We start from the raw sequence: 41,082 nt of genomic DNA, 5'->3' as shown, positions 1-41,082 counted from the left end.
CGCCGGCTCGCCCGACACCCCCGCCGCGCCCCCGGCCGCCGACCGCCGTCCGGCCGAGGCAGAGCGCCCCGCCCGGCCCGAGCCCGTGGCCGAGCGGTCGCACCTCGAGCCGCCGCCCACCAACCCGCTGCCGCAGCGCGTCGAGCAGCTGGCGCTGGCCGGCGACGTCACCTACACCCTGCCCGCCAACGAGGTGCTCGCCCCGGGGTCGCCGCACAAGACCCGCAGCGCCGCGAACGACCGGGTCGTCGAGGCGCTGAGCGGCGTGCTGGAGCAGTTCGACATCGACGCCCAGGTCACCGGCTTCACCCGCGGCCCGACGGTCACCCGCTACGAGGTCGAGCTCGGCAAGGGCACGAAGGTCGAGCGGGTCACCGCGCTGAGCAAGAACATCTCCTACGCGGTGGCCAGCGCCGACGTCCGCATCCTGTCGCCGATCCCCGGCAAGAGCGCCATCGGCATCGAGATCCCGAACACCGACCGCGAGAAGGTCAGCCTCGGCGACGTGCTGCGCAGCCAGGTGGCGCGCGACGCCAGCCACCCGCTCGTCATGGGCGTGGGCAAGGACGTCGAGGGCGGGTACGTCGTCGCGAACCTGGCGAAGATGCCGCACCTGCTCGTCGCGGGGGCCACCGGCGCCGGCAAGTCGAGCTTCGTGAACTCGATGATCACCTCGATCCTCATGCGGGCCACGCCCGACGAGGTGCGCATGGTGCTGGTCGACCCCAAGCGGGTCGAGCTCACCGGCTACGAGGGCATCCCGCACCTCATCACGCCGATCATCACGAACCCGAAGAAGGCGGCCGAGGCGCTGCAGTGGGTCGTGCGCGAGATGGACCTGCGCTACGACGACCTGGCCAACTTCGGCTACAAGCACGTCGACGACTTCAACAAGGCGGTGCGCGCCGGCAAGGTGCAGCCGCTGCCCGGCAGCAAGCGGGTCATCCACCCCTACCCGTACCTGCTGGTGATCGTCGACGAGCTGGCCGACCTGATGATGGTCGCCCCGCGCGACGTCGAGGACTGCATCGTCCGCATCACCCAGCTCGCCCGCGCCGCCGGCATCCACCTGGTGCTGGCCACCCAGCGGCCGAGCGTCGACGTCGTCACCGGCCTGATCAAGGCCAACGTGCCCAGCCGGATGGCGTTCGCCACCAGCAGCGTCACCGACAGCCGCGTCGTGCTCGACCAGCCGGGCGCCGAGAAGCTCATCGGCCAGGGTGACGCGCTGTTCCTGCCGATGGGCGCCAGCAAGGCGATGCGCGTGCAGGGCGCCTGGGTGACCGAGTCCGAGATCACCAAGGTCGTCGAGCACGTGAAGGGCCAGCTGAAGCCCAGCTACCGCGACGACGTGGTGGTCGCGCAGGCGAAGAAGCAGGTCGACGACGACATCGGCGACGACCTCGACCTGCTGCTGCAGGCCACCGAGCTGGTCGTCACCACCCAGTTCGGGTCGACGTCGATGCTGCAGCGCAAGCTGCGCGTCGGGTTCGCCAAGGCCGGGCGCCTCATGGACCTCATGGAGTCGCGCGGCGTGGTCGGTCCGAGCGAGGGCAGCAAGGCCCGCGACGTGCTGGTCAAGCCCGACGACCTGCCCGGCACGCTGGCGATGCTGCGCGGTGACGAGGCGCCCGCCGGCGACGACGACGAGTACGACCTGGTCGACGACGTCGACGGCGACGCCGGCGGCGAGGACGCCTGGGAGCTCACCGGGCGCGAGTAGCGGACGCGCTCGCGCCGGTCGGCGCCCCTCGCGTGCAGGGCTCGTGCGGACGTCGCGTCCGACAGGTGACCGCGGCGGCGGCGGGCCCACCGGCCACGTAGGATCGAGGTCGAGATCGCAGGGGACGGGACGGTGCACGCGTGAGCGACGAGCAGGTGCCCGAGCGCCCCGCGCTCGGCCGGGCGCTGTCCGCCGCGCGGGAGCAGCAGGGGCTGAGCACGGCCGAGGTGGCCGAGCGCATCAACCTGCGCGAGACGGTCGTGCGGGCCATCGAGGACGACGACTTCTCGCTCTGCGGCGGCGACGTCTACGCCCGCGGCCACCTGCGGGCCTACGCGCGACTGGTCGGCCTCGACGCCGCCCCGCTGCTCGACGCCTACGCCGCGCGCGGCGGCACGGCTCGTCCCGCGACGCCGGCACCGGCCGGCGGGGCGAGCGCGGCCCGCCCGGCGCACGCACCGGTCCCGCCGCTCGAGCGCAGCGGCGTGCCGCTCGAGCGCTCCGGCCCGCGGTGGTCGCTCGTCGTCGGCGCCGCCCTGAGCGTGCTCGTCGTCGTGCTGGTCGTGCAGCTCGTCGGCCAGCTGCGCGGCCCGGCCCGGCCGGCCACCGAGATCGCGGCCCCCGCCCGCACGGTGACGCCGTCCGCCTCGACGACCGGCACCTCGGCGCCGCAGCCCACCGGCGGGTCGAGCCCGACGTCGCAGCCTGCCCCGAGCCCGACGTCGGCCCCCGCACCCGGCGGCTCGGCGACGTCCGACGCGCCCCGGCCGCCGGCCGACGGCGTCGTGCTGGCGATGAAGGCCACCAAGGACTCGTGGGTGTCGGTGCGCGGTGCCTCCGGCGAGACCATGTTCAGCGGGCTGCTGAGCAGCGGCGAGAAGAAGCGGTTCACGGCCTCCGACGCGCTGAAGGTGACCCTCGGCAACGCGGGCGGTGTGCAGCTCACCGTCAACGGGCAGTCCGTCGGTGCCGCCGGGCGCAACGGCGAGGTCAAGCGCCTCACCATCAAGCCCGGCGACGCGTCGCTCACCTGACCTGGAGCGGGCCCGGGGCTAGCGGCGCGGGTGCCGCAGCTGCTCCTGCACCAGTGCCGCCAGCGCTGCCTGGCCGGCGGCGTTCGGGTGGAACGAGCCGGGGTCGACGGGCGAGAAGCCGGGGCCGCCGAGCTCGATGTCGTTGAACCAGGGGTCGTCGCTGCCGATGCCGTGCCCGGCGAACGCCTCGGTCGGGTCGACGAACTCCACACCCGCCTCGCGCGCGGCCGAGGCCAGCATCGCGTTCAGCTCGGCGCCCTTGGCGTTCATCCACACCTGGCTGTCGGCGTACAGCAGGTTGCGGTAGCTGTCGGAGGGGTCGTCCGGGAACAGCTGCGGGTAGCCGACGACGACCAGCCGGGCACCGGGCGCGGCGCGCGAGAGCGCGTCGCGGTACAGCTGCACGAGCTTCGGCTTGAGGTCGACGAGGTCCTGCGCGAACTTCGCGTCGTGCTTGCCCTGGCAGGTCGCGCCGTCCCACACGCAGTCGCGCAGCACGTCGGCGAACCCGACGTCGTTGCCGCCGACCGAGAACGTGATGAACGAGGTGTCCTTCGTGATCTGGTCGAGCTGCGCCCGCTCGTCGGCGTTGCCCCCGTTCGGGTTGCGAAAGTCCGTCGTGACCGCGCCCGAGCAGGCGGCGAAGCTCGACCCGCCCGCGAAGTCGTTGCTGCCGGCGACGATCTGTCCGTAGGCGTTGCCGCTGCGGTGGCAGTAGTTCTCCGGCTTCTTCGTGGTGTGGTCGCCCGGGATCAGGTGGTCGTCGAGGAACTGCCCGACGTGGTCCCAGGTGCTGTTCTCGTCGCGGTCGCTGTCGGGGGCGTAGTCGCCGGCCCCCTCACCCGACGAGAAGCTGTCGCCGAGGGCGACGTACCCGCCCGACACGGCCTGCTCGTACGGCGTGAGCGCCTGGCCGCCGCCGCCCGCGCCGGCCGCCTCGCAGTGCTCGCCGCCGGTGATGGTGCAGACGGCCTGCGACACCCGGCCCGCGAGCAGCTGCGGCGTCGACGACGTCGTGAGCAGCACGATGATCGCCGCGACCACCGTGACGATGCCGGTGAACTCCAGGGTGCCGACACCCCGGTCGGCCCGGTCGAGGCGCCGGGCGGCCGCCACCCGGGGCAGCGTGCTCACTCGGCGTCCCGCAGCAGGGCCTCGGCGGCGGTCGCCGCCTGCTCGACGACGCCGACGTCGCCGACCCGGCCGAGCGTGTACGACGTGACCAGCACGACGGTGCGGCCGCGCCGCATGAGCACGACGTCGGTGGGCACCGGCCGGTCGACGGCCTCCTGGTGCCAGGCCACCGAGTCGTCGGCGAACTGCCGCAGCTGCAGCGGCCGCACGCGCATCGTCGTCGACGCGCCGGACGCCGGGTCGGTGGCGCTGGTCTCCCCGCAGGAGCGCAGCGCCTGGCGCATCGCGACCAGCACCTCGGCCTGGCTGTCGTCGCCGTAGCGCCGCACGCGCTGCTCGACGAACGGTCCGACGCCGCTGCGGGCGAACCGCCGCGTCGCGGTCTCGGCGGGCGGCCGCGGCTCGAGGTCGACCCCGCACAGCGTCATCCGGTAGCCCGGCGCGGCCTGTCCGGTGCTCTCGCGGAACCCGTCCGGCAGCCGGGTCGCGTCGACCAGCAGCGGCTGCAGCGCCTCGCTGGTGGTGGCGCCTTGGCCGGCGCCGGGCGACCCCGTGGGGGACCCGCTGGGCTGCGCGTCGCCCGCGGCACCGGCGACCCCCTCCGTCGCGGGTCCGCCGGTGCCGCAGGCGCAGACCGCCCCCAGCAGCGCCGTGACCACCACGAGCCGTCCGAGCCGTGCGACGTGTCCCACCCGTGCCTCCCTGCAGCGGCGCCTGTGCGGCGAGCCTAGGGACGAATCGGGCACGGGGGATGGGCCCTGCGACCGGGATCGGCCGCGCCGAGCCGGGCCCTGGGGCCTAGTCGCGGGTGGGCCTCAGCGGTGGTCGTACCACTGCACGAAGAGCAGCCAGGCCGGCCAGAGCACGCACAGCACGGCCAGCACGACGCCGGCGCGCGAGGGCCGGCCGTCGCGGGCGGCGCGCCGGGCGGCCAGCACCCCGGCGCCGCCGAGCAGCAGCATGCCGACGCCCATCGTGACCAGCGTCGCGCCGGACGACGCGCGGCTCGTGGCGGTCACCGTGCGCTCGAAGAACACCTGCCGCCCGACGCCCACCACCAGCAGCGGGACGGCGACCGCCGCGGCCACCAGGCAGACGGTCGCCGGCCACCCCCCGGGGCGCCGCGTGCCGGTCGCGCGGTCGGTCGACTGGCCGGGCATGGCGGGCAGTGTGCCACCCCCCATCTACAGTTGGGGGCATGCCCGCTCGCACCGTCGCCCTCGTGACGCTGGGCTGCACCCGCAACGAGGTCGACTCCGAGGAGCTCGCCGGCCGGCTCGAGCAGCAGGGGTGGACCCTCGTCGACGACGCGGCCGACGCCGACGTCGCCGTCGTCAACACCTGCGGCTTCGTCGAGCAGGCCAAGAAGGACTCCGTCGACGCGCTGCTCGAGGCCTCCCAGCTGCGCGACGACGCCGGGTCGCGGACGTCGGCCGTCGTCGCCGTCGGCTGCCTGGCCGAGCGCTACGGCGAGCAGCTGGCCGCGAGCCTGCCCGAGGCGGACGCCGTGCTCGGGTTCGACTCCTACGCCGACCTGTCGAGCCACCTCGGGGCGGTGCTGCACGGCGAGCGCCCCGCCTCGCACGCCCCGCGCGACCGCCGGCAGCTGCTGCCGCTGAGCCCCGCGACCCGCCAGGGCCAGCAGGGCGTCGCGGTGCCCGGGCACGGCCAGCCGGGTGGGTCGGCGCTGCCCGTCGCGCCCGCGCCCGTGCTCGACCTGCCCGAGGGCGTCGCCCCGGCGTCCGGCCCGAGGGTGGTGCGCCGCCGGCTCGACGGGCGGCCGTGGGCGCCGCTGAAGATCGCCAGCGGCTGCGACCGGCGCTGCGCGTTCTGCGCGATCCCCTCGTTCCGCGGCGCGTTCCTGTCGCGGCGGCCGGCCGACGTGCTCACCGAGGCCCGCTGGCTCGCCGAGCAGGGCGTGCGCGAGCTGTTCCTGGTGAGCGAGAACTCCACCTCGTACGGCAAGGACCTCGGCGACCTGCGGCTGCTCGAGACGATGCTGCCCGAGCTGGCCGCGATCGACGGCGTCGACCGGGTGCGGGTGTCGTACCTGCAGCCCGCCGAGATGCGGCCCGGCCTGCTCGAGGCGATGACCAGCACGCCCGGCGTCGTCCCGTACTTCGACCTGTCGTTCCAGCACGCGTCGGCGCCGCTGCTGCGCCGGATGCGCCGGTTCGGTGGCACCGAGGCGTTCCTCGGCCTGCTCGAGCAGGTGCGTGCGGCGGCCCCGGAGGCCGGCGTCCGGTCCAACGTCATCGTCGGCTTCCCCGGCGAGACCGACGACGACGTCGCCGAGCTCGAGCGGTTCCTGCAGGCCGCGCGGCTCGACGTCGTCGGCGTGTTCGGGTACTCCGACGAGGACGGCACCGAGGCGGAGTCCTACGACGGCAAGCTGCCCGACGAGGTGGTCGCCGAGCGCCTCGCCCGGGTCACCGACCTCGTCGAGCAGCTCACCGACCAGCGCGCCGGCGAGCGCGTCGGCAGCGTCGTGCAGGTGCTCGTCGAGGAGCTGCACGACGAGGGCGAGGGCACGCTGGTCGCCGAGGGGCGCGCCGAGCAGCAGGGCCCCGACGTCGACGGCACCACCACGCTTCCCGCCGGCGACCTGCGTCCCGGCGACGTCGTGCCCGCCCGGGTGGTGGCGCACGAGGGCGTCGACCTGCTCGCCGAGCAGTGCGGGCCCGCGTCGCGCCGGGCCGGGTCGTGACCGGCGTCGACGAACCGCTCGACGCGATGGCGACGCCGCCCAGCCCGGCCGCCAGCCCGTGGAACCTCGCGAACGGCCTGACCGGGTTCCGCGTCGCGCTGGTGCCGCTGTTCGGGTGGCTGCTGCTGCACGACGACGGCCGCTCGACCGGCTGGCGGCTGCTCGCCTTCGGCGCCTTCGCGCTCGCGTCGGTCACCGACCGGGTCGACGGCGAGGTCGCCCGCCGGCAGGACACCGTCACCGACGTCGGCAAGATCGCCGACCCCATCGCCGACAAGGCGCTCATCGGCATGGCCCTGGTGGGGCTGTCGCTGATCGGCGACCTGCCGTGGTGGATCACCGTCGTGGTGCTGGTGCGCGAGCTCGGCGTCACGGCCCTGCGCTTCGTCGTCATCCGGCACGGCGTGATCCCGGCCAGCCGCGGCGGCAAGGCCAAGACGCTGCTGCAGGTCGTCGCGATCGGGCTGTTCGTGCTGCCGCTCTCGGGCGCCCTGCACGTGCTCGCGTGGGTCGTCATGGCGGTCGCCGTGCTCGTCACAGTGGTCACCGGCCTCGACTACGTCGCCCGCGCCGTCCGCCTGCGCCGCGGCAGCGAGCGCACCCGCCGCAAGCGGGCGGCCCGGCCGTGACCCTTCCGGGGCGGCTGGCGCTCGTGTCGGGTCCGGCCGCGCCGCGGCCGCGAGCGCACCCGCCGCACGCGGGCGGCCCAGCGGTGCCCCTTCCCGGGCGGCGCGCGCTCGTGTCGTGGCGACCTTCGGGCTCTGCGCGGACGGGTGGCCCGCGGCCGCGCGGCCGCGGGACGGTGTGCCCGTGACGCTGCCGCTGGCCCCGCTGCCCCCCGACGACGGCCCCGACCCGCTGCCCGAGCTCCGTGAGGCGCTCGCCGACGCGGCCGCCGACGCGGCCCGCACCCTGCTGGCCGCCGGAGCCACCGTCGCCACCGCCGAGTCGCTGACCGGCGGCATGCTGGGCGCCGCCCTGACCGCCGTGCCGGGCGTCTCGGCCGCCTACCGCGGTGGGGTCGTGAGCTACGCGACCGACCTGAAGCACGCCCTGCTCGGCGTCGACGCCGACCTCCTGGCGCGCGAGGGCGCGGTGCACCCCGACGTCGCCCGCGCCATGGCCCTCGGCGTGCGCGACCGGCTCGGCGCCGACTGGGGGATCGCCACCACCGGCGTCGCCGGCCCCGACCCGCAGGACGGCCGGCCCGCCGGCACCGTCTACGTCGCCGTCGCCGGTGCGGCGGGCTCCGCGGGCCCGGTCGCCGTCGCGTACGACGCGTCGGGTCCGGCGTCCGGTCTCGAGCCGGTGCGGCTGCGCACCGGCGACGACGTGCCGCGGCTGCTCGCGGCGCGCGTGGCCGAGGCCGGCTGAGACCGCCCGCGCGGCCACCCCTCCCGTCGGAAGACGGTGGGCACCACGGACGTTGAGCCGAGTGGATGGTCGCGCCGTCCGCTCCGGGCGGACACGGCCGTCCGGGCACCCGTTGCAGACCCACCACGGGGTACGGTTGCCTGTGTCGCCGCACCCGGCCTGCACCGGCCGGTCCGCGACGACGACGAGTCAGGGAGGCGTCATGGTGCTGCTCCGCCAAGAGCTGGGCGACGTGCTGCGCGAAGAGCGGCAGCAGCAGCGCCGCACGCTGCGCGAGGTCTCCGCCGCTGCCCGCGTCTCCCTCGGCTACCTCAGCGAGGTCGAGCGCGGCCAGAAGGAGGCCTCGAGCGAGCTGCTCGCCTCCATCTGCGGCGCCCTCGAGCTCCCCATGTCGATCGTGCTCAGCCAGGTCAGCGAGCGCGTCGCCGAGACCGAGCGCACCGAGGCCGGCGTCGCCTCCCTGCCCGTCCCGGCCCGCGCCACCGGCCTGGTCAGCGCCGCCTGAGCTCAGCCCCACCCGCTCCACGAAGCCGCCGGCCCCGTGCCGGCGGCTTCGTGCTGCCCGGCCCGTCGTGCGCCGACCGGTCTGCCCACGACCGTCGGCACCGGTCCGGCCAGCACCTGCCGGCGTCCGCACTGCGCCGCCTCGAGCGGGCCGGTGGCCGTGTGGCCAGCCGTCGCCCTCGGTGCCGAGATGAGACCAGTGGTTGCCCCCCGGTCCGGCCGGTCCACCACGAGTCGCATCTCGGCCACGTGCACGCCCTCCCCGTCCCGCGCACGCACTCCCGCCGAGTTGCCACGTTCGGGGCACGCTCCGCGACCTGGGTGCCCCAGAAGTGGCGGCTCGGCAGGACGTCTCGCGCCGAGGCGAGGGGCCCGGGGCAGGGCATCTGCGTGGACCGGCCGGACGGGTGCGGGGCGTGGGCCGAGCGTCAGCGGTAGCGGGGCTCGCGACGTCCGCCGGCACCGCGCCGCGAGCGGGCTCCCGACCCGAGGGGGCGCTGCGTGCGACCGTCGTCGGTGGGGCGCGGGCCCTGCTGACAGCTGGGGCAGTAGAAGCCGGTGCGGTCGGTCGGCGGCGGACCGACGGGGGCCACGCGCACCGTCGTCCCGCACCGCCAGCAGGGGCGGCCGGAGCGGCCGTGCACCCACTTGTCGCGGCCGGGCCGGGCGTCGCCCGTGGTCACCTGCACCGCCCGCTCGCGGTTCAGGTCGAGCAGCCGGTGCTCGAGGTCGAGCAGCGCCTCGAGCCCGCCGCCGGTGTCGACGTCGGCGACCGGCGTCCAGGGTGTGACGCCGCGCAGGAACAGCGCCTCCGCCATGAACATGGTGCCGACGCCCGCGAGCACCCGCTGGTCGAGCAGGGTCTCGCCGACGGTGCGCTGCGGGTCGGCCCGCATCGTCGCGAGCACCGCGTCCGGGTCCCAGTCGGCGCCCAGGACGTCGGGTCCGAGGTGACCGACCAGCTGCGGCTCCTGGGCGGTGGGGACGACGTCGAGCATGCCGAGCTTGTGGCCGACCGCGGTCCACTCGGCGTTGGCGAGCACCGCTCGCACCTCGTGCTCGGTGCGGGCCGACCCCCACGGCCCACCGGTGCGGTGCACGTGCCACGAGCCCTCCATGCGCAGGTGGCTGTGCACGGTGACCGGCGGGTCGCCGTCGATGCGGCACAGCACGTGCTTCCCTCGCGACACCACCTCGAGCACGGTGCGCCCGCTCAGGTCGATCGTGGCGATCGACGGCCAGCGGAAGTCGCACGTGGTGAGCTCCCGGCCGGCGAGCGCGCGGTGCAGCCGGTCGGCCGTCCGCCAGACCACGTCTCCCTCAGGCACCCGGCCATCGTCGGGCACGGGGGAGCGCGCCGCACCAGGGGCGCCGTCGCTGACCCGCTCGACCTCGCACCGGCTCGCTCGTGCGCAACGACTCGCCCGCGCGCGCACGGACCTCTCTCGCGCACGGACGCTTCGGCCGGGCAATCACGCGCTCGGCCGTGCACCGACTCGCTCGGCCGTGCACCGACTCGCTCGGCCGTGCATCCACTCGCCCGATACGTACCGACCGGCTCGGCCTCGCACCAGGGGACAGCAACGGTCACCGGCCGGTTCCGGCGGCACCGGCCAGGTCAGGTGCCGCCTGCCGGGTCGGCCGTGCCCCTGTCCGTCAGCACCTGCAGGTCAGCCGCGCAGCCGCAGGCCGCGGGGGGTGGTGTGGAAGCCGGCCGCGCCGAGCGCCGCGACGAGCGGGTGGTCGGACCCGAGCAGCCCGGCCCCGTCGGCCCGCTCGACGGTGAGCCGCCCCAGCGCCCCCTCGCGGACGGCGAGCGCGAGGGCGTCGGCTGCGGCGCCGAGTCGCTCGGGGTCGTCGGTGTACGACAGCAGCGTGCGGCCACCCCGCTCGACGTAGAGCACCAGCTCGCCGCCGTGCAGCACGACGAGCGCGCCGGCCTTGCGGCCCGGCTTGTGCTGACCCCGTCGGCCGGCGCTCGCGGGCTCCGGCTCGTCGGCTTCGGCTGCGCTGCCGGGGGTGGGTTGCGACCGTTCCGGCCAGGGCAGCGCCGCGCCGTAGGGGTTGGCCGGATCGGCTGCGGCCACGACGAGCGCCCCCGCCGCGCCGTCGCCGATGGCCCGCAGCCGGTCGACGGCTCCGGGTGTGGAGAACTGCGCTGCCCCCAGGCCCTCGACGAAGTAACCGCGCCGCACGCGGCCGGCGTCCTCGAACGCCGACAGCACCCGGTAGACGCCGGCGAACCCGCCCGGCACCCCTTCGGCGACGACGGCGCCGCGGGTGACGACCCCGTGCCGTTCGAGCAGCTGCTCGGCGATCGCGGCGGAGCGCACCGTCACCTGCGGCTCGCGCTCGGGCAGCGCAGACCAGCGGCCGGCGGTGGTCGGGGGTCCGCCGCGGACCCCTGCTCGGCCGCCGACCGACGCGGTGGCAAGCGGCCCGGTCATCGACCCCAGCCGCGGGCGGCCGGGCCGGCGGCCGCTGTAGCGGCTCGAGCGGGGTCCGCTGCGCGTCGTCTTGTGGGCGGTGCGGCCGCCGGCCAACCGGGCTCGCAGCGGCGCGAGCGTGTCGCCGGTGATGCGGCCGGCCCACACGAGGTCCCACAGCACCTCGGTGAGCGTCGCGTCGTCGGGTGCACCCACGGTGTCGGCCAGCGGTCGGAAGAAGTAGGCACCACCGCCGCCCAGCGCGTCGAGCACCGCCTGGTGCAGCGGCCCGAGCTCGAGCTCACCCTCCTCGGGGAGGGTCAGGTGCGCGGTGTCGGCGAGGTGCAGGCTGACCCACCCGTCGTCGCCGGGCAACGACCCGTGCCCCGACCACAGCACCTCACCGGTGGCCGTCAGCTGGTCGAGCAGCCCGGGCGACCAGCCGGCCACCCGGCTGGGCAGCACCAGCGTCTCCAGCGCGCTGGCGGGCACCAGCGCGCCCGCCAGCTGGTCGACGGCCCGCAGCAGGCCGTCCTCCCCGCGCCAGCGGCTGCCGTCGGCGGCGGAGGCGCCCACCCCCTGCCAGGCCGGCACGAAGCGCGCGAGATCGGCCGCGGGCACCGGCTCGACCTGCTGCCGCAAGGCGGCCAGCGAACGCCGGCGCAGCGTGCGCAGCACCTCGGCGTCGCAGACCTCCAGCCCGGTGCCGCCCGGTCGCAGCTCGCCCTCGACCAGCCGGCCGGTGCCCACCAGGCGGCGGACGGCGGTCGCCGCGACGGCCGTGCCCAGTCCGAAGCGGGCGGCCAGCTGGGCGGTGGTGAACGGACCGCGCGTGCGGGCGTAGCGGGCGACCAGCTCGCCGAGCGGGTCGGGCACCGGTTCGAGGAACGCCTCGGGCAGTCCGACCGGCAGCGGGGTGCCGAGCGCGTCCTGCAGCCGGCCGGCGTCCTCGACGACGGCCCACCGGTCCTCACCGGCGATGCGGACGGCGATCACCCGGCGGGCCTGCTCGAGCCCGGTCAGCCACTCGGCCGCCGACTCGGGGTGCTGCGACCGCTCGGCGACCTCGGCCGTCGACAGCGGACCCAGCACGCGCAGCAGGTCGGCGACGTCCTCGGCGTCGCGGGTGCGGCGGGTCTCGGCCAGGTGCTGCAGCTCCTGCTCGGTGCGCTCGACCGCCTCCGGGTCGAGCAGCTCGCGCAGGGCCGCGCCCTCGCCGCCCAGCAGCTCGGACAGCAGCGTCGGATCGAGGGCCAGCGCGGCGGCGCGGCGTTCGGCCAGCGGTGAGTCGCCCTCGTACAGGAACTGCGCGACGTACCCGAACAGCAGGCTGCGGGCGAACGGCGACGGGCGCTGCGTCTCGACCTCGACCAGCCGCACCCGGCGGGCCTGCAGGTCGCGCATGAGCTCGACGAGCCCCGGGACGTCGAACACGTCCTGCAGGCACTCGCGCACGGTCTCGAGCACGATCGGGAACGACGGGTAGCCGCTGGCGACCTCGAGCAGCTGTGCGGCGCGCTGACGCTGCTGCCACAGCGGCGAGCGCTGCCCCGGACGTCGGCGGGGAAGCAGCAGCGCCCGACCGGCGCACTCGCGGAACCGGGAGGCGAACAGCGCCGAGCTGCCGATCTCGTTGGTGACCAGCTCGGCGACGTCGTCGGGCTCGAGCAGCACCAGGTCGGCGACCTCGGGCGCGGCGCCTCCCTCGAGCTCGACGTCGGGCAGCCGGATGACCAGGCCGTCGTCGCCGTGCATCGCCTGCACGTCGACCCCGAACCGTTCGCGCATGCGTGCCGCGATGGCCAGCGACCAGGGGGCGTGCACCTGCGCACCGAAGGGGGAGTGCAGCACGACGCGCCAGTCGCCCAGCTCGTCGCGGAACCGCTCGACGATCAGCGTGCGGTCGTCGGGCACGTGCCCGGTGGCCTCGCGCTGCTCGCCGAGGTAGGAGAGCAGGTTGTCGGTGGCCCACTCGTCGAGCCCCGCCTCGGACACCCGCGCCCGCGCGTCGGACTCGCTGAGGCCGACCACCTCGCGCACGAACGCCCCGACGGCCCGTCCCAGCTCGGCCGGGCGCCCGAGGGCGTCGCCGTGCCAGAACGGCAGCTTGCCGGGCACCCCGGGAGCCGGCGTGACGAGCACCCGGTCGTGCGTGATGTCCTCGATGCGCCACGACGACGAGCCGAGGGTGAACACGTCGCCGACGCGCGACTCGTAGACCATCTCCTCGTCGAGCTCGCCGACGCGCCGCCCGGGTCCCTCGCCGGTCGCGAGGAAGACGCCGTACAGGCCGCGGTCGGGGATGGTGCCGCCGCTGGTGACGGCGAGTCGCTGGGCGCCCGGCCGCGCGGTGAGCACGTCGCCGTGGCGGTCCCAGACCAGCCGCGGCCGCAGCTCGGCGAACTCCTCGCTGGGGTAGCGGCCGGCCAGCATGTCGAGCACCGCCTCGAGCACCGTGCGCGGCAGCGCGGCGAACGGCGCGGCCCGCTGCACCAGCCGCTGCAGGTCGTCGACCGTCCACTCGTCCATCGCGACCATCGCGACGACCTGCTGGGCCAGCACGTCGAGGGGGTTGGCCGGCACCCGCAGCGCCTCGATGGCGCCCGCCCGCATCCGCTCGACGACGACCGCCGTCTGCACCAGGTCGCCCCGGAACTTGGGGAACAGCACCCCGCGCGAGACGGCGCCGACCTGGTGCCCGGCGCGACCGACGCGCTGCAGGCCCGAGGCCACGCTGGGCGGGGACTCGACCTGCACGACCAGGTCGACCGCGCCCATGTCGATGCCGAGCTCGAGCGAGCTGGTCGCGACCACGGCGGGCAGCCGCCCGGCCTTCAGGTCCTCCTCGATGAGCGAGCGCTGCTCGCGGCTCACGGACCCGTGGTGCGCCCGCGCGAGCACCGAGGGCGCGCCCGTCGAGGCACCCGCCTGCGCCATCACCTGCGCCGGCGCGCGGGTCGGCGCAGTCGCGGGGGCCGGGCCCGGGGCCGGGGCCGCGGAGAGGTCGACGACCGCGCCGTCCCCGCTCTCGCCGCCGTCCGCCGGACCGGCCAGCCGCTCCTCCCACACCTCGTTCAGCCGTGCGGTGAGCCGCTCCGCGAGCCGCCGGGAGTTGGCGAACACCAGCGTCGACCGGTGCTGCGACACCAGGTCGACGACCCGCTCCTCGACGTGCGGCCAGATGGAGGCGCGCTGCGGGTCGCCCGCGGCCGGCCCGGACAGGTCGTCGGTCGGTTCGCCGATCGCGCCGAGGTCGGGCACGGGGACGACGACGCGCAGGTCGAACTGCTTGGTCGAGGTCGGCTGGACGATGCTCACCGGGCGGCCGCCGGCGAGGAACCGTGCGACCTCGTCGACCGGGCGCACCGTCGCCGACAGCCCGACGCGCTGCGCCGGCTTCTCGAGCAGGGCGTCGAGCCGCTCGAGGGTCAGGGCCAGGTGCGCGCCGCGCTTGGTGCCGGCCACCGCGTGCACCTCGTCGAGGATCACCGTCTCCACGCCGGCCAGCTGCTCGCGGGCGCGCGAGGTGAGCAGGAGGAAGAGCGACTCGGGCGTCGTGATCAGCACGTCGGACGGCGTGCGCGCGAAGGCCCGCCGCTCGGCGGCCGGGGTGTCGCCCGACCGCACCGAGACCGACACCTGGGGCTCGGGCAGCCCCAGCCGCGAGCTGGCCTGGCGGATACCGGTGAGCGGCGAGCGGAGGTTGCGCTCGACGTCGACCGCCAGCGCCTTCAGCGGCGAGACGTAGAGCACCCGGCAGCGTCGGTTGGGCTCCGCCGGGGGCGGTGTGGCGGCCAGCCGGTCGAGCGCCCACAGGAACGCCGACAGCGTCTTGCCGGATCCGGTCGGTGCGACGACCAGCGCGTGCTCACCGCGGGAGATGGCCGACCAGGCCCCGGCCTGCGCGGGCGTGGGCTCGCGGAACGCGCCCTCGAACCACGCACGGGTCGCGGGGGAGAAGTCGCTCAGCGGGTCGGCCACGTGCCGATGCTGCCAGCCGCCACCGACAACGCCAGGCCGACGACGTCCCGTGACGCGGTCCGGTGGCCGCGTGCCATGCTCTGCGGGTGCGGCGCAGCGAGTTCTGGCAGCTCATGGACGACGAGTTCGGGGCGGGGTACGCCCGGTCCGTCGCCAGCGAGCAGCACGTGCACGCGCTCGGCGACCGCACCGCCGTCGCCGCGCTCGACGCGGGCGAGGACCCCCGCACGGTGTGGTTCGCGCTGTGCGACGCCATGGACGTGCCGGCCGAGCGCCGCTGGGGTCGCGACGACCCGCACCGGCGCGCCTCCGGGCGGTCGGGTCGCGCCGCCGGCTGACCGCCCGGCGCCTCAGTACACGATGACCTTGCGCCCAGCCGGTGCGTCGCCGCTCGACCAGAGGTGGTCGATGGCCGCGTTCGACAGGCGCGCGCAGCCGTGCGAGGCGGGGTACCCCGGGATGCTGTTCGACCCGTGGAACGCCCAGCCCTGGAAGAAGTACTTCGGCCGCCACAGCTCACCGAGCTTGCTGACCCGCTTGCCGTCGATCTGCCGCACCACGCTGAAGGTGCCCTTCGGCGTGTAGGCCCGGTACGTCGTCCCCTCCGACACGTACGTGCCGTTGCTGCCGGTCGAGGTGTTGAAGGCGTTCACCAGCCGGCCGCCCTCGACCACCATGAGCAGCTGGTGCTTCAGGTCGATCTCGATGGCGTTCCCGCTCGTGGTGCGCACCGCCGGTCGGACGCCGGCCGCGAGGGCCTTGCGCGTGCGCGGCCCGAGCGTGCCGTCCCGCCCGATGCCCGCCGCCTTCTGCAGGGCCATCACCGCCTGCTGCGTGCTCGAGCCGTACTGGCCGTCCGGTGTGCCGAGCCAGTACCCGAGGGCGACCAGCTGCTGCTGCACCTTCGTGACCTGCGGGCCCTTCGCACCGGCCCGCAGGGTCTCGGCCTCGGCGTCCGGCTCGTCGTCCTTCGTGGCACCGCCGGTCGGGGTCGCGCTCGGCGTGCCCGTGGGCGCCGCGGGCGTGGTGGAGGCGGTCGCGGTCGCGGTGGCGGTGGCGGTCGCCTCGGGCGACGCGCTGGGGGCGGACGTCGTCGGCTGGTCGGACGTCGGCTCGGCGGCGGGCTCGGAGGTGTCGGACGAGGTGGTGGTCGTCGGTGCGGCGGTGACCGTCTGCGTCGCCGCGGGCCCGGCCTCGCGGGCGCCCTGGGTGGCTCCGCAGCCGGCCAGCACCGTCGCCAGGGCGAGTGCTCCGGCGGTGGTGGTGCGCCGGACGGTCGTGGTGCGTCGCATGGGCAGCCCTCGTGGCTCGGGGTCGTGGTCCGGGTGGACCGCTCGTCAATGTAGACGCGTCAGCCGACCGTCTGGTTGCGTCCCGGCCGCGTCGGACGCGAATCCCGTCGCGGCTGTCGGTGGTCGGCCCTAGGGTTTGCCGGGTGAGCGACCCAGCACCCGCCGCCGCACCGGCCTCCTCGGCAGGCACCTCGACCGAGGTGCTCGTCGAGGCCGTCGGGCTGCGCAAGGAGTTCGGGGACTTCGCGGCCGTCGACGGCATCGACGTGCAGGTGCGGCGGGGCGAGGCGTTCGGCTTCCTCGGCCCGAACGGCGCGGGCAAGTCCTCGACCATGCGGATGATCGGCTGCGTGTCGCCGCCCACCGGCGGCACGCTGCGGATCCTCGGTCGCGACCCGCGCCGGGAGGGCGCGCAGATCCGGGCGCGCCTCGGGGTCGTGCCCCAGCAGGACTCGCTCGACGGCGAGCTGACCGTCCGCGACAACCTGCTGATCTACGGGCGCTACTTCGGCCTGTCCCGTGCCGAGTGCCGTCGGCGCGCCGACGAGCTGCTGGAGTTCGCGAACCTCGTCGACCGCGCCGACAGCATCGTCGAGCCGTTGTCGGGCGGCATGAAGCGCCGGCTGACCATCGCGCGCTCGCTGGTCAACGACCCCGAGATCCTGCTGCTCGACGAGCCGACGACCGGCCTCGACCCGCAGGCCCGGCACGTGCTGTGGGACCGGCTGTTCCGGCTGAAGCGGCGCGGCGTCACCCTGGTGCTCACCACGCACTACATGGACGAGGCCGAGCAGCTCTGCGACCGGCTGGTGGTGATGGACGGCGGGCGCATCGTCGCCGAGGGCAGCCCGCGGTCGCTCATCGAGCGGTACTCCACTCGCGAGGTGCTCGAGCTGCGGTTCGCCGAGGAGGAGCTCGCGCCGTTCGCCGAGCAGGTCGAGGGCCTGGCCCAGCGGGTCGAGGTCCTGCCCGACCGCCTGCTGCTCTACACCGACGACGGCGACGCGACGACGTCCGCCGTGGTCGAGCGGGGCCTGCGGCCGCTGTCGGTGCTCACCCGGCGCAGCACGCTGGAGGACGTCTTCCTCCGCCTCACCGGCCGCACGCTGGTCGACTGATGTCGACCGTCGAGCGTCCCGTCGAGGTGCCGGCCGAGCCCGGCGTCGTGCGGTCGGCCGGGCGCGTGCTGGCGTACCACCTGACGGTGTGGCGCCGCACGTGGCGCGGCATGGCGTTCAGCGGGTTCGTCTCGCCGCTGCTGTACCTCGGGGCGATGGGGTACGGGCTGGGGTCCCTGGTCGACGGCTCCACGGGCCAGGGCGTCGACGGCGTCCCGTACGTGCAGTTCATCGCGCCCGGGGTGCTCGTGGCCACGGCGATGCAGCACGCGGTGGGTGCGTCGTCGTACCCGGTGCTCGGTTCGATCAAGTGGTCGCGGCAGTACCACGCGATGCTCGCCAGCCCCGTGTCGAGCCAGGCGGTCGTGCTGGGGCACGCGGTCATCACCGTGCTGCAGTCGCTGGCGTTCGCCGTGGTCTTCCTCGTCGTCGCGGTGCCGCTGCGAGCGATCCCGTCGGCCTGGGGCGTCCTGTCGTTGCTGGCCGTGGTGCTGGTGACCGCCGCGTACACCGGCCCGATGTTCGCCGTCGCAGCCCGCGCCGAGAGCGACGTGTCGTTCACGCTGGTGTTCCGGCTGGTGCTGATCCCCATGTTCCTGTTCAGCGGCACCTTCTTCCCGGTGTCGCAGCTGCCCGACTGGCTCGAGCCGCTCGCCTGGGTGGTGCCGCTCTGGCACGGGTCGAGCCTGGCCCGCGACGCCACGCTCGGCACCTGGTCGGGCTGGGCGGACGTCGGGCACGTCGCCTACCTGCTGGTCTGGGTGGCTGCCGGCTGGGTGCTCGCCACCCGGGCGCTGCGACGCCGGATGGTGGTCTAGTGCTGTCGCTCGCGCTGGCCGGCACGGTCGTCGAGCGCAACGTCATGACCTACCGGCGCCAGTGGGTCGCGTTCCTCACCGGGTTCCTCGAGCCGGTCTTCTACCTGGCGTCCCTCGGCCTCGGGCTGGGGGCGCTCATCGACAGCGTGACGCTCGGCGACGGCCGCACGGTGACGTACGCCCAGTTCATGGCGCCGGCGATGCTCGCGCTGTCGGCCATGAACGGCGCCGTCTTCGACGCGACATACAACATGTTCTTCAAGCTGCGCTACATGCACACGTTCGACGCCATGCTGGCGACGCCGGTCGGCCCGCGCGACATCGCGGTGGGCGAGATGGCGTGGTCGCTGCTGCGGGCCGGGGCCTACGTGGTCGGGTTCCTGCTGGTGTCGGTCGCGCTGGGCCTGACGACGAGCTGGTGGGCGGTGCTCGCCGTCCCGGCGGCGACCCTGATCGGCTTCGTCTTCTCCGCCGTGGGCATGGCGGCGACGACCTGGATCCGCAACTTCCAGGACTTCGACTACATCCAGATGGCGCTGGTGCCGCTCACCCTGCTGTCGGGCACGTTCTTCCCGGTCGAGACCTACCCGGTGGCGCTGCGCTGGCTGGTGCAGCTGTCCCCGCTGTACCACGGCGTCGTCATCGAGCGCGGCCTCGTGCTCGGCGACGTGGGCGCGAACCTCCTCTGGCACGCGCTGGTGCTCGTCGCCATGGGCGCGGTGGGGCTGACCGTCACCAGCCGCCGGCTCTCGGCCCTGCTGCTGCGCTGACGGGCGGTCACGCGGCCCCGCTGGTCGCGGGACGGCGCCCCCTCGCCACCGGCTCGGGGTCAGGCGTGCGCGTGGGTGCGGCCGTCGGCGTGCGTGTGGGTGCGTCCGTCGTGCTGGCCGCGCACCTCGAGGCCGTCGAGCAGCGCGGTGGTCGCCGCAGCGACCGCCTCGACGGCCGCGTCGAACACCGCCCTGTTGTGCGCGGCGGGGGCGCGGAAGCCGCTGATCTTGCGGACGTACTGCAGGGCGGCCGCGTGCACGTCGTCGGCGGTGACGTCGTCGGTGAACGGCTCGCGCAGGGTCTTGATGCTCCGGCACATGCCCACGATGGGACCACGCCGCGACACGCCGCGTCCACAGCCCTGTCTCGAACACGTGTTCGGGTACCGTTCCACAGGACGGGGACGGCAGCGGTCGTCCACAGCAGCGCGTCGACCTCGGCCGCTGTCGGTGGCGCCGCCTAGCGTCTCTCTCGACGGAACGACGAACAGCCGGTCGGCAGCCCCGACCGCGACCCCAGAGGTGAGGACCGCATGCCCGCTCCCGCAGACCGCGAGAAGGCGCTCGACACCGCGCTCGCGCAGATCGACAAGCAGTTCGGCAAGGGCTCGGTCATGCGCCTGGGCGACGACGTCCGCGCACCGATCGAGGTCATCCCGACCGGTTCGGTCGCCCTCGACATCGCCCTCGGCATCGGCGGCCTCCCGCGTGGTCGCGTCGTCGAGATCTACGGCCCGGAGTCCTCGGGCAAGACGACCGTCGCGCTGCACGCCGTGGCCAACGCCCAGCGCGCCGGCGGCATCGCGGCCTTCATCGACGCCGAGCACGCGCTCGACCCCGACTACGCGCAGAAGCTCGGCGTCGACACCGACGCGCTGCTCGTCTCGCAGCCCGACACCGGTGAGCAGGCGCTCGAGATCGCCGACATGCTCATCCGGTCGGGCGCCCTCGACATCATCGTCATCGACTCGGTGGCGGCGCTCGTGCCCCGCGCCGAGATCGAGGGCGAGATGGGCGACAGCCACGTCGGTCTGCAGGCGCGCCTCATGTCGCAGGCGCTGCGCAAGATCACCGGCGCCCTGAGCAACTCCAAGACGACCGCGATCTTCATCAACCAGCTGCGCGAGAAGATCGGCGTCATGTTCGGCTCGCCCGAGACGACGACCGGCGGCAAGGCGCTGAAGTTCTACGCCTCGGTGCGCCTCGACGTGCGTCGCATCGAGACGCTGAAGGACGGCACCGACCCGGTCGGCAACCGCACGCGCTGCAAGGTCGTGAAGAACAAGATGGCCCCGCCCTTCAAGCAGGCCGAGTTCGACATCCTCTACGGGCAGGGCATCTCCCGCGAGGGCGGCCTGATCGACATGGGCGTCGAGCACGGCTTCGTCCGCAAGTCGGGTGCCTGGTACACCTACGACGGCGATCAGCTCGGCCAGGGCAAGGAGAACGCGCGGTCCTTCCTGCGCGACAACCCCGACCTGACCAACGAGCTGGAGAAGAAGATCAAGGAGAAGCTGGGCGTCGGCCCGCGCGTCGACGCCCCGGCCGACGAGGTCGCCGAGGTCAAGGTCGACTTCTAGGCCGGAGATGAGTGACCAGCGACGACGCCGCACCCGGCGTGGGCCCGACGGGCCCACGCCGGGCGGGACGGCGGACGAGACCCCCGAGGCCGACCCCGAGTCGGTCGCGCGCGGCATCGTCCTGCGGCAGCTGACGATGGCGCCGCGGTCACGTCACCAGCTGGCCGAGGCTCTGGCCAAGCGAGGTGCCACCGACGAGGTGGCGGCCAAGGTGCTCGACCGTTTCGAGGACGTCGGTCTGGTCGACGACCCGGCCTTCGCCGAGCTGCTGGTGCGCTCGCGCCACGAGCAGCGCGGCCTGTCCCGACGTGCCCTGGCGCACGAGCTGCGCACCAAGGGCGTCGACCGCGACGTCGCCGACGCAGCGCTCGAGGTCGTCACCGACGACTCCGAGCGGGCGGCTGCCCGGCGCCTGGTGACCGCCCGGTTGCGCAGCATCGAACGGCTGCCGCCCGACAAGCAGGCACAGCGACTGGCCGGGCTGCTGGCCCGCAAGGGCTACGGCGCCGGCGTCGCCTACGAGATCGTGCGCGAGGTGCTCGGTGAACGCGCCGCAGAGCTCGCCGACGAGGCCGCGCCGATCGAGTGAGGCGGTTGGCCCCCCGAGGCCGGGTCAGCTCACCTCGCGGTGAGCACCCCGGCGCCGCGTGCCGATGGTGTCGGCCGATACGACGGCGCGGCCGGTCGGGCGGCGCGAGGCCGGGCCGACCGGCACGCACCGCCGGTCCAGGAGCCGTCGAGACCCAGCGGTCTCGACGGCGGGTCACGCCGGCGCGGCCCCCTGCGCCGCGGGCGTGCGGACGGCGGGCGACCGGCGCGCGCGTCCCTCGAGCCAGCTGGCCAGCCGGCTGAGGGCGACGCAGGTCGCGATGTAGAGCACCGCCACCACGAGGTAGGTGACGACGTAGGGGAAGTCGAAGTCGATGCGGCCACCGATCTGCTTGGCCACGTACAGCAGCTCGGAGTAGGTCACGATGAAGCCGAGCGCGGTGTCCTTGAGCAGCACCACGAGCTGGCTGACGATCGAGGGCAGCATGCTGCGCACCGCCTGCGGCAGCAGCACCAGCCGCAGCACCTGCGCGGGCCGCAGACCGACGGCCAGCGCGGCCTCCCGCTGACCGCGGGGCACCGCGACGACGCCGGCGCGGAACACCTCGGCCAGCACCGAGCCGTTGTAGAGCGTCAACCCGAGCACCACGCACCACATCGGGCTGATCCCGAGCCCGTACTCCAGCGACCCGTAGTAGAAGAAGAACATCAGGATCAGCAGCGGCACGGCGCGGAAGAACTCGACCACCACCGTCGCCGGACGGCGCAGCCACCCGTGCTCCGACAGCCGTCCCGAGGCGAGCACGGCGCCGAGCAGCAGCGCCAGCACGGCGGCCAGACCAGCGGCCCTCAGCGTCGCCAGGTAGCCGTCGAGCAGCGCGCGCTGGATCTGCGCGTACTGCAGCTGCGCGATCCGCGTCGCCGAGAACTGGTCGGTCGCCACCATGAGCCCGACCACGACGCCGACCAGTGCCAGCGTCATCAGCAGCGAGACGACCCCGATGAGCCGGTGCCGGCGACGGGCCCGCGGCCCCGGCGCGTCGAAGAGCACGCTCGCCCCGCTCACGCCGCCACCGCCGTCCGTCGCTCGGCCGCCCGCTGCGCCAGCGCCAACGGGGTCACCAGCGCGATGAAGACGATCGCGATCCAGGCGTTCACGAAGAGCTGGTTGGCGCCGCGCTCGCTGAGGTAGTCGGGCAGCGAGCCGGCCTGCTGCACGTTGACCGCCGTCGCGACCGTGGTGTTCTTCAGCAGCGCGATCAGCACGCTGACCAGCGGCGGCACGCTGGCCCGCAGCGCCTGCGGCAGCACGACCTCGGTGAGCACCGCGCCGAACGGCAGGCCGAGCGCCCGAGCGGCCTCCGCCTGACCGGTCGGCACGGTGTTGATGCCCGAGCGCACCGCCTCGCAGACGAAGCCGGCGGTGTAGAGCACGAGCCCGACGCACGCCGCGGGGAAGTAGTCGATGGGGATGCCGAGCTTCGGCACCGCGAACCCCCAGAACACCAGCACCAGCGTCAGCGGGGTGTTGCGCACCGTGCTGACGTACAGCCCCCCGACCGTGCGCAGCGCCGGCACCGGCGACACCCGCATCGACGCGAGCACGATGCCGAGCACCAGCGCGCCGACGGCGCCGACGGCGAACAGCCGGATGCCGGTCCAGAAGAAGCTCGCGAACAGCCCGCCGTTCTCGGTCAGGACGCTCAGGAACTCGCCCACGTCGGCTCTCCCTCCGTCGGGTGGTGGGTGTGCAGGGGACGGCGGACGGGCCGGCGGGGGTGACCGCCGGCCCGCTCGCGGCTCAGGAGTCGAGCTTCGGCGGCGTCGCGGGAGAGCCCGACTTGCCCAGCGTGCCGTCGTAGACCTTCTGCCACGTGCCGTCGTCGAAGGACTTCTGCAGCACGTCCGAGACCGCCTTCGTGAAGGCGGTGTCGCCCTTCGGCAGGCCGATGCCGTACTTCTCCTCGCTGAACGGCTTCCCGACGACCTTCAGCTGCTCGGGGCTGCGAGCCGCGAAGCCCTTGAGGATGGCGTCGTCCGTCGTCACCGCGTCGACCTTCTTGTCGAGCAGCTGCGACACGCACTCGGAGTAGGTCTTGAACTCGACGATGTTCGAGGGCTCGGTGAGGCCCTCGTCGCGCACCTTCTGGATCGGCGTCGAGCCGGTGGCCGAGCAGACCTTCTTGCCCTTCAGCGTGTCCTTGCCGGTGATCGCGCTCTCGTCCTCGCGTACCAGCAGGTCCTGGCCGGCCACGAAGTACGGGCCGGCGAACGAGACCTTCTGCTTGCGCTCGTCGGTGATCGAGTAGGTGCCCACGTAGTAGTCGATCTGGCCGCCCTGCAGCGCCGACTCGCGGTTCGCCGAGGGGATCTCGGTGTACTGGATCTTGGCCGGGTCGACGCCCAGGCCGGCCGCGACGAGCTGGGCCATCTCGATGTCGAAGCCGCAGCGCTTGCCGCTGGTGTCCTTGTAGCCGAGGTTGGGCTGGTCGGCCTTGACGCCGACCTTCACCGCGCCGGCGCCGGAGATCTTGTCGAACGTCGGGCTGCCGCTGACGTCCGGCTTCGCGGGCGTGAACGTCACGCCCGAGCCGGCGCAGGCGTCGGAGGCGCCGCCGGCGGCGGCCGGCGTGCCCTCCTTGCCGCAGCCGGTGAGGGCCAGGGCCGCGGCGGCGGCTCCGGCCAGCAGGAGGTGGCTGGTCCGCAGGTGCATGTGGTGCCTCGTCTCGTCGTGGTGCGTCGGAACGGTGGGAACGGCGGGGACGGTGGGGACCGGGGCCTCAGTGGCTGAGGATCTTCGACAGGAAGTCCTTGGCGCGGTCGGAGCGCGGCGCGGTGAAGAACGTCTCGGGCTCGGCCTGCTCGACGATCTCGCCGTCGGCCATGAAGACCACGCGGTCGGCGGCCCGGCGGGCGAACCCCATCTCGTGGGTGACGACGACCATCGTCATGCCCGACCGGGCCAGCGAGGTCATGGTGTCCAGCACCTCGTTGATCATCTCCGGGTCGAGCGCCGACGTCGGCTCGTCGAAGAGCATCACCTTGGGGTCCATCGCCAGGGCTCTCGCGATGGCGACGCGCTGCTGCTGGCCGCCCGACAGCTGCGCGGGGTACTTGCCCGCCTGCTCGTGGACGCCGACCCGTTCGAGCAGCTCGAGGCCTCGCGCCTCGGCGTCGGCCTTCGAGGTGCCGCGCACCCGGGTCGGCCCGAGCGTCACGTTGTCGAGCACGGTCTTGTGCGCGAACAGGTTGAACGACTGGAACACCATGCCGACGTCGGCGCGCAGCCGGGCCAGCTCCTTGCCCTCGCTGGGCAGCGGCCGGCCGTCGAGGGTGATGGTGCCGGCGTCGATGGTCTCGAGCCGGTTGATCGTGCGGCACAGCGTGGACTTGCCCGAGCCAGACGGCCCGATGACGACCACGACCTCGCCCTCGCCGACCGACAGGTCGACGTGCTTGAGCACGTGCAGCGCACCGAAGTGCTTGTCGACGCCGTCGAGCACGACGAGCGGACGACGGCTCGCGCCGGTCTCGGTCACGTGTCCTCCGGGGTGGGTCGGCGATCCGGGGGTCGGCCCGGGCGCATCGGTTGCGGGGACACTAGACGTGCCCTCCGGCACGCATCCACGTTCTTGAGCCTGCGTTGAGGTCACGAAACGTGCGCGTCACACCGTCGGCGGCCGGTGCTACGTTCGAGCGGTGCAGGTGCTCCTCGTGGAGGACGACGACCGCGGCGCGGCGGCCCTCGGCGACCTGCTCTCCCGGCACGGCTTCGTCGTCACCCGCGCGGGCGGCGTGGCCCAGGCGCTCGAGCGCTTCGGGCCGCGCACCGAGGTCGTGCTCGTCGACCTCGGCCTGCCGGACGGCGACGGGTTCGACCTGTGCACCCGGCTGCGGGCGGTGCGCGACGTGCCCATCCTCATCACGACGGCCCGCTCCGGCGTCCGCGCCCGCGTGCACGGGCTGCACCTCGGCGCGGACGACTACCTGGTCAAGCCGTTCGACGTCCGCGAGCTGATGGCGCGCATCCACGCCGTCGTCCGTCGCACGCGGGTCGCCGAGCCGGCGGCGGACGTGCCGGACCGGCTGCGGGTGGGTGACGTCGAGATCGACTTCGCGCAGCGGGTGGTGCGCTCGGCGGGGCGCGAGGTGGCGCTCACGCCGAAGGAGCTCGCGGTGCTCGAGGTGCTGGCCGGCGACCGCGGGCTCGTGGTGCGGCGCGAGCGGCTGCTGTCGGAGGTGTGGCAGACGGCGGGCGGCGACCAGCACACGCTCGACGTGCACGTGGCGTCGATCCGGTCGAAGACGGCGGCGCCGCACCTGATCGAGACGGTGCGCGGGGTCGGGTACCGGCTCGGGCAGGGGTAGGCGTGGGCTCGCGGCTGCAGGCCGTCCTCGTGTCGCTCATGGCGGTCGTGCTGCTGGCCCTGGGCATCCCGCTGGGGGCGGGTCAGGCGCGGTCGGTGACGCAGGCGGCGTTCGTCGACCGGCTCAACGACACCAGCCGCTTCGCCTCCCTCGCCGGCGACGACGACGGGTTGGCGGCCGCCACCGCCCAGGACGTCGGCGCCGCCCCGCCGGCGCTGGCCCCGCAGCTGCGGCGGTACGCCGAGGTGTACGCCGTCGGGGTCGCGCTCGTGAGCCGCTCGGGGGAGGTGCGGGCCGGTGCGGGCGGGGCCGAGGACGTCGCCGTCTCCGCCCAGCCCGACGTGCGCGCCCGGCTGCAGGCCGCACTGGCCGGGCGGCGCAGCGAACCGCCTGCGGCCGTGCTGCCCTGGTCGGACGCGCCGCTCGTCGTGGCCGAACCCGTCGTGACCGGTGGTGACGTCGTCGGCGCGGTGCTCACGGTGTCGCCGACGTCGGGCGTGCGGCGGGCCGTGCTCCGCTCGTGGGTCGTGCTCGGGCTGGCCGAGCTCGCCGCCCTGCTGGCCTGCGTGCTGCTGGCGACTGGCCTGACGAGGTGGGTGCTGCGCCCGGTGCGCGAGCTGGACGCCGCGGCCGGCGAGCTGGCCACCGGTCACCTGGGCAGCCGGGTGCCGGCGGGGGCCGGGCCGGTCGAGCTGCGCCGGCTCACGACGTCGTTCAACCACATGGCGGCCGGTGTCGAGCACGCGATGGAGCAGCAGCGCGCGTTCGTGGCCGACGCCTCGCACGAGCTGCGCAACCTGCTGCACGCGCTGCAGCTGCGGCTCGACGACCTGGCGATGAGCGCGTCCGGCGACGCCGGCTGGTCGGACCGGGTCGAGCTCGCCGCCGACGAGGGACGCCGGCTGGGGGAGGTGCTCGACCGGCTGCTCGAGCTGGCCCGGGCCGAGCACGAGGCGGCGGCGCGCGGCGACCTGGCCGGTCCGGCGCCCGGGCACGACGGCTCGGCGGGGCACGACCTGGTGCCGGTCGTGCGCTCGCGGCTCGCGGCGTGGGAACCGGCTGCGGCGGCCCGCGGCACCACGCACGACCTCGAGCTGCGGCTGCGCGGCCGCCGCACCGCCCCCGCCGCCGTCGACCCGATGGCCGTGTCGGTCGCGCTCGACGTGCTGCTCGACAACGCCATCCGGTTCGGGCCGCCCGACGCGCGGGTGCACGTGCTGGTGCACGACGACGAGGCCGAGGTGACGGTGCAGGTGCGCGACGAGGGGGAGGGGCTGGCGCCCGACGAGCTGCGCCGGGCGGGTGACCGGTTCTGGCGGGCGCCGCGGCACCAGAACGTCGAGGGCTCGGGGTTGGGGCTGGCGATCGCGCGCACGGTGCTCGGTCGCGGCGACGGTCGGCTCGAGGTCGCCGGCGCCGCGGAGGGCGGGCTCGCCGTCCGCATCGTCGTCCCCGCGGCCTAGCGCTGCGCGTACGCCTTGCGCTCGCGGAACCACGCCGCGGCAGCCGGGTGCAGCGGCACCGGGTCGGTCTCGATGGCCGACCGGCGGTCGAGGGCGTCGGCGGCGGGCACCGTGCGCGCGATCGCGGCGCGCCCGTCGAACAGCGCGCCCACGACGGCCCGGACGACGGGCGCCGGCGTGCCCGGGCCGCAGACGACGAGGTCGGGGATGGCCACGGTGCCGACCGACTCGGCGCTGCCGTAGGTGCCGGCGGGGATGGCGGCCGGGCGGTAGACAAGGCCGTAGGCGGCACGCAGCGGTGCCGCCTGCTCGGCGAGCGGCACGATGCGCACCGGGACGTCGCGGGACAGCTGCTGCACGCCGCCCGTCGGCAGCCCGCCCGACCAGAAGAAGGCGTCGACGCGACGGTCGCGCAGCGCCTGCACCGAGTCGTCGAGGCCCAGCGGCCGGACGACGAGGTCGCCGCCGGGCACGCCCGCGGCGGCCAGCAGCCGGTCGCCGGCCAGCCGGGTGCCCGAGCCGGCCGGGCCGGTGCTGACCCGGCGTCCGCGCAGGTCGTCGACCGAGCGCACGGGGCCGTCGGCGCGGGTCACCAGGTGCAGGTAGTCGTCGTAGACGCGGGCCACGGCGCGCAGGTCGACCGGCGCGTCGAAGGGTCCGCTGCCGGTGCGAGCCTCGGCCGCGGCGTCGGCCGCCACGAAGGCGCACCCCGCCGCCCCGCGGCCGAGCAGCCGCAGGTTCTCGACGGAGCCGGTGGTGGCCAGCACCTCGACCGACAGGTCGGGGCTGGTGCGGCGCAGCTCGTACGCGAGCGCCGTGCCGTACACGTAGTAGACGCCGACGGGACTCCCGGTGGCGACGACCAGCTGCCCGCTCGCCGGGTCGTCGCGGTCGGCCCCGCCCGGAGAGCACCCGGCGAGGGCCGTCCCGACCAGCACGGCCAGGGCCCACGTCGTCCGGCGGACGACGTGCCGCCTCGCGGGACGGGGGCCGGTGGCACGGGACACCGGCCCATGGTCGCGGATCGCCCGCCCCGGGCACGACCGTGCCAGGATCCGGGCATGGAGCTGGCGCTGGACGGCAAGGTCGCCGTGGTCACCGGTGGGACGTCGGGCATCGGCCTGGCCGTCGTGGAGGGGATGGCTGCGGAGGGCGTCCACGTCGTGGTCGCTGCCCGCGGCGGCGACCGCGCCCGCGAGGTGGCCGGACGGGTCGCCGAGGAGCACGGCGTGCAGACCCTGCCGGTGACCTGCGACGTCGCGACGGCCGAGGGGTGCCAGGCGCTGACCGACGCGGTCGTCGAGCGCTTCGGCGGCTGCGACCTGCTGGTGAACAACGCGGGCGCCGGCTCGAACGAGACGATCCTCGACGCGCCGGACGAGCGCTGGCAGTCGTTCTGGGACCTGCACGTGATGGCCGCGGTGCGGCTGGCGCGTTCGCTGGTGCCGACGATGATCGCCCGGGGCGGCGGCGTCGTGCTGCACAACGCGTCGATCTGCGCGGTGCAGCCGCTCGGCTACGAGCCGGTCTACAACACGACCAAGGCCGCGCTGATGATGTTCTCCAAGAACCTGGCCAACGAGGTGATCGGCTCGGGGGTGCGGGTGAACTGCGTCAACCCGGGCCTGGTGCTCACGCCCGACTGGGTGCGCACCGCCACCGACCTGACCGCCGACGAGGGCGGCGACTGGCAGGGGTACCTCGACCGCATCGCCCGCGACAACGCGCCGATCGGCCGCTTCGCCCAGCCGCAGGAGGTCGCCGACCTCATGGTGTTCCTCTGCTCCGACCGGGCCTCGTACGTCGTGGGCTCGACCACCTACGTCGACGGCGGGTGGCTCAAGACGGTGTGACGGCGGGCAGCGGCACGCGGTCTCCGCGCTGCTTGGCCCGGTAGAGCTCGGCGTCGGCGGCCCGGAAGAGCTGCGCCGCGGCGTCCAGGGCGACCGGCAGGTCGCCGGTGGTGGTCGCGATGCCGCACGACAGGCCCTCGCCGAGCGGCAGCTCGTGCACGGCCGAGCAGGCGGCGCTCGCGGTCGCGTGCACCCGCGTCCGCCCGTGCCCGGGCACCAGGGCCACGAACTCGTCGCCGCCCGTGCGCGCCACCAGGCTGCCGGGCAGGGTCGCGAAGTGGCTGCTGAGCAGGCCGGCGGTGCTGCGGATGAGCTGGTCGCCGAGCTCGTGACCGCCGCGGTCGTTCACCTGCTTCAGCCCGTTCAGGTCCATGGCGACGACGGTGATCCGCCGGCCCCGGCGCCCCGCGAGCGCGGCGAACGCCTGTGCCGTCGCGTCGTCGAGCGCCCGGCGGTTCGCCAGCCCGGTCAGCGGGTCGACGAAGGCCAGCCGCTCGAGCGTCTCGACGTGCAGGGCGCGCGACACCGCGCCGCCCAGGATGGCGACGAGGGTCTCGGCGTAGGCCGATTCCTGCTCGGAGAACGCCTCGACGCCCACGTGCCTGGTCGCGTAGAACTCGCCCCACAGCTGGCCGTCGACCGCGATCGCGGCCTGCAGCGCGGAGCCCTTGCCGAGCGCGTGCAGGATGCGCAGCTCCTCGGCGGGCGCCGCCGGGTCGGTGACGCTGGTGATCAGCGTGCGCCCGTCGTGCACGACCGCCTCGAGCTGGGCGTAGGCCTCGACGGGGTACACCTCGTCCGTCGGCCAGCGCTCCTCGTCGGGGCCGAGGTCGCCGGCGTTGATGAGCGTGCGCACCGACCCGATGCCGGGTTCGACCCGGCTGATCGAGACGCTGGCGGCGTCCATCGCCACGCACGCCTCCTCCGCGGCGAGCTCGACCATGGCCAGCAGGCGCTCCGACCGGCCGAGCGCGCGCGCCATCGCGGCGAGGCTGCGCAGCGAGCTGGCGTCGTCGGTGCGTGGCACGGTCGTGGTCCCTGTCCGCGGGCGCCGTGGTCAGACGCCCCTCTCCAGGATGTCGACCGCGCCGCGACGCCGCTTGAGCCCCTGGACCTAGGAGCGACCGCCCGCCACGTCGTGCACGTGCTGCATGCGCGCCAGCGTCGCGCGCAGCGTGCTCGCGTCGACGGTGACCGCACCGGGGGAGCGGACGCCGGCCACCGGGCCGTGGGAGCGGGCCGAGCGGGCGGGTGCCGGGAACCCGTTGGCGACGGTGACGGCGGGCTTGGTGGTCTGCATCAGCCAGACGTCGAAGAACGCGTCGAGCTGCTGGTGCGACACCTGCTCGGCGAGCGCCTTGAACTGCGACACCCGGCCGTTGCCGTACCGCCGGTCCTTCGCCCAGGTGCGCATCACCGTGGTGAACGCCTTGTCGCCGATGCGGTTGCGCAGCGCCTGCAGCGTCATGGCGCCGCGGTCGTAGACCGCCGCGTCGAACTCGTGGCCCTTGCCCGGGTCGCCGACGGCCAGCCGCCAGAACGGGTCGGACGAGGGGTGCACGGCGTACGTCGCGTCGAAGATCTGCTGGGCCGTGCCGTCGCCGTGCTGCTCCGAGTACAGCCACTCGCTGAACGACGCGAAGCCCTCGTTCAGCCAGATGTCGCGCCAGCGGTCGACCGACACCGAGTCGCCGAACCACTGGTGCGCCTGCTCGTGGACGATCACGTAGATGTTCGACCCCTCCGACCAGAAGTCGCGGGTGTACACCGGCCGGGTCTGGTTCTCGAGCGCGAACCCGAAGCTGGCGGCCGGGGCGACGCCGCCGATCGCGTCGAACGGGTACCGCCCCCACTGCTTGGACAGCCAGGTCAGCACGGCCGGCGTCTGCTTCAGGTCCGCCTTCGCGTACCGGCCGGCGGCACCGCCGTCCGACGCGACGGCGGTCACCATCGCGGGCAGCCCGCCTGCGGCCTCGCGGGTCGTGACGTCGAACTGGCCGGCGGCGAAGAAGGCGAGGTAGCTGGCCATCGGCCGCGACTCGCGCCAGTGCCAGGTGGTGCGGCCGCTCGCCGTCTTCGTCGAGACCTTCTTGCCGTTGCTCAGGGCCTCGACGCCCTTCGGGACCGTGACGCGGATGCTGTAGGTCGCCTTGTCGCGCGGGTGGTCGTTGCTCGGGAACCACCAGGCGGCGATCTCGGGCTCGCCCACGGCGACGGCGCCGTCCTTCGTGCGCACCCAGGGGCTCAGCCCGCGCACCGAGACCGTGCTCGGGGTGCCGGCGTAGGTCACCACGACGTGCATCACGTGGCCCTTCGCCACCGTGCGGCGCGGCGTGACGACGAGCTCGCGACCGGTGTGCGCGACCTTCGCGCGGACGCCGTCGACGGTGACCGACGAGACCTTCAGCGCCAGGTCGAGGTGGAACGAGCGCAGCTTCTGGGTCGCCGTCGCGGTGACGGTGGTGCGGCCGGTGAGCCGGTCGGTGCGCGGGGTGTACCCCACCCGCACGTCGTAGTTCGTGACGTCGTAGCCGCCGTTGCCGTACGTCGGGTAGTACGGGTCGCCGATCCCGGCGCTGCCCGCGCGGGCAGGGGCGGCCTGCACCCGGACGGCGAGCACGGCGGCGGCGATGCCGGCGGTGCGGGCCGCGGCCCCGGGCAGCAGCGCGGCCACGCTCGCGACGGCGGTGGCGCGCAGCACGCGGCGCCCTGGGGTGGTGGGTCGGCTGGGGCGCAACGCGGGCTCCTCGCGGGGGTGGCGCGTCCCCTGCGGAGCGCCTCAGCCGGGACTGTACGGGCCGCCGCCGACACCGCAGGGGTTTTCCACAGCGCCGGCTCGCCGTCAACGGCGGCGGTTACGCTGGACGACGCCATGACCGAGACCCTCCCGATCGCCGCGGCCGCCGAGGCCGCCGTCGTCGCCCCGCCCCGCACGTACAGCGTGCGCACCTTCGGCTGCCAGATGAACGTGCACGACTCCGAGCGGCTCAGCGGCATGCTCGAGGCGGCCGGCTACGTCGAGGCGGCCGGCGAGGAGCAGGCCGACGTGGTGGTGCTCAACACCTGCGCGGTGCGCGAGAACGCCGACAACAAGCTGTACGGCAACCTCGGTCACCTCGCGCCGGTCAAGCGCAAGCGGCCCGGCATGCAGATCGCGGTCGGCGGCTGCCTGGCCCAGAAGGACCGCGGCGAGATCGTGCGCCGGGCGCCCTGGGTCGACGTCGTGTTCGGCACCCACAACCTGGGGTCGCTGCCGGTGCTGCTCGAGCGCGCTCGGCACAACGAGTCCGCCCAGGTCGAGATCCTCGAGTCGCTCGAGGTGTTCCCGTCCACGCTGCCGACCAGGCGCGAGTCGGTCTACGCGGGCTGGGTCTCGATCAGCGTGGGGTGCAACAACACCTGCACGTTCTGCATCGTGCCCTCGCTGCGCGGGGTCGAGCGCGACCGGCGTCCTGGCGATGTGCTGGCCGAGGTGCGGGCGCTGGTGGCCGAGGGCGCCCTCGAGGTCACGCTGCTCGGGCAGAACGTCAACACCTACGGCGTCGAGTTCGGCGACCGGCTGGCGTTCGGCAAGCTGCTGCGGGCCTGCGGCGAGGTCGAGGGCCTCGAGCGGGTGCGCTTCACCAGCCCGCACCCCTCCTCGTTCACCGACGACGTCGTGGCCGCGATGGCCGAGACGCCGAATGTCATGCCGAGCCTGCACATGCCGCTGCAGTCGGGGTCCGACCGCGTGCTGCGGGCGATGCGCCGCTCCTACCGGCAGGCGCGGTTCCTGCGGATCGTCGAGGGAGTGCGCGAGCGCATGCCGGACGCCGCGATCACCACCGACATCATCGTGGGCTTCCCCGGCGAGACCGAGGCCGACTTCGCCGCGACGCTCGACGTCGTGCGCGAGGCGCGGTTCGCCAGCGCCTTCACGTTCCAGTACTCCAAGCGCCCCGGCACGCCGGCCGCCGAGCTGCCCGACCAGCTGCCGAAGGAGGTCGTGCAGGAGCGCTACGAGCGGCTGGTCGCCCTGCAGGACGAGGTGTCGTGGTCCGAGCACCGTGCGCAGGAGGGCCGCGACCTCGAGGTGCTCGTCGCCGAGGGCGAGGGCCGCAAGGACGGCGCGACCGCCCGGCTCAGCGGGCGGGCCCGCGACAACCGGCTGGTGCACTTCGCCGTGCCCGACGGCGCCGAGGTGCCCCGCCCGGGTGACGTCGTCCACGTCGGCGTGACGTACGGCGCGCCGCACCACCTGGTCGCCGACTCCGGGCTCGCCGGTGGCACGTACGCGGTGCGCCGCACCCGGGCCGGCGACGCCTGGGCCGCCCGGCAGGCGGCGCCTGCCGCCCCGGCCGGCGTCGGGCTGGGCATTCCGCGCGTCGGTGCCCCGGCGCCGGTCGCCGCACCGGCGTGCCGCTGACCGTCGCACCCCGTCGCGCCCGGCGCGCCCGGCGCGCCTGATGGGCCTGCCGCTGGTGGTGGCGGTCGTCGGGCCGACGGCGACCGGCAAGTCCGACCTGGGCATCGCGCTCGCGCAGGCGCTCGACGGCGAGGTCGTGAACGCCGACGCCATGCAGCTCTACCGCGGCATGGACGTCGGCACCGCCAAGCTGACGCCCGCCGAGCAGCAGGGTGTGCCGCACCACCTGCTCGACGTGCTCGACGTCGTGGACGAGGCCAGCGTCGCCGCGTACCAGCGAGCGGCCGACTCCGTGGTCGACGACCTGCTCGCCCGCGGCCGCACACCGGTGCTGGTGGGCGGCTCCGGGCTGTACGTGCGCGCCGCCCTCGACGAGCTGACGATCCCGCCGACCGAGCCCGCGGTGCGCGCGCGCCTCGAGGCCGAGGCGGCCGACCTCGGTGCCTCGGCGCTGCACGAGCGGCTGCAGGCGGTCGACCCGGTCGCGGCGTCGCAGATCCTGCCCACGAACACCCGCCGCGTGGTGCGCGCGCTCGAGGTGGTGGAGCTGACGGGTGCGCCGTTCGTCGCGTCGCTGCCCGACCCGGTGCACCGGCGTCCGACCGTGCAGGTGGGCCTGCGGGCCGCGCTGCCGGTGCTCGACGCGCGGATCGAGCGGCGGGTCGTCGGGATGTGGGCGGGCGGGCTGCTCGACGAGGTGCGCCGGCTCGACCGGCTGGGGCTGCGCACGGGGCTGACCGCGTCGCGGGCGGTCGGGTACGCGCAGGCGCTCGCCGAGCTCGACGGCACCTCGACCACCACCGAGGCGCAGGACGACACCGCCCGCGCCACTCGCCGGCTGGCGCGGCGCCAGCGGTCGTGGTTCGGCCGCGACCGGCGCACCACCTGGCTGGACGTCGACGACGCCGCGCCCGCCGGGCTGCTCGACGCCGCGCTCGACGTCGTGCGGACGGCGGCCGCCGGTGCGCGATGATGGGCGCATGAGCCGCGCGCTGCCGTTCGTCAAGGGCCACGGCACGGAGAACGACTTCGTGCTCGTGCCCGACCCCGACGGCGCGCTCGACCTCGGTGCCGACGACGTGCGGGCGCTCGCCGACCGGCGGGCCGGCATCGGCGCGGACGGCGTCATCCGGGTCGTGCGGGCCGCGGCCGAGCCCGCCGCCGCGTCCCAGGCCGGCGACGCCGAGTGGTTCATGGACTACCGCAACGCCGACGGATCCGTCGCGGAGATGTGCGGCAACGGCGTGCGGGTCGTCGTGCGCTACCTGCTCGACGAGGGTCTCGTCGGCGCGGGCGCGTTCGGCCTGGCCACCCGCGCCGGCACCAAGGCGGTCGCGGTCGGCGCGGACGGCGTGATCGCCGTCGACCTGGGGCAGTGGCGGCTGGTCGGCGGCCAGGCGGCGCTCGCGGCCGGCGGTGACGCCGAGGTGCTGGTGCACGGTCTGCCCGGCGGCGTCGCCGCCCTGTCGGTCGACCTGGGCAACCCGCACACGGTGCTGCTGCTGCCCGGCGAGGCCGACCTCGCCGCCGCCGACCTGACGGTCGCACCGGTCGTGCGCCCCGAGCCGGAGCACGGCACGAACGTCGAGCTGGTGGTGCCGCTGGCCCCCGGCCACGTGGCCATGCGGGTGCACGAGCGCGGGGTCGGCGAGACCCGCTCGTGCGGCACGGGAGCGGCGGCGGCCGCGCTGGCCGCGCGGGCCTGGGCCCGCTCGGCGGCGCTCGACGCGGGCGAGGACCCCGACGAGGTGCCCGGCACCTGGCGGGTCGACGTGCCCGGCGACGTGCTGCGGGTGCGGGTCGACGGCGACCGCGTCGAGCTGGCCGGCCCCGCCGTGCTGGTGGCCCGCGGCACCGCCGTCCTGCCCGCCTAGGGCCTCCCACCCCCTGTGGACGACGCCCGTCGGGTCTGGACACGAGGGGTAGGTTTCGTCGGGTGATGACCCGGATCGCCCTGACCTGTGCCCTCGGCGCGGCGCTCGCGCTGCCCGCGACCGCCGTCGCCGCGGCCCCGGCGCGGCCGGGTCCCGTCGTCCCGGACACCGGCAAGGTCCCGGTGTCGCGCGGCACCGGCGGCGCCGTGGCGAGCGTCGACGACGTCGCCACGAAGGTCGGCGTCGACGTCCTGGCCCGGGGCGGCAACGCGGCCGACGCCGCGGTCGCGGTCGCCGCGACGCTCGGGGTCACCGAGCCGTACTCGTCCGGCATCGGCGGCGGTGGCTTCCTCGTCTACTACGACGCGAAGCGTCAGAAGATCAGCACGGTCGACGGCCGCGAGAACGCGCCGCGCTCGTTCACGCCCACCACCTTCACCGACGGCCAGGGCGACCCGCTCGACTTCACCACCGTCGTGAACAGCGGCCTGTCGGTCGGGGTGCCCGGCACGCCGGCGCTGTGGGACACGGTGCTGCGGCGCTGGGGCACCCGCTCGATCTCGCAGGCCCTGCGCCCGGCGCAGCAGGTCGCGCAGCGCGGCTTCGTGGTCGACCAGACCTTCCACGACCAGACCGCGGCCAACGCCACCCGGTTCGCCCGGTTCCCGGCGACCGCCGAGGTGTACCTGCCGGGCGGTCAGGCGCCTGCGGTCGGCAGCACCTTCCGCAACCCCGACCTGGCGCGCGCCTACGCCGAGATCCGCCGCGACGGCGTCGACGCCGTCTACCGCGGCCGGCTCGGGCGGGCGATCGTGCAGACCGCGCGGCACCCGCAGACGGCCGACGGCAGCAGCGTCTACCCCGGGCAGATCACGACGAAGGACCTGCGCGCCTACCGGGCGAAGGTGCTGAAGCCGACCCGCACCACCTACCGCGGGCTCGGTGTCTACGGCATGCCGGTGCCGTCGTCCGGCGGCATCGCCGTGGGCGAGGCGCTCAACCTGCTCGAGGCGTACGACCGGCAGACCGGACGACCGCTGTGGTCGGTCGACGACGTGCAGTACCTGCACCGGTTCGCCGAGGCCACCGCGACGGCCTTCGCCGACCGCGGTCGCTGGGTCGGCGACGTGCGCGGCGTGCCGACGAAGCAGCTGCTGTCGCAGGGGTTCGCGAACGAGCGCGCCTGCACGCTCTTCGACCCCGAGCAGGCGCACGCGCGGCCGATCCCGTTCGGTTCGCCCGACGGCTCGTACTCGTGCGACCCCGCCGGCGGCACGCTGGCCGCGCAGCGCGACGACCACGGCACGACGCACCTGACGGTCGCCGACCGCTGGGGGAACGTGGCGGCCTACACGCTCACCATCGAGCAGACCGGCGGCTCCGGGATCACGGTGCCCGGCTACGGGTTGCTGCTCAACAACGAGCTGACCGACTTCAACTTCGTGCCGACGCAGCCCGGCGTGCCCGACCCGAACCTGCCCGGCCCCGGCAAGCAGCCGCGCTCGTCGATCAGCCCGACCATCGTGACCGACGGCCACCGGCCGGTGCTCGCACTCGGGTCGCCCGGCGGGGCGACGATCATCACCACGGTCGCCCAGGTGCTCACCGAGCACCTCGACCGCGGCCTGCCGCTGGTCGACGCCATCGCTGCGCCGCGGTTGTCGTCGCGCAACGCCGCCACCACGGAGGCCGAGCCGCAGATCTTCGACGGCGCGACCGGCGCGGGCCTGACCGCGCTGGGGCACGACCTCGAGCTGAACCCCGAGATCGGCGCCGCGACCGGCATCCGGTTGCTGGGGCGCAACCGGTTCGAGGCGGCCGCCGAGACGGTGCGGCGCGGCGGCGGCTCGGCGCTGGTCGTGCACCCCGACCGGCGTCCGGTCGCCTCGACGCGCTAGGGCGCCTCGACGCGCAGCACCCGGAACCCCCGGTCGCTCGCGAACCGGGTGACGTCGTGGTCGGGCAGCTGCTCGGCGAGCCAGCGCTGCAGGCTGTCCGACCCCAGGTTCTTCTGCACGACCAGGTAGGCGCTGCCGCCCGCGTCGAGGCGCGGCAGCCAGCGCAGCAGCAGCTCGTGCAGCGCGGGCTTGCCGACGCGGATCGGCGGGTTGCTCCAGAGCGCGGCGAACCGCAGGTCGTCCGGGACGTCGTCCGGCAGGGCGGCGGAGACGCGCACCCCGGCCGCGTCGGCGTTGCGGCGGGTGAGGTCGAGCGCCCGCTCGTTCACGTCGACGGCGTGCACGGTGGCGCCGGGGCTGCGCAGCGCCATGGTCAGCGCGACCGCCCCCCAGCCGCACCCGACATCGAGCAGGTGCCCGGACGCCGGGGGGTCGGGCACGGCTCGCAGCAGCACCTGGGTGCCGGTGTCGAGGCGGTCGGGGCTGAACACGCCGGACGCCGTCTCGAGGGTCAGGTCGTGCTGGTCCAGCCGCACCCGCAGGGCGCGGCGCTGCGCGGCGGAGGCGGGCTCGGCCGTGAAGTAGTGCTCCACGAGAGCAGTCTCCCAGGCGGCGTCGTCGCAGATCGCACCGGAATCCAGTGGTCGCCCCGGGCGTTGACGTGTCAGGTTGGAGACGCACCGCCAGCCGCACCCCACCTGCTTGGAGCCTCGTGAGCCGCAAGACCGGAACCGCCCAGCACGCCGTCGCCGAGGTCGTCGACGCACACGACCTCGCCGGCGGTCCCGACACCGACCCGTTCGACGTGCCCCTGCGCGCTGCCGACGCGGCCCCGGACGTCGACGCGGACGAGACGTACGACGGCGAGCAGCTCGACCTGGAGGAGCGCCGCGCCCTGCGCCGCGTCGCCGGGCTCTCGACCGAGCTGGCCGACGTCACCGAGGTCGAGTACCGCCAGCTGCGGCTGGAGCGCGTCGTGCTGGCCGGCGTCTACGACGGGCAGCCCGCCGCCGCCGAGCTGGGCATGCGGGAGCTCGCGGCGCTGGCCGAGACGGCCGGGTCGCAGGTGCTCGACGCCATGTGGCAGCGGCGCGACCAGCCCGACGCCAGCACGTTCCTCGGGTCGGGCAAGGCCCGCGAGCTGCGTGACGTCGTGGTGGCGACCGGCGCCGACACGGTGGTCTGCGACGGCGAGCTGTCGCCCTCGCAGCGCCGCTCGCTCGAGGACGTCGTGCAGGTCAAGGTCATCGACCGCACCGCGCTGATCCTCGACATCTTCGCCCAGCACGCCAAGAGCCGGGAGGGCAAGGCGCAGGTCGAGCTCGCCCAGCTCGAGTACCTGCTGCCGCGGCTGCGCGGCTGGGGCGAGTCGATGTCGCGCCAGGCGGGTGGCCGGGTCGCCGGCGGTGCGGGCATCGGCTCGCGCGGCCCCGGTGAGACGAAGATCGAGCTCGACCGGCGCCGCATCCGCACCCGGATGGCCAAGCTGCGCCGGCAGATCAAGCACATGAGCACCTCGCGCGAGGTCGGCCGCCACCACCGGCGCGCCCTCCAGGTGCCCTCGGTCGCCATCGCCGGCTACACCAACGCCGGCAAGTCGAGCATCCTCAACCGGCTCACCGGCGCCGGCGTGCTGGTCGAGGACGCGCTCTTCGCGACCCTCGACCCGACCGTGCGCCGCACCCGCACGCCGGACGGCCGCGAGTTCACGCTGTCCGACACCGTCGGGTTCGTGCGCCAGCTGCCGCACCAGCTCGTCGAGGCGTTCCGCTCGACGCTCGAGGAGGTCGCCGAGAGCGACCTGGTGCTGCACGTCGTCGACGGGTCCGACCCCGACCCGGAGGGTCAGATCGCGGCCGTCCGCGAGGTGCTGGCCGACGTCGACGCGCAGAACCTGCCCGAGCTGCTCGTGCTGAACAAGTCCGACGCAGCCGACCCCGAGGTCGTCGACCGGCTGCGCCGCCGCAACCCGACCCTGGTGGTGGTGTCGGCGCGCACCGGCGCCGGCATCGAGGAGCTGCGCGAGCGGGTCACCGAGCTGCTGCCGCACCCGCGCGTCGAGGTCGAGGTGCTGGTGCCGTACGAGCGCGGTGACCTGGTGAGCCGGGTGCACGTCGACGGCGAGGTGCTGGACGAGGAGCACACCGCGGCCGGCACCCGCCTGCGGGCCAGGGTCGGCAGCCGCCTCGCCGCCGAGCTCGAGCCCTACCCGGTGGCCTGACCCGGCCGCGCAGGCACTCCGGTCGTCCACAGGCGGGCGCGGCGGACGACGGGGTGTCGGCCGCCGCGGGTAGATTCGTCCGGTGCCCGAGACCCCCAGCCTGCGCGACCTGCTCGACGCGGCGGTGTCGGGGGTCGGCGGGGTGCAGCGCCCGGGGCAGGTGCAGATGGCCCGGGCGGTCGAGCACGCCGTCGAGGCCGAGGAGCACCTGCTCGTGCAGGCCGGCACCGGCACCGGCAAGTCGCTCGCGTACCTCGTGCCCGCCATCGCGCACGCCGTCGCCACCCGGCGTCCGGCGATCGTCGCGACGGCCACGCTCGCGCTGCAGGCGCAGGTGGTCGACCGCGACCTGCCGCGCATCGCCGACGCCCTCGCCCCCGCGCTCGGCCGGCGTCCGACGTACGGGCTGGTGAAGGGGCGGCGCAACTACCTGTGCCGGCACAAGCTCGTCGGCGGGTTCCCGAACGACGACGAGGACGCGCTGTTCCCGACCTCCACCGCGCGCGCCCAGGCCGCGAGCCGGCTCGGCGACGAGGTGCTGCGGCTGCGCGAGTGGGCCGACGAGACGGCGTCCGGTGACCGCGACGAGCTGGTGCCCGGCGTCTCAGAACGGGCCTGGCGCCAGGTGTCGGTCTCGGCGCACGAGTGCCTCGGCAGCAAGTGCCCGGTGTTCGACGAGTGCTTCGTCGAGCAGGCCCGGTCGGCGGCGCGCGAGAGCGACGTCGTCGTCACCAACCACTCGATCCTCGCCATCGACGCGTTCGAGGGCCGCGCGATCCTGCCCGAGCACGACCTCGTCGTGGTCGACGAGGCGCACGAGCTGGTCGACCGGGTCACCTCCACGATCACCGACGAGCTCACCGGTTCGGTGGTCGAGCGCGCCGCCCGGCGCAGCTCGGCGTTCGCCGACGCAGACGCGCTCGACGGCGCGGGCGAGGCGCTGCGCAGCGCCCTCGAGCTGGTGCAGCCCGGCCGGCTCGCGACGCTGCCGCCGCAGCTGGGCCAGGCGCTCACCCTGGTGCGCGACGCCGCCCGCACCCTGCAGACCGAGCTGAAGCCCGAGCGCGGCGCCGAGGTCGACGGCGCCCGCCAGGTCGCGCGGGCCCAGGTCGACGAGGTGTTCGACGTCGCGCAGCGGCTGCTCGACCAGTCCGAGCACGACGTGATGTGGGTCGGCGACGACCAGCGTCGCGGGCCGGTGCTGCACGTCGCGCCGATCCGGGTGGCGGGCATCCTGCGCGAGCGGCTCTACGGCGACCGCACCGTCGTGCTCACCTCGGCCACCCTCGAGCTCGGCGGCAGCTTCGAGTCGGTCGCCCGCAGCGTGGGTCTCGCCGGGCCTGACGCCCCGCCGTGGCAGGGGCTCGACGTCGGCAGCCCGTTCGACTACCCGAAGCAGGCGATCCTCTACTGCGCCAAGCACCTGCCGCCGCCCGGCCGCGACGGGACGTCCGACGCGGCGATGGACGAGCTGGCCGACCTGGTGCGCGCCGCCGGCGGCCGCACGCTCGGGCTGTTCTCCTCGCGCCGCGCCGCCCAGGCCGCCGCCGAGGCCCTGCGCGAGCGGCTCGACGTGCCGGTGCTCTGCCAGGGCGACGACCAGACGCCGACCCTGGTGCGCGAGTTCGCCCGCGACGCGCGCACCTGCCTGGTCGGCACGCTGTCGCTCTGGCAGGGCGTCGACGTGCCCGGCCCGGCCTGCCAGCTCGTCGTCATCGACCGCATCCCGTTCCCGCGCCCCGACGACCCGCTGATGTCAGCGCGCGCGCAGGCCGTCGCCGACGCCGGCGGCAACGGCTTCATGGCGGTCGCCGCCACCCACGCGGCGCTGCGGCTGGCCCAGGGCGCCGGCCGCCTGGTGCGCTCGGGCGACGACCGCGGCGTCGTCGCGATCCTCGACCCGCGCTTCGCCACGGCCCGCTACGGCTCGTTCCTGCGCGCGTCGCTGCCGCCGTTCTGGCCGACCGCCGACCGCGAGCTGGCGCTCGCC

General features: G+C 74.9%; 36 protein-coding genes. 21 read left to right on the top strand and 15 right to left on the bottom strand.

What is annotated here, in order from left to right:
- Together ACYVI6_RS08095 and ACYVI6_RS08090 are read left to right on the top strand one after the other, a co-directional pair.
- A partial coding sequence (locus ACYVI6_RS08095) for a DNA translocase FtsK (protein WP_460445880.1) occupies positions 1 to 1,723 on the top strand: 1,723 nt, incomplete at its 5' end.
- 140 nt (positions 1,724 to 1,863) lie between these two features.
- Positions 1,864 to 2,757, top strand: a complete 894-nt coding sequence (locus ACYVI6_RS08090) for a helix-turn-helix domain-containing protein (RefSeq protein WP_460445879.1) — start codon at positions 1,864 to 1,866, stop codon at positions 2,755 to 2,757.
- A gap of 18 nt (positions 2,758 to 2,775) precedes the next feature.
- Here ACYVI6_RS08090 and ACYVI6_RS08085 read toward each other — a convergent pair whose 3' ends face one another.
- From ACYVI6_RS08085 to ACYVI6_RS08075, 3 genes are all read right to left on the bottom strand, one after another.
- Complete coding sequence (locus tag ACYVI6_RS08085; protein WP_460445878.1) at positions 2,776 to 3,891, bottom strand: SGNH/GDSL hydrolase family protein; 1,116 nt, start codon at positions 3,889 to 3,891, stop codon at positions 2,776 to 2,778.
- Positions 3,888 to 4,583, bottom strand: coding sequence for a hypothetical protein (locus ACYVI6_RS08080; RefSeq protein WP_284287495.1), 696 nt, complete (start codon positions 4,581 to 4,583; stop codon positions 3,888 to 3,890). The genes ACYVI6_RS08085 and ACYVI6_RS08080 overlap by 4 nt, the downstream gene beginning before the upstream one ends.
- Before the next feature lie 123 nt (positions 4,584 to 4,706).
- Entirely contained in the window at positions 4,707 to 5,051 is a 345-nt protein-coding gene (locus ACYVI6_RS08075) for a hypothetical protein (protein ID WP_460445877.1), read from the bottom strand.
- Positions 5,052 to 5,089: 38 nt separating this feature from the next.
- Between ACYVI6_RS08075 and rimO the strand changes: the two genes are divergently transcribed.
- From rimO to ACYVI6_RS08055, 4 genes are all read left to right on the top strand, one after another.
- Entirely contained in the window at positions 5,090 to 6,598 is a 1,509-nt protein-coding gene (rimO, locus tag ACYVI6_RS08070) for a 30S ribosomal protein S12 methylthiotransferase RimO (protein ID WP_460445876.1), read from the top strand.
- A gap of 26 nt (positions 6,599 to 6,624) precedes the next feature.
- Positions 6,625 to 7,227, top strand: coding sequence for a CDP-diacylglycerol--glycerol-3-phosphate 3-phosphatidyltransferase (pgsA, locus tag ACYVI6_RS08065; RefSeq protein ID WP_284290987.1), 603 nt, complete (start codon positions 6,625 to 6,627; stop codon positions 7,225 to 7,227).
- A gap of 187 nt (positions 7,228 to 7,414) precedes the next feature.
- Positions 7,415 to 7,972, top strand: coding sequence for a CinA family protein (locus tag ACYVI6_RS08060; protein ID WP_460445883.1), 558 nt, complete (start codon positions 7,415 to 7,417; stop codon positions 7,970 to 7,972).
- A 202-nt stretch (positions 7,973 to 8,174) separates the two neighbouring features.
- On the top strand, positions 8,175 to 8,477 hold the full coding sequence (locus ACYVI6_RS08055; RefSeq protein WP_460445875.1) for a helix-turn-helix domain-containing protein: 303 nt from the start codon (positions 8,175 to 8,177) through the stop codon (positions 8,475 to 8,477).
- A gap of 427 nt (positions 8,478 to 8,904) precedes the next feature.
- Here ACYVI6_RS08055 and ACYVI6_RS08050 read toward each other — a convergent pair whose 3' ends face one another.
- Positions 8,905 to 9,804: a DNA-formamidopyrimidine glycosylase family protein gene (locus ACYVI6_RS08050; protein ID WP_460445874.1), complete on the bottom strand. Its 900-nt coding sequence runs from the start codon at positions 9,802 to 9,804 to the stop codon at positions 8,905 to 8,907.
- Between the two features lie 342 nt (positions 9,805 to 10,146).
- The gene (locus tag ACYVI6_RS08045) at positions 10,147 to 14,883 is read right to left on the bottom strand and encodes an ATP-dependent helicase (RefSeq protein WP_460445873.1); all 4,737 of its coding nucleotides are present in this window, start codon (positions 14,881 to 14,883) and stop codon (positions 10,147 to 10,149) included.
- An 86-nt stretch (positions 14,884 to 14,969) separates the two neighbouring features.
- On the opposite strand from ACYVI6_RS08045, the gene ACYVI6_RS08040 reads away from it, so the two are divergent.
- On the top strand, positions 14,970 to 15,221 hold the full coding sequence (locus ACYVI6_RS08040) for a DUF3046 domain-containing protein (RefSeq protein WP_460445872.1): 252 nt from the start codon (positions 14,970 to 14,972) through the stop codon (positions 15,219 to 15,221).
- Positions 15,222 to 15,233: 12 nt separating this feature from the next.
- Here ACYVI6_RS08040 and ACYVI6_RS08035 read toward each other — a convergent pair whose 3' ends face one another.
- Positions 15,234 to 16,175, bottom strand: a complete 942-nt coding sequence (locus ACYVI6_RS08035; RefSeq protein ID WP_460445871.1) for a L,D-transpeptidase family protein — start codon at positions 16,173 to 16,175, stop codon at positions 15,234 to 15,236.
- Positions 16,176 to 16,318: 143 nt separating this feature from the next.
- Here ACYVI6_RS08035 and ACYVI6_RS08030 point away from each other — a divergent pair, with 143 nt between their 5' ends.
- From ACYVI6_RS08030 to ACYVI6_RS08020, 3 genes are read left to right on the top strand one after another with little or no spacing between them, the layout of a single operon-like run.
- Positions 16,319 to 17,293: an ABC transporter ATP-binding protein gene (locus tag ACYVI6_RS08030; protein ID WP_460445870.1), complete on the top strand. Its 975-nt coding sequence runs from the start codon at positions 16,319 to 16,321 to the stop codon at positions 17,291 to 17,293.
- Positions 17,293 to 18,111, top strand: coding sequence for an ABC transporter permease (locus ACYVI6_RS08025; RefSeq protein WP_460445869.1), 819 nt, complete (start codon positions 17,293 to 17,295; stop codon positions 18,109 to 18,111). The genes ACYVI6_RS08030 and ACYVI6_RS08025 overlap by 1 nt, the downstream gene beginning before the upstream one ends.
- Positions 18,111 to 18,881 carry an ABC transporter permease gene (locus ACYVI6_RS08020; protein WP_460445868.1) on the top strand — a complete coding sequence of 257 codons (771 nt, stop codon included), beginning with the start codon at positions 18,111 to 18,113 and terminating at the stop codon, positions 18,879 to 18,881. Before ACYVI6_RS08025 ends, ACYVI6_RS08020 begins: the two co-directional genes overlap by 1 nt.
- Before the next feature lie 59 nt (positions 18,882 to 18,940).
- On the opposite strand, the gene ACYVI6_RS08015 is transcribed toward ACYVI6_RS08020, so the two are convergent.
- Positions 18,941 to 19,201, bottom strand: coding sequence for a DUF2277 family protein (locus ACYVI6_RS08015; protein WP_284290985.1), 261 nt, complete (start codon positions 19,199 to 19,201; stop codon positions 18,941 to 18,943).
- 213 nt (positions 19,202 to 19,414) lie between these two features.
- On the opposite strand from ACYVI6_RS08015, the gene recA reads away from it, so the two are divergent.
- Positions 19,415 to 20,461 (top strand): recombinase RecA, encoded by a 1,047-nt coding sequence (gene recA, locus ACYVI6_RS08010; protein WP_460445867.1) that lies wholly within the window; start codon positions 19,415 to 19,417, stop codon positions 20,459 to 20,461.
- A gap of 7 nt (positions 20,462 to 20,468) precedes the next feature.
- Positions 20,469 to 21,050 carry a regulatory protein RecX gene (locus tag ACYVI6_RS08005; RefSeq protein WP_460445866.1) on the top strand — a complete coding sequence of 194 codons (582 nt, stop codon included), beginning with the start codon at positions 20,469 to 20,471 and terminating at the stop codon, positions 21,048 to 21,050.
- A gap of 174 nt (positions 21,051 to 21,224) precedes the next feature.
- Here the strand turns inward: ACYVI6_RS08005 and ACYVI6_RS08000 are convergent, their stop codons facing one another.
- From ACYVI6_RS08000 to ACYVI6_RS07985, 4 genes are all read right to left on the bottom strand, one after another.
- Complete coding sequence (locus ACYVI6_RS08000) at positions 21,225 to 22,076, bottom strand: amino acid ABC transporter permease (RefSeq protein ID WP_460445865.1); 852 nt, start codon at positions 22,074 to 22,076, stop codon at positions 21,225 to 21,227.
- Complete coding sequence (locus tag ACYVI6_RS07995) at positions 22,073 to 22,717, bottom strand: amino acid ABC transporter permease (protein ID WP_460445882.1); 645 nt, start codon at positions 22,715 to 22,717, stop codon at positions 22,073 to 22,075. The genes ACYVI6_RS08000 and ACYVI6_RS07995 overlap by 4 nt, the downstream gene beginning before the upstream one ends.
- A gap of 94 nt (positions 22,718 to 22,811) precedes the next feature.
- The gene (locus ACYVI6_RS07990) at positions 22,812 to 23,723 is read right to left on the bottom strand and encodes a glutamate ABC transporter substrate-binding protein (RefSeq protein WP_460445864.1); all 912 of its coding nucleotides are present in this window, start codon (positions 23,721 to 23,723) and stop codon (positions 22,812 to 22,814) included.
- Positions 23,724 to 23,790: 67 nt separating this feature from the next.
- Entirely contained in the window at positions 23,791 to 24,549 is a 759-nt protein-coding gene (locus tag ACYVI6_RS07985) for an amino acid ABC transporter ATP-binding protein (protein ID WP_460445863.1), read from the bottom strand.
- 160 nt (positions 24,550 to 24,709) lie between these two features.
- Between ACYVI6_RS07985 and ACYVI6_RS07980 the strand changes: the two genes are divergently transcribed.
- Both ACYVI6_RS07980 and ACYVI6_RS07975 read left to right on the top strand, forming a co-directional pair.
- Entirely contained in the window at positions 24,710 to 25,378 is a 669-nt protein-coding gene (locus tag ACYVI6_RS07980) for a response regulator transcription factor (protein ID WP_460445862.1), read from the top strand.
- 2 nt (positions 25,379 to 25,380) lie between these two features.
- The gene (locus ACYVI6_RS07975) at positions 25,381 to 26,841 is read left to right on the top strand and encodes a sensor histidine kinase (protein WP_460445861.1); all 1,461 of its coding nucleotides are present in this window, start codon (positions 25,381 to 25,383) and stop codon (positions 26,839 to 26,841) included.
- Here ACYVI6_RS07975 and ACYVI6_RS07970 read toward each other — a convergent pair.
- Positions 26,838 to 27,848: a TAXI family TRAP transporter solute-binding subunit gene (locus ACYVI6_RS07970; protein ID WP_460445860.1), complete on the bottom strand. Its 1,011-nt coding sequence runs from the start codon at positions 27,846 to 27,848 to the stop codon at positions 26,838 to 26,840. The two genes, ACYVI6_RS07975 and ACYVI6_RS07970, sit on opposite strands and share 4 nt — an antisense overlap.
- A gap of 54 nt (positions 27,849 to 27,902) precedes the next feature.
- Between ACYVI6_RS07970 and ACYVI6_RS07965 the strand changes: the two genes are divergently transcribed.
- Entirely contained in the window at positions 27,903 to 28,694 is a 792-nt protein-coding gene (locus ACYVI6_RS07965) for an SDR family NAD(P)-dependent oxidoreductase (RefSeq protein WP_460445859.1), read from the top strand.
- On the opposite strand, the gene ACYVI6_RS07960 is transcribed toward ACYVI6_RS07965, so the two are convergent.
- Entirely contained in the window at positions 28,681 to 29,721 is a 1,041-nt protein-coding gene (locus ACYVI6_RS07960) for a GGDEF domain-containing protein (RefSeq protein ID WP_460445858.1), read from the bottom strand. The two genes, ACYVI6_RS07965 and ACYVI6_RS07960, sit on opposite strands and share 14 nt — an antisense overlap.
- A gap of 87 nt (positions 29,722 to 29,808) precedes the next feature.
- A complete protein-coding gene (locus ACYVI6_RS07955) occupies positions 29,809 to 31,431 on the bottom strand; it encodes a M1 family metallopeptidase (protein ID WP_460445857.1) in 1,623 nt (540 codons plus the stop codon).
- Between the two features lie 135 nt (positions 31,432 to 31,566).
- Between ACYVI6_RS07955 and miaB the strand changes: the two genes are divergently transcribed.
- The 4 genes from miaB to ggt all read left to right on the top strand — a co-directional run bounded on the left by miaB (position 31,567) and on the right by ggt (position 36,871).
- A complete protein-coding gene (gene miaB / locus ACYVI6_RS07950) occupies positions 31,567 to 33,099 on the top strand; it encodes a tRNA (N6-isopentenyl adenosine(37)-C2)-methylthiotransferase MiaB (protein WP_460445856.1) in 1,533 nt (510 codons plus the stop codon).
- Positions 33,100 to 33,139: 40 nt separating this feature from the next.
- The gene (gene miaA / locus ACYVI6_RS07945; protein WP_460445855.1) at positions 33,140 to 34,072 is read left to right on the top strand and encodes a tRNA (adenosine(37)-N6)-dimethylallyltransferase MiaA; all 933 of its coding nucleotides are present in this window, start codon (positions 33,140 to 33,142) and stop codon (positions 34,070 to 34,072) included.
- Positions 34,073 to 34,079: 7 nt separating this feature from the next.
- Complete coding sequence (gene dapF, locus ACYVI6_RS07940) at positions 34,080 to 34,973, top strand: diaminopimelate epimerase (RefSeq protein ID WP_460445854.1); 894 nt, start codon at positions 34,080 to 34,082, stop codon at positions 34,971 to 34,973.
- A 65-nt stretch (positions 34,974 to 35,038) separates the two neighbouring features.
- Entirely contained in the window at positions 35,039 to 36,871 is a 1,833-nt protein-coding gene (gene ggt / locus ACYVI6_RS07935; protein WP_460445853.1) for a gamma-glutamyltransferase, read from the top strand.
- Here the strand turns inward: ggt and ACYVI6_RS07930 are convergent.
- Positions 36,868 to 37,464, bottom strand: a complete 597-nt coding sequence (locus ACYVI6_RS07930; protein WP_460445852.1) for a class I SAM-dependent methyltransferase — start codon at positions 37,462 to 37,464, stop codon at positions 36,868 to 36,870. The two genes, ggt and ACYVI6_RS07930, sit on opposite strands and share 4 nt — an antisense overlap.
- Positions 37,465 to 37,676: 212 nt before the next feature.
- On the opposite strand from ACYVI6_RS07930, the gene hflX reads away from it, so the two are divergent.
- Positions 37,677 to 39,092: a GTPase HflX gene (gene hflX, locus ACYVI6_RS07925; RefSeq protein ID WP_460445881.1), complete on the top strand. Its 1,416-nt coding sequence runs from the start codon at positions 37,677 to 37,679 to the stop codon at positions 39,090 to 39,092.
- An 82-nt stretch (positions 39,093 to 39,174) separates the two neighbouring features.
- The coding region (locus ACYVI6_RS07920) for an ATP-dependent DNA helicase (protein ID WP_460445851.1) at positions 39,175 to 41,082 on the top strand (1,908 nt) is incomplete at its 3' end.

This window comes from Angustibacter aerolatus (genome assembly GCF_054776675.1).
Note: the sequence above shows the minus strand (reverse complement) of the source record. Positions and strands in the feature narration are given on the sequence as shown.

What these genes read in the sequence shown, in the direction of transcription:
- ACYVI6_RS08075 (WP_460445877.1), bottom strand. Translation starts at nt 5,051, where the DNA reads ATGCCCGGCCAGTCGACCGACCGCGCGACCGGCACGCGGCGCCCCGGG.
- rimO (WP_460445876.1), top strand. Translation starts at nt 5,090, where the DNA reads ATGCCCGCTCGCACCGTCGCCCTCGTGACGCTGGGCTGCACCCGCAAC.
- pgsA (WP_284290987.1), top strand. Translation starts at nt 6,625, where the DNA reads ATGGCGACGCCGCCCAGCCCGGCCGCCAGCCCGTGGAACCTCGCGAAC.
- ACYVI6_RS08055 (WP_460445875.1), top strand. Translation starts at nt 8,175, where the DNA reads ATGGTGCTGCTCCGCCAAGAGCTGGGCGACGTGCTGCGCGAAGAGCGG.
- ACYVI6_RS08035 (WP_460445871.1), bottom strand. Translation starts at nt 16,175, where the DNA reads ATGCGACGCACCACGACCGTCCGGCGCACCACCACCGCCGGAGCACTC.
- ACYVI6_RS08025 (WP_460445869.1), top strand. Translation starts at nt 17,293, where the DNA reads ATGTCGACCGTCGAGCGTCCCGTCGAGGTGCCGGCCGAGCCCGGCGTC.
- ACYVI6_RS08015 (WP_284290985.1), bottom strand. Translation starts at nt 19,201, where the DNA reads ATGTGCCGGAGCATCAAGACCCTGCGCGAGCCGTTCACCGACGACGTC.
- recA (WP_460445867.1), top strand. Translation starts at nt 19,415, where the DNA reads ATGCCCGCTCCCGCAGACCGCGAGAAGGCGCTCGACACCGCGCTCGCG.
- ACYVI6_RS08005 (WP_460445866.1), top strand. Translation starts at nt 20,469, where the DNA reads ATGAGTGACCAGCGACGACGCCGCACCCGGCGTGGGCCCGACGGGCCC.
- ACYVI6_RS07990 (WP_460445864.1), bottom strand. Translation starts at nt 23,723, where the DNA reads ATGCACCTGCGGACCAGCCACCTCCTGCTGGCCGGAGCCGCCGCCGCG.
- ACYVI6_RS07965 (WP_460445859.1), top strand. Translation starts at nt 27,903, where the DNA reads ATGGAGCTGGCGCTGGACGGCAAGGTCGCCGTGGTCACCGGTGGGACG.
- miaB (WP_460445856.1), top strand. Translation starts at nt 31,567, where the DNA reads ATGACCGAGACCCTCCCGATCGCCGCGGCCGCCGAGGCCGCCGTCGTC.
- miaA (WP_460445855.1), top strand. Translation starts at nt 33,140, where the DNA reads ATGGGCCTGCCGCTGGTGGTGGCGGTCGTCGGGCCGACGGCGACCGGC.
- dapF (WP_460445854.1), top strand. Translation starts at nt 34,080, where the DNA reads ATGAGCCGCGCGCTGCCGTTCGTCAAGGGCCACGGCACGGAGAACGAC.
- ggt (WP_460445853.1), top strand. Translation starts at nt 35,039, where the DNA reads ATGACCCGGATCGCCCTGACCTGTGCCCTCGGCGCGGCGCTCGCGCTG.